The organism is Arthrobacter sp. GQ119 (assembly GCF_059759125.1).
The window spans coordinates 1-57,671 of record NZ_JCAXEA010000022.1 but is presented as its reverse complement, the minus strand read 5'-3'; the positions used below and the strand labels follow the sequence as shown (position 1 = coordinate 57,671).

Sequence of the window (57,671 nt, the reverse complement as noted above, 5' to 3'; positions counted from 1 at the left end):
CGACTTCATCTCGGGCGACGTCGCCACGTCCTTTATCGACGAGCGCCCGCAGCTGTTGAAGGCCCGGGTCTCGGCCGACCGCGGCACCAAGCTGCTGACGTGGCTGGCTGAGGTCACCGTCAACAAGCCCAATGGCGAGCTCACAGTCCACACCGACCCGGCCGATAAGCTGCCGGCCGTGCGGGAAAGCGAACACCAGCCGGGCTCGCGCCAGCGGCTGCAGGAGCTGGGGCCGGAAGGCTTTGCCCGGGCCCTGCGCGAGCAGACAGCTGTGGCCGTCACCGACACGACGTTCCGCGATGCCCACCAGTCCCTGCTGGCCACCCGCGTCCGCACCCGGGACCTGGTGGCTGCCGGTCCTGCTGTGTCCTCACTGCTGCCCGGCCTGCTCTCCGTCGAGGCCTGGGGCGGCGCCACCTACGACGTCGCCCTGCGATTCCTGGGCGAGGATCCCTGGGACCGTCTGGCGGCGCTGCGGAAGGCGCTGCCGAACATCTGCCTGCAGATGCTGCTCCGTGGCCGGAACACCGTGGGCTACACCCCGTACCCCGAAGAGGTGACCGAGGCGTTCGTCAACGAGGCAGCGGCTACCGGCATCGACATCTTCCGGATCTTCGATGCCCTGAACGATGTCAACCAGATGGCGCCAGCCATCCGCGCCGTCCGTGCCACCGGCACCGCCGTGGCCGAGGTTGCACTCTGCTACACGGGTGACCTGCTCGACCCGGAGGAAAACCTCTACACGCTGGACTACTACCTGGAGCTGGCACAGAAGATCGTCGACGCCGGCGCCCACATCCTCGCCATCAAGGACATGGCGGGGCTGCTGCGGCCGGCCGCGGCCGCCAAACTGGTCCGTGCCCTCCGGGAAAGGTTCGACCTCCCCGTCCACCTCCACACCCACGACACTGTTGGCGGGCAGCTCGCAACGCTCCTCGCCGCGGTGGACGCCGGCGTGGATGCCGTGGACGTCGCATCGGCCTCCCTCGCCGGAACAACCAGCCAGCCCTCAGCGTCCGCACTGGTCGCGGCGCTGGCACACACCGAGCGGGACACCGGGCTCAGCCTCGCCAACGTCAGCTCGCTGGAACCGTACTGGGAAGCAGTGCGGAGGGTCTACGCCCCATTCGAGTCCGGACTGCCGGGACCCACAGGCCGCGTCTACCAGCACGAAATCCCGGGCGGCCAGCTCTCGAACCTCCGGCAGCAGGCCATGGCACTCGGCCTGGGCGAACGGTTCGAAGCCATCGAGGACATGTACACCGCCGCGGACCGCATTCTGGGCCGCCTCGTGAAGGTTACGCCTTCCTCGAAGGTGGTGGGGGACCTCGCCCTGCACCTGGTTGGTCTGAACGCCGACCCCGCCGATTTCAATGAGAACCCGCAGAACTACGACGTCCCGGACTCGGTGATCGGCTTCCTGTCCGGCGAGCTCGGTGACCCGCCAGGCGGCTGGCCTGAGCCGTTCCGCACCAAGGCGCTGCAGGGCCGCAAGATCAAGGTCCGCGACGCCGAGCTCAGCGCCGAAGACAGCGCTGCGCTTCGCGGGGATTCGAAGACCCGGCAGCAGACGCTGAACCGCCTGCTCTTCGCCGGCCCCACCAAGGACTACCTGAAGAGCGTGGAGACGTACGGCAACGTTTCCGTCCTGGACACCCGCGACTACCTCTACGGACTGCAGCGTGGCCAGGAGCACGTGATCCAGCTGGAGAAGGGTGTCCGCCTCATCGCCTCGCTCGAGGCCGTCTCGGAGCCGGACGAGAAGGGCATGCGCTCCGTCATGTGCACGCTCAACGGCCAGTCCCGTCCTGTCTCCGTCCGTGACAAGTCTGTGGTCAGCAACGTCAAGACAGCCGAGAAGGCCGACCCGGCGCAGCCTGGACAGGTCGCTGCACCCTTCGCCGGCGCTGTTACGGTGACGGCCAAGGTGGGCGACACGGTCAAGGCCGGCGACACCGTTGCCACCATCGAGGCCATGAAGATGGAGGCATCCATCACGACGCCGGTGGGCGGCAAAGTCACGCGGCTCGCCATTTCCTCGGTGGAACAGGTCCAGGGCGGAGACCTCCTGCTCGTTGTTGAGTAGATGACTGTCGAATAGCTGACTGGACGCCCACGCCCGCCCTGCGGGTATGGTAGAAGCCAGAAAAAGGTTGTGGGGACGGCGAAAGCCGCCCCCACAGCCATTTCAGCCAGAAACCATACAGAGCGGAAGCCATGACGCAGACTCATACGCCTAAACCCGGGCCGCGACCGAACCGCGCCCCTACGGTTGCCGCTCCGGCGGAAGCCGGTGAACAAGCAGGCGGAGTTTCCCCGGCCGAAGCTGCCGGCTTTGCCTCGTCCGGAGACATCAGCGTTGTGACCGTTTCCAGCGCACAGGACCGCACGTCTGCCGACTCGCTCTCGGCACTCAGCGCGGTGCCGCAGCCGGGGACCGTGCCTGCAGGTCTGCAGGTAGCTACGGTGGGCATGGTTGGCGTCGATGCAGCGGGCCCAGCCGCGCCAGAGACCGCCGCGCCAGAGACTGCCGCGCCAGAGACTGCCGCGCCAGACAAAGCTGCATTGGACACCGCGGAGGCAGCCACAGCCGAAGCCGAACAAGAATCAGACACCACCGAAACGGCGGCCGAAGCTGCGGCGGTTAACGCGGAGAACCACGGGGGGCGGCGTGAACGCCCCGAGGGTCCCGAGCCGGCCGCTGCGCTGACCGCCGACCGCCTGCTGAACAAAGCAGCCGCCGCACCCGTTGCCGGTTGGCGCCGCTGGTTGTACACGGTCACTTTTGGCTATGTGAACCTGGGCGATTCGGACCGGATCCGTATCCAGCGGGCCATGGAGCACCGAATCGCCATGCGCCTGGGGGAGCGCACCCGCTATGTCCCCGTACTTTCACGCAAGGGTGGCGTGGGTAAGACCACCGTCACCACCCTTCTGGGGATGGTCCTGGCAGACCTGCGCGAAGACCGCGTGATCGCCATGGACGCCAACCCTGACCGCGGAACACTGTCAGACCGTTCCCCCGGGCGGGCGGATTTCACGGCGCGCCAGCTGGTCAAGGACCGGTTCACGGTCGACTCGTTCGCGCAGTTGTCCAACTACACTGCCCGGGACGGCTCACGGCTGGATGTTTTGGCCTCCGACACCGATCCCATGGTGGCCCACGCCTTCGACGACGCCGACTACCGGGCAGTCACCGATATTCTTGGGCGCTACTACTCGATCGTGCTGACGGACTCGGGGACCGGCATGGTCCATTCCGTCATGAAAGGCACCCTCGAAAAGGCCGACGCTGTGGTCCTCGTGTCCGGTGGCAGCGTCGATGAGGCCAGACTCGCTTCGGAAACGCTGTCCTGGCTGGAAGCCCACGGGCGCCAGGACCTGGTGGCCAAGGCAACCGTAGTCATCAACATGGCTGCCGGGGACCGTACGCTGGTGAATATTGATGAAATCGAGCAACACTTCCTGTCCCGGGTCAAGAATGTAGTGCGGATTCCCCACGACCGGCACCTGGCCGAGGGATCGCGCATCCAGCTGAGCCAGCTCAAGCCCGCCACTCGCAGTGCTGCCGTGGAGCTGGCGGCCCTGGTGATAGAGGAACTCCAGCAGGCCTGACCCAGCCGGGTCTGCAGGGAAGGCACAAACGCAAGAAGCCCCGCCGTTTCTGACAGTTCAGATTCCGGCGGGGCTTTTGCCTTTGATGCGGTCGGGACGGTTAGGCTGCCGGCGCGGGTTTGGGCGCAGCGTACATCTCCTCGATCACCGTCTCGAAATCCTTGATGACCTGAGCCCGCTTGACCTTCATGGAGGGGGTCAGGTGGCCGGAGGCTTCGGTGAAGTCGCTGGGAACGATCCTGAACGACTTGATGGCCTCGGCCTGCGAGACGGACTGGTTCGCGTGGTTGATCAGCTCCTGCACGGCCGCCCTGACGGTCTCGTTGTCGGCAGCCTCGGCCACGGTGGTTTCCGCCGGCAGGTTGTGGCGCTGCAGCCACCCGGGAAGGGCTTCCTCGTCGAGGGTCACCAGTGCACCGATGAAGGGGCGGTTGTCGCCCACCACGAGCACCTGCGATACCAGGGCGTCTGCCCTGATCTGGTCCTCCAGCAAAGCGGGAACGACATTCTTGCCCCCGGCGGTCACAATAATTTCCTTCTTGCGGCCGGTGATCGTGAGGAACCCGTCGGCGTCGAGCTGGCCGATGTCTCCGGTGCGGAACCATCCGTCGGCGAACGCCTCGGCGGCCAGGTCCTCGCGCTTGTAGTAGCCGCGCATGACACAGACGCCCTTGGTGAGGATCTCGCCGTCGTCGGCAATTTTCACGGTGTTTCCGGGCAGCGGCGCGCCGACCGTGCCGATCTTGATCCGCTCGGGAGTGTTGACGCTGACCGGGGCCGTTGTTTCGGTCAGGCCGTAGCCCTCCAGGATCTGCAATCCGATGCCCTGGAAAAAGTGGCCAAGCCGCTCACCCAGCGGCCCGCCGCCGGAGACAGCGTGCGCCACCTGGCCGCCCATGGCGGCGCGCAGCTTCCCGTAAACGAGCTTGTCGAAGAGAGCGTGGCGGACTTTCAGGCCCAGCCCTATCTTGCCTTCCTGGCGGGCCCGGGAATAGGCAATAGCTGTGTCCGCTGCCTTGTGGAAGATCGCGCCCTTGCCACCGTCCTCCGCCTTGGTGAGCGCCGAGTTGTAGACCTTCTCGAACACGCGCGGCACGGCGAGCAGGAACGTGGGCTTGTAGCTCTGCAGATCCGGGAGCAGGTGCTTGATGTCCGGCGTGTGGGCCACGGTGGAGCCTGCGGCCACCGCAAGAACGGAGATGAACCGTGCGAAGACGTGCGCCAGCGGGAGGAACATGATGGTCCGGGCCTGCTCGTTGACGATCTGGCGCAGCGAGGTAGCGAGGGCGTTCTCCGAAAGCTCCACGAAGTTACCGTGTGTCAGTTCGCAGCCCTTGGGGCGCCCCGTGGTTCCCGAGGTGTAGATGATGGTGGCGGTGTCGTTGAGCTTGGCGGCGTGGCGTCGAGACTCCAGGTCGGCGTCGCTGATGTCCTTTCCGGCCTCCCGGAGGGCTTCGAGGCCGCCGCCTTCGAGCTGCCAGACGTGCGTGAGGGCGGTGAGCCCCTCGGAGGTGGCGGCCTGCCTGATGACGTTCTCGTGGTGGCCGGACTCGCCGAAGGCAGCCACCGCGCCCGAGTCGCCGAGGTTCCAGGCGACCTGGGACGGGGATGACGTCTCGTAAATGGGAACGGACACGCCGCCGGCGAACCAGACGGCGAAGTCGACCAGCGCCCACTCATAGCGCGTCCGGGACATAATCCCCACCCTGTCGCCGGCTTCCACGCCGCTGGCCATAAGTCCTTTAGCCAGGGCGGAGACGTCCGCCAGGAAATCAGTGGCAACAATGTCCTGCCACTGACCGGCGGCATCCAGCCGGGAAAACAGCGCCGGATTCGACGCCTTGGCCGCCTGGCGCACCAGGAGGTCCGTGATGTTGGTGTCCGGGGGGACGCTGACCAGGGGCGGAACACTGAATTCGCGCACAATAGCTCCTCTGATATCCGTAGACCGCTGCGGTTAGTCCTAACCTTAGTACCCGCCGATCAAGGAACGGGCTCCAAGTTGTTACTCGCCAGTAACTTTACGTGACTGATGGGGTCCGGCCAAGAAGCCATGTCCAGCCATAGGCCCGACCCGGGCACTTAGAATGGGGGATTATGCAGCCTTTCCCGCCGAGCGAACAGTCCGGACCCGCCAGCACCACCCGACGGTCCCGGCCGCGGGCATGGCGGAGCGGTTCGGTCGGCCACCAGGGCGGCAGTGCACCTTACCGGACGCTCCGGCAGTATCTTCGCCCCGCGGGCACCGGGCTCGCCATAGGCATCGACATCGGCGGCACCAAGGTCGCAGCCGGCGTGGTTGATGCAGAGGGGCGGATTCTCAACGAAGCCAGACGATCCACTCCCGGCAGCGATCCCCGTGCCGTCGAGCGGGTGATCGTTGAGCTCGTCGAGGAGCTCAGCCGTGGAGCCCGCATCCGGTCGGTAGGCATAGGCGCCGCCGGCTGGATGGATCTCGACGGCGGAACCGTCCTGTTCAGCCCCCACCTGGCATGGCGCAATGAACCCCTCAGGGACAACCTGGAGCGATTGCTTCGCCGCCCCGTGATGCTGGTCAACGATGCCGACGCAGCCGCCTGGGCTGAGTGGCGGTTTGGTGCCGGCCAGGGACAGAACCGCCTGGTGTGCATCACGCTCGGGACGGGAATCGGCGGGGCCATGGTGATGGACGGCCGCGTCGAGCGGGGCCGCTTTGGTGTCGCCGGCGAATTCGGCCACCAGATCATCATGCCCGGCGGCCACCGCTGCGAATGCGGCAACCGCGGCTGCTGGGAACAGTACGCATCCGGCAATGCCCTGGGCCGCGAAGCCCGCGAGCTTGCCCTGGCGAACTCTCCGGTGGCTCAGGAACTCCTCAAAGCCGTCGATGGGCACGCTGACCGGATCACGGGAGCCACCGTCACGGAACTGGCCATCTCCGGGGACGCAGCCTCCAGGGAACTTCTGGAAGACGTGGGCGACTGGCTGGGGCTCGGGCTGGCGAACCTGGCCGCGGCCCTGGATCCCGGGAAATTCGTGATCGGCGGCGGGCTCTGCGCCGCAGGAGAGCTCCTCGTGGCGCCTGCCCGGAAGGCCTTTGCCCGGAACCTCACGGGCCGTGGATTCCGGCCCGCCGCGGAAATCGCCCTGGCTGACCTTGGACCGCATGCCGGACTCATCGGCGCGGCGGACCTGTCACGGGTCGGCAGCCGCACGGCCAACTGACGCTCACGCTGGCCGCTTAGGTGCTCGCGCCCCTAGACGCGGGCGCCGTCGTCGTTTTCGTCCTTTTCCTGGGGCAGCTTCATGATGAGGTACACCACCGCGCCCACGAAGATGACCACCATGCCAAGGATCGCCAGCAGCGGAGCCGAGCGCCAGAACATCGCCGACAGCACCAGTGCCACGGGGGCACCCACTGCCCCCAGCCAGGCCAGCATGGTCAGCGGATCGGTGCCGGCCAGGCTGGGCGGATCCTCGGGCACAAACGCGTCGTCTTCGTCATCCACCCCATAGTCGCGCGGACCTTCCGGAGCGGCGGTCTCGTCGGACCCGGTGGTCTCTGCGGCGCGCTGCCGGGCGGCCTCCTGTTCCCGTTCCGCCGCTGACAACTCGATGGGCGCACCCGCGCGGGGAGCCAGCCCCAGTGGATCGAAGTCACTGAAGCGCTTGGCGGTCCCCCCGGCGGCAGTGCCGGGGGCAGCGCCGGACACGGCGTCGTCTGCTGCGGGAGGATTCGTGGCGCCGTCACGAGGGTCCTTCCCGCCGTGGGGGTCAGTCGCCTCATGAGGGGCGCGAAGGCCGGGATCGGTGCGGTTGCCGGCATCCGGCTCGGCGTTGCCGCCGATAGTGTCTCCTTCGAGCCTGGCCACCAGGTCAAGCCAGACGGCGTCGTCCTGGTTTGCGCTGGGGTCGGACGAATTTGAATCGGGCCTATTCATTGGGATCGCCCTTCTGGCTGGCTGTCGCGGACTTGTCGGGACCGGGGCGGGTTTCCGCAAGGATGTCACGGATGAAGTCCAGCGAGCCACTGAAGATTTGCCCGGCGTCGTTATCGAGGGTGGCTACATGGTAGCTGTTCTCCAGCATGGTCAGCTCCAGAGGCGCCTGCGTCAGGCCGCGGCGGAGCGCAACGATGCTCGAGTCGGAAACGACGTGGTCCACGGTGGAGCGGAAAACGCGGACGGGCGCGGTCACCCGCGGCAGCAGCAGCCGGGTGGCCCTGAACAATTTGTTCAACTCGTGCGCTGCGGCCACCGGGGTCCGGTCATAGGCGCCTTCGTTGACATCCGGCTTGAGGATGTCGTTGCCGATGGCCGGTGTGCTCTTAAGTATGAGTTTGAGGATGCCGGCCAATGGCGCGCGGGGATCGTCGATGACCAGCGCTGGGTTGACCAGGACGGTACCGGCCACGGGACGCGTGGCGGCGATGCGCAGGGCAAGGGCGCCACCCATGGAGATGCCTGTCGAAAAAACCACATCACACTCGGCTTCGAGTTCCAGATATGCGGTATCCATGGCTTCGTGCCAGTCTGTCCACCGGGTGCGTGCCAGTTCCTGCCACGAGGTTCCGTGGCCCGGAAGAAGAGGCATGCGCACGGCGAAGCCCTCGGCGGCAAACGCCATTGCCCAGGCCCGCACGGCGTGCGGACTCCCCGTGAACCCGTGCGCGAGGGCGACGCCCACCCTCGGACCCTCTCCGGAGAAGGCACTGCTGAACGGACTGTGGTCCGGAAGGATGCTCATTGCTTCTCCGTCGATACGTTGCTGCGGGCATGCACCTGGAAGAACCTCTCGGAGGCTTCGAAAATTTCCTGTGCGTCGACGTCCAGGGTGGCAACATGGCCGCTGTGTTCCAGCGGCACCACCTCAAGGCTCCGCGAGGCGAGGCGCTTCCGGATCATCGCCAGGGACGTGGGCGGCACAACAGCATCGTTCCGCGACTTGAAGACCAGGACCGGTGCCGTGACCCGGGGGAGGCCGCGGGCGGCGGCGCCGAACAGCCTTTTCAGCTGATGGACGGCGGCCAGCGGCGTGCGGGAATAATCGCCGTCTTCGGTCGGGGCCGCCGTCGGATTCTCTTCCTCGATGGGAACGGTAGTCCGCTGGAAGTACTTCAGCAGCCCGATGACCCGGACGCGCCGATCATAGAAGCTCAGCCCGGGATTGACCACTGCCACCCCCGCCACCTCCCGGCGGGAGGCCGTCAGGAGGGCAATGGCCCCGCCCATGGACAGTCCCGCCACATAGCAGGCGTCGGTTCTGGCGGCGAGCTCCACAAATGCATCGTCGAAAGCACGGTGCCAGTCCACCCAGCCCCTGCGTGCCAGGTCCTGCCAGTCGGTTCCGTGGCCGGGCAGGAGCGGCACCGATACTGCGAAGCCGCGATCGGCCAGATATTGGGCCCACGGCAGGATGCTCAGCGGGCTGCCTGTGAAGCCGTGACAGATGGCGATTCCGATGCGCGCATTGGGGCCATGGCCCGGGTAGCTGAAAGCGGCGGGCCTAGTCCGGTCGCTGCTTCCTGTCATGTGTCCATCGTGTCACTGTTCCGTACAAATCTCACTAGAGTAGGGTTGCATTGCAGTGCCGGCAGGCCCTTGGGAGTGCCTGCCAGCTGCCTTCCGGAGGGGTTGGACACGTGTTTTATTGGGTCATGAAAAGGATCTTCCTGGGTCCGGTACTCCGCACTCTATTCCGGCCCTGGGTCAAAGGACTGGACAACCTGCCTGCCGAGGGTCCCGCGATCATCGCGTCAAACCACCTGTCCTTTTCGGACTCGATCTTCATGCCGCTCATGGTGCCCCGGCCTGTCATCTTCCTGGCCAAATCGGAGTACTTCACGGGCACCGGGCTCAAGGGCAGGCTGACGGCCTTGTTCTTCCGGCTGACCAACCAGCTCCCCATGGACCGCTCCGGCGGGGCCGCCTCCGCCGCCTCGCTCGAGGCCGGCATGGATGTCCTGACGCACGGGGGACTGCTGGGGATCTATCCTGAGGGGACCCGGAGCCCGGACGGCCGCCTCTACCGGGGCAAGGTGGGGGTGGCGCGGCTGGCGCTGCAAGCCAAAGTCCCGGTCATTCCGGTGGCCATGATCGGCACGGACAAGGTCCAGCCGATAGGGAAAAGACTGCCCAACATCCGCCGCATCGGCATGATCTTCGGGGCACCCCTGGACTTCAGCCGGTATCACGACATGGCTGACGACCGGCTGATCCAGCGATCGGTGACCGACGAAATCATGTACGAGCTCATGCGCCTCTCCGGGCAGGAATACGTCGATGAGTACGCCGCGGTGGTCAAGCTGCGGCTGGCGGGCAAGGGCCCTGCTGCTGCAGCTGTTTCCGGAGAAAGCCAGCCGGCAGAAAGCCAGCCGGAAGGAAGCCTGCCAGCCGAAAGCCAGGCGGGCGACAGCCCGGCAGACGACGGCGCTGCAGGGCCGGGCGAGCCGGGAACCGCAACAGGCGACGACCCTGCACATGCCGGAGAGCCTGGGGCGTTGCCCGGAAGGGAACCCGGCAACGGCTCGGGCCAGGGACCCGGGGAGGACACTGACGGTTCCTCCCGCCTGGCCTAATCGGCCTTCAGCACTCCCGGCTGCCGTAGATATGACGCCGGGCCCGGGTCAATGACAGCCCGGGTGTCCCGATGCCTGTCCGGGCAACTACTCTTAGTAGTGTGACTGAGCTATCCGCAAAACCTGCCTCTTCCCTGACCAGCACCGCACAGAGCGGCGCCGCCAACTATCCGGGACTGGACAACTGGCGGGACCTTCCCATCTCGCAGCAGCCCACGTGGCAGGACAGGGATGTCTTCGACGCATCAGTTCGGGAACTCTCGGCACTTCCGCCCCTCGTGTTCGCCGGCGAGGTCGATGAACTCCGCGAGCGGCTCGCAGCCGCTGCACAGGGCAAGGCGTTCCTGCTGCAGGGCGGTGACTGCGCCGAGACGTTCGGCGACGCCACGGCGGACAAGATCAGCGCACGGGTCAAGACCATCCTGCAGATGGCCGTGGTCCTCACCTACGGTGCGGCCATGCCCGTGATCAAGATGGGCCGGATGGCAGGCCAGTTCGCCAAGCCCCGCTCCTCGAACGAGGAGACGCGCGACGGCGTGACCCTTCCGGCATACCGCGGGGACATCGTCAACGGGTACGACTTCACGCCCGAGTCCCGGGGCCACGATGCCAGCCGCATGCTCCGGGCATACCACACCTCCGCCTCCACGCTGAACCTGATCCGTGCCTTCACCCAGGGCGGCTTCGCGGACCTGCGCCTGGTGCACCAGTGGAACAAGGGCTTCACCGAAAACCCTGCCCATGCCCGCTACGAATCCCTTGCGCGGGACATCGACCGCGCCATCAAGTTCATGGCGTCGTGTGGTGCGGACTTCGAAGCGCTGAAGCGCGTTGAGTTCTACGCCAGCCACGAAGCGCTGCTCCTCGATTACGAGCGCGCCCTCACCCGCATCGATTCGCGTACCGGCTTCCCCTACGACACCTCCGCCCACTTCCTCTGGATCGGTGAGCGCACCCGAGAACTGGACCACGCGCATGTCGATTTCCTCTCGCGTGTCCGTAACCCGATCGGTGTGAAGCTTGGCCCCACCACTACCGGTGATGACGCCCTGCGGCTGATCGACAAGCTGGATCCCAACCGGGAGCCCGGCCGCCTGACTTTCATCACCCGGATGGGTGCGGGCAATATCCGCGAAAAGCTTCCCGCGGTCGTGGAAAAGGTCACCGCCTCCGGTGCCCAGGTTCTGTGGGTCACCGATCCCATGCACGGCAATACCGTCACGTCGCCGAACGGCTATAAGACCCGCAATTTCGATGACGTTATCGACGAAGTCCGCGGCTTCTTCGAGGTGCACCATGCGCTGGGAACTGTTCCGGGTGGCCTGCACGTCGAAATGACGGGGGACGACGTCGCAGAGTGCCTGGGCGGTGCCGACCCCATCGACCAGGAAGCATTCCTCGACCGCTACGAGTCTGTGTGCGACCCGCGCCTGAACCACATGCAGTCCCTGGAGATGGCATTCCTCGTGGCCGGTGCCCTTACCCGGCGCTAGTCCTTAAGCGGCACTGGTCCTTAACCGGCGCTAGTCCTTAACCGGCACCAGTCCGGGCAGTGCGCTTCCCGGCGCCATCGAAGGTGCCGGTGCTGACGTTAAGGGGCCCGGTGCTGCTCCAGTGGAGGCCCGCCCTAAACGACGGTTAGCGTCACTACGGATCCTTCGGGAACCTCAACGTCGACCGGGTCCTGGTCACGAACCGTCCCAAAGAATCCGCCAAGGACGTTGTTGACGCGAACTTCGAATCCGCGCTTCTCCAATGCCTCGCGGGCGTCTCGGACCTGCTCCCCGATGTAGTTCGGCACCTTGACGAGTTTCGGGCCCTCGGAAATAGTCAGGGTAACGGTCCCTCCCCGTGTCAGTGTTCCGGAAGCCGGCTCCTGTTTGACCACGGAGCCCTTCGGAATGTTGCGGTCATTGACGGTTTTATCCGCCACGACGGCTACCAGTCCGGCTGCCTCGATGGCCCTGAAGGCCGCGGACTGTTCCTGGCCGCGGACGTTCGGCACCGGTATGGGCTGCGGGCCCTTTGATACGGTGAGGCTCACCGGTGTTCCGTGTCTGACCTGGGTTCCCGCGGCCGGGGACTGGGTGAGGACGGTGCCTGCCGGCGCCTCTTCATCAAACTTTTCCGTGACTTTACCGAGAGCCATCTCAGCTCCGCTGAGGGCTTCCTTGGCGGCGTCAAGGGACTTGCCCGGCAGTTGCGGAAGCGGGAACAGCTGGGGACCCTTCGAAACGAACAGCGAGACCTGCTCGTATTTGCGGATCTCCGTTCCGGCCTCCGGGTCCGAGCCCACCACGAGCCCCGCACGGACGTCGTCGTCGAACACGTCCTGGGTGCTGGACTGGAAGCCGGCAGCTTGGAGGAGCCGCTGGGCCTCGGCGACGGTCCTGTTGGCCACGGTCGGCACCGTGCCGGGGGAGCCGGGCCCCATCCCAAAGAACCAGCCGGCACCAGTGGCCAGCAGCGCCGCAATGACCAGGATGACGATCCAGAGTACACCGCGACGCCGCGCGTTGCCTTCGCGCAGCGTGCGAAGGGGCGTTGCGGCAGCCCTGACGCGTGCTCTTTCGTCGAGGCGGTCCTGTTTCCGCTGTTCGCGCTTGCTCAAGGGCCGTTGAGTCTGCCCGCTTTGACCGTAGTCAACCGGAACGGCAGCCTCCGCGTCGTCTTCGTCGAATCCGTACTTCGCGGGCAGTCGCCGGGCCGGGAAGATGGTGGTGGGGTTGCTGGTGTGGGAGATGACTTCCGTCGGGCGCTGCACCCCGGGCCCTTGCACTGTGGCCTCATTCACCGGGGACAGCACCTCTGTGTGGTTCCCCGGGATGGGCGCTACGGATGGCAGGCGTGCCGGCGCCGGGGGCGCCGCCATGCCGCGCCCGGCAGGGGACGCGACCGGGCTGCCTGCAGGGCCGGCTGCATCCGCCGGGTGCAGTGCTGCGGGGGGTTGCAGGTCGAGCTCCGGGTCAGAGAGGTTGGTGCGGATGTGCCTGAGTTCGGAGAGGAGGGCGTTGCCGTCTACAGGTCGCTTTTCCGGGTCGTTGGCCGTGCACCACTGCACCAGCTCGTCGATTTCTTTGCCCAGCCCCGGGACGAGGCCCGACGGTGGCTCAACTGCCGAATTGACGTGCTGGTAGGCAACCTGGATCGGAACCTCGCCGTCGAAGGGCTGTTGGCCGGTCAGCATCTCATAGAGCATGATTCCGGTGGAGTAAATGTCGCTTCGGGCATCTGCCGGCTTGCCGAGTACCAGTTCCGGGGAGAGGTACGCCACCGTTCCGATGAGCGTGCCGGTACTCGTGGTGGTGGTCACGGCGCGGGCCAGTCCGAAGTCGCCGATTTTGATGCGGCCGTTTTCGGCGATCAGCACGTTTTCCGGCTTGACGTCCCGGTGTATGAGGCCGGCATCGTGGGCGGCGCCGAGGCCCTCCACGACCGGATCTATGAGGGCGAGGGCAAGCCGCGGAGACAGGGCGCCTTTCTCATGGAGTACATCACGGAGAGTGTGCCCCTTGATGTATTCCATGACGAGGTACGCCGTCTGGCCGTCATGTCCCTGGTCCAGGACGCCCACGACATGGGGGTGCGAGAGTTTTGCGGCGGAGCGGGCTTCGCGCGAGAGACGGTCAAGGAAACTATCGTCGCTGGCGAGGTGCGGATGAAGGACCTTTAACGCGACGTCGCGGTCCAGCCGCTGGTCCGTGGCCAGGTAGACCGTGGACATTCCGCCTCTTGCCAGCCTCGAATTTACCCGGTAACGGTTATCTACCAGGGAACCAACGAGACTGTCCGACACCATTTCCTGCACTCTACGATCCTAATCGCTGCAACGATACGGGTCCGGATCGAAATGCGATGCGGACCCGTATCGTTATGCTCAGTGGCCCTCTATCTCGAGGATGACGGGCCCGGCAGGCTAGGAAAAGTTCTTCCGGTGCGCCTTGATCGCCGCGACGTAAGTCTTCGTGTCGGAGTACATGCCGTACTTGCTGACTGAGTATTGGCCTTGGTAGTAGCCGGCGATGGCGTGGTCGAGGTTCTTGCTGGTGCGGATCAGCTGCCGGATGATGGCAACACCGGCAGTGGCATTGTCATAGGGGTCAAGCAGATTGAGCTTGCGTCCCACGAGGTCGGATGCCCATTCGCCCGAGGAAGGTATGACCTGCATGGTGCCGATGGCGTTGGCAGGGGACACGGCGCGCTGGTTGAAACCCGACTCCTGGTAGGCGAAGGCCAGGGCCAGTGCCGGATCCACTCCCATGCGACGCGCCGTATCCGCCACGATGGACTTCATCTGCGCCAGCGAGGGCACCGGCGACGCGTTGAGCAATGCCTTGTTCTTATTGGCGGAGGCCACCACCGCAGCCGGGTATGTATAGCCGAGGAAGGAGCTGGGCACCAGCGGTGTGACGCTGGAGGCCGGCTGGACGGCTGTGGACTTGCCCGGGATGACCAGTTTGTTACCGGGGTAGATGATGCTGGTCACCTTGAGCCGATTCGCGGACAGCACGTCTGCGAGGCGGACACCATGCCGTGCGGCGATGCCAGACAGGGTATCGCCGGACTTGATCGTGTAGGAGCGGGAGGTTGCCGTGGCCGCAGGGGTCGGAGCAGCAGGCGTTGCGGCGCCGGCGCCGATCCGGATTTTCTGGCCAGGGTAAATGATCGAGGACAGGGAGAGCCGGTTCCAGCTCAAAACCTGGGACAGCTTGACGCCATGCCTGGCAGCGATGCCGCCCAGGGTGTCACCCGACTTCACGGTGTAGGTTTTCGCGCCTGAACTGGCCGGTGCAACAGATGCAGCCGTGTTCTTCGGCGCCGGGGCTGCGGCGCCCTTCAGCTTCAGCTTCTGACCCGGATAGATCACCGAGTTGACCTTCAGGTTGTTGAGCCTAAGAACTGCGGAGGTGCTGAGGCCGTACCGGTGGGCGATGCCGCTGACGGTATCTCCGCGCACAACCCTGTGGCTGCTCGGCGTGACGCGGGCAGGCTGCAGGCCGGACGGAATGGCTGCCGGTACCGACGCGGCAGGAATGACGCCCGCCTTGGCAGCTGCGGCCTGGGCTTCCATGGCTGCGGCCAGCGTTGCCGGAATCGCAGTGGGTCGGGCGTCGGCGCCGGCGGGCTGCGCGACCGCCAGGGAGGACAGCATCACGGCGGGAAGGGTCGCCGTCGTCGCCGCGATCATAGGCAGGCTGGGCCTGGGGGGCTGCTTGGGCGAGCTGGTCGTCGTCATGGGAAAGATCCTCTTCTCAGCGGCGAATGCTGTCGGTCAGGCCAGTGTGACTAATGATTCTAATGTTATTTGAGTTATTGCTGTTACAAATGTGATCTATGAGAATCTCTCACGATTTTCCAAATAGCACAAGAATGTGGCCGCGTTGAGGAAGTCGGTTTGTTTGGGTGTGTCGCCGGTCGAGGACATCGAAAATGCGGGGAGCCAGGAAACCGACTAGGCGTGCGGGTGTCCGCCGTGGCAACCTTGACGCGTGAGTACTGTAGAAAGCCTTGTTGGCGACTGGTTGCCCCTGCCCGACGTAGCCCAGTTGCTGGACGTTTCCATCACCAAAGTCCATGGGTTGCTGGATGAGCGCGCGCTGGCCGCCCTCCGCGTGGGCGAACGCCGCATCCGTTCGGTGCCTGCCGACTTCCTGAAGGACGGACACGTTGTGGAAAGCCTCAAGGGCACCATCGTCGTGCTGTCAGACGCAGGCTATTCAGACGAAGAACTTATCACCTGGCTCTTCACGCCCGACGAATCCCTCCGCGGCCGCCCCATCGACGCCCTGCGCGACGGCCGCAAGACTGAGATCCGCCGCCGCGCCCAATCCCTGGCCTGGTAAGCGAGGCCTGGCAAGCCTGCCTGGAAAGCCTGCCCGGTAAGCCTCCCCGGCTAAACAGCCGGCTGGGAATCATCGGCACGTTAGCGTTAAGAGGAAATGCGGGGCGGAACAATCCGCCCCGCATTTCAGCGGCCTATCCAGTCAAGCTAGTCAAAAGTGCATCTAAGATGCGCGGCTTACCGTTGCTTCGGCCAGCTTCCTCAGTGCCGTCTTGGACAGGTCGTCCAGCGGGAGCAGCTCCAATGCGCCGTACGCGGCTGCTCCGAACTCCTCGATCAGGACCTCGGTGGCGTGCAGCGCCCCGCAGTCCGCAATAATCCTGCGGATCTCCGCCACGTCTTCCTCGCCCAGGTCAGGACTCCCCAGCTTCGCATCGATGAACGCTGATTCCTCGGGCAGGGACATGTCCAGGGCAAAAGCCACGAGCACTGTGCGCTTGCCTTCGCGGAGATCATCTCCTGCAGGCTTCCCGGTTGTGACAGGGTCTCCGAACACGCCCAGGACGTCGTCGCGAAGCTGGAACGCCTCACCCAGCGGAAGCGCGAAGGCGGAGTAGCCGCGCAGAAGGTCATCCGAGGCACCCCCGAGCGCGCCGCCCAAGGCCAGCGGGTGTTCGGTGGAGTACTTTGCCGATTTGAACCGGATGATCGATTGGGCGCGGCTCACGGCGCCCGCACGGTCCCGCACCGGCCCGGCCACCTCTTCCAGGATGTCCAGGTACTGCCCCGCCATGACCTCGGCACGCATGAGGTTGAAGATCAGCCGTGCCCGGCTCCCTGAGGCCGCCTGCTGGCCGATGTCCGTGAATGCTTCCTCGCTGAAGGACAGGCAGAGGTCGCCGGCCAGGATGGCGGCTGCATGGCCGAAGCGTTCGCTGTCCAGGGCCCAGCCCTGGCTTTCGTGCAGCTGGCTAAACCGGCGGTGCACGCTGGGCCCTCCACGCCGCGTGTCGGACCGGTCGATGATGTCGTCGTGGATGAGCGCGGCGGCCTGGAAGAGTTCGAGCGCCGCGCCGGCTGTGATCACATCATCGGCGTCGGCCGGTCCTCCCGCACCTCTCCAGCCCCAGTAGCACATGAGGGCCCGCAGCCGCTTGCCTCCGGTGACAAGGTTTGAGATCGACCCCATGATGGGATCGATGTCGGGCGAGATCGCCGTCATCACCGAGTGCCTCGTGGTCAGGAAGTCTGTGAGCTTGCCCGCGACGGCGGCTACGAAGGCTGCCTGCTCCACACGGAGCTGTTCGGCCACCGTCACTTGACGGACTCAGGCGCCACGTTGGCGCCGATGGTGAACGTGGACACTCCGGCCGTTTCGGGAACCGCAAGGTTCACGGTCTCGTTGCCCGCCCGGACGAAGTCCTTCGAGACCACCGCACCAACCTTGCTGCCCGGAACGGCCTTGAATCCCTGCGCTTCGAGAGCTTTCGTATAAAACGCGACGACGGCGGCCGGCTTGGCGGCCACGGAACCCACCAATGCGACGGTGGCGGGGGAGGAGGACTTGTCGAAGCTGCTCGCTGCGACTTTGGCCCCCGGCATGAGCGGGAGCAGCTTCTGCGGGAACCCTGCGACGACGGCGCCTACCGTGGCCGAGGTGCCCGGAGATGCCGACGGGCTGGGCGGCGCCGTGGTGCTTGTCTGGGCCAAGGCCGTAGTGGGTGCCGCAGCTTCAGTGGCTGCGGCTGGCCCGGGCGCAGGTGCAGTACAGGCGGACATCACCACCATCACAGTGCCAGCAGCGAGCAGGCCGAGGCATGCAGGCATGTGGGTTCCAATGACCTTCACAGGTGTGTTCCTCCTGGGGGTTTGATGCCGGATCCAGCCTCCAGTTTAGTCAGCCCCAGGGCATAGGATTGCAGATGTGGTGCCGGACCAGGACAGAGAGCAATTCGAAGCGCGCCTTCGGGAGCTCCGGCGCTGCAGTATTCTGCACGTGGATATGGACGCGTTTTTTGTTTCCGTGGAACTGCGGGGACGCCCGAAACTGCGTGGCAGGCCGGTGATCGTCGGATTTCCGGCGGACCGCTCGGTGGTTCTGTCCGCCTCGTACGAAGCACGAGCATTCGGCGTGAAGTCTGCGATGCCAATGGTCGTGGCCCACCGCCTGTGTCCGCAGGCAATCATCATCGAGCCACGTCACAAGCTCTACTACGAAGTGTCCGGGCAGCTGATGTCCATCTTCGAGTCGATCACTGAACTTGTGGAACCGCTCAGCGTGGACGAGGCATTTCTTGATGTCGGGGGAGCCATCCGCAGGCTGGGCCCGCCACAGGCCATTGGGGAACTTATCAGGCGAAGGGTGGCCAGCGAACTGGGCATCACCGCTTCAGTGGGCATTGCCGCCAGCAAGTTCGTTGCCAAGATCGCCTCCACGCGCTGCAAACCCGATGGCCTGCTGCTCATACGGCCCGAGGAGACAGTGCCATATCTGCACAGCCTGCCGGTCAATGCACTGTGGGGCGTCGGTTCCAAGACGGCGGATGTACTGGCGAGAATGGGTATCCGGACGGTCGCCGACGTCGCCGCTACTCCTGTCGCGTCACTCAAGAAGGTCTTGGGTGCCACGGGCGAGCACGTCCACCGCCTCTCGTGGGGCATCGATCCACGGGCAGTGACCCCCGTCAGGCTGGAGAAGAGCATCGGGGCGGAGGAAACGTTCGCCGTGGACACCGCCGATGATGCACTTCTCCACAAAGAGCTGCTGCGTCTGTCCCACCGGACAGCGGAGCGCCTGCGGGCGTCCGGAATGGTAGCGCGGACCGTGGCCTTGAAGCTGCGTTACTCCGATTTCTCCACGGTAACCCGGAGCAGGACAGTCCATACTCCCGTTGACAGCGCGCAGCTGATCTACGCCACAACCGTCCAACTGCTGGAGTCCTTGGGGGGCCGGTCCATGTCAGTCAGGCTTGTAGGGGTCCGCGCCGAGCACCTCGAGCCTGCCGCGCAGACATCGCTGCAATTGAGCCTGGACCGGCGGGATGACAACTGGCGGGCGGCTGAGCAGGCGCTGGACCGGGTGGCGGAGAAATTCGGCCATAAATCGGTCCTTCCGGCACGGCTGCTGGACGGTGGAGCGGCCGCTCCCAGGACGCCTCGGGAGCAGACCTGAGCTGGTGGCCGGGCGCCGGATTCTTTGCTTGAGTTCTCAGCGTATTTCGGCGTCGCAGCACACGACAGCGTCTTTCACAACACCGCCCAACAAACTATCCTTAGAGATACAAAGATTTCGAACGTCTGGACATGTGTGGATCACCTGACCCGCCCGCGTCCGTATGCTTGGATCCATGGACCTGCCAATGATGGAGGGCCGGGAACCTGTACGGCATGCCGGTCGTTGACGAGGCAGGAAAAGCTGGTCCTGACCAGTCCGGACGTTGGCCTACTTAAGGAGGTCGTGATGCCGCTCTCGGAGCACGAACAGAAGCTGCTCGAGCAACTCGAGAGGCAACTGCATGAGGACGATCCCAAGTTCGCCAGTTCCATGGGCTCGGATCCTGGCCGCACATGGTCCACCCGGCACATTGTGATTGGCGTACTCGCGACGCTCGCGGGAGTCCTGCTCCTGTTGGTGGGGGTTTCCATGCAGAACATCTTCGTGGGTGTCCTTGGATTCATCGTCATGGGAGCGGGTGTGTACTTCGCCACCATGCGCAGTGCTTCCAGCGGCAAGGCTAAGGCCGGTGGTCCGGGAAAGAAGTCCAAGGGCAAGAGCTCGTTCATGAGCAGTCTTGAAGAGCGCTGGGATGAAAGGCGCCGCGGAGAGTCCTGACTTCCGCCGCCTCCACTTCCCACCACCTCCACCTGGCACCACCTCCACTTGCCACCACCTGGCGCCTAAACGATGGCCCGCTCCGGCGGGCCATCGGCGTTTAACCGTCCTTTTCGGAGTATCAGCTCGAGGGGGCCACCCAGGTCGCATTTTTCCCTCCACTTTCCACCCCCTTTGCTGAGCCCCGGAATTACAAGGAAATTGATTCTCCAATTGCCGGATTATTCCCCGCGTCGCGTTGACTGTGGGGGGAAGTGGAGTAAAGTGGAGCATGTAAGAGGGTAGTGGCAGCGCGGGGGGTTGTTCGGCTTCTGACGGCAGAGGGGCGGTGGGGACGTGTTCCTGGGGACACACTCGCCGCGGCTGGACGAAAAGGGACGGATTATTCTCCCCGCCAAGTTCCGTGAGGAGCTTGCCGGCGGACTTGTTCTCACGCGAGGCCAGGAGCGCTGCATCTACGTCTTCAGTGAGCAGGAATTCGCGAGGGTTCACGAGCAGATCCGGGAGGCTCCCATCTCCAACAAACAGGCTCGTGACTACATTCGTGTCTTTCTCTCCGGAGCCTCGGACGAGGTACCTGACAAGCAAGGGCGGGTGACTATCCCTCCTGCCCTTCGGGAGTACGCAGGCCTCGGCAGGGAGCTGGCCGTCATCGGCGCCGGTACCCGCGCTGAGATCTGGGATGCCCAGGCTTGGAATGTGTACCTGGCGGAGAAGGAAACCTCCTTCTCCGAAACTGACAACCCCATCGCCGGCATTCTCTGAGTACCGGCGCGCAGCATCCGAATCTGTTTCTTGAATGAGATCTCCAGCCGCCCATCCAACCGTCTTCCTGGCTCACTTCCCCGGAGCCAGGCGGATACGGGGATAGGCGCGGATGGGGATCTGACTTAAGAAGCGAACACCCCGCGGCAAGCAGGAAGGACGAAGGCATGAACGAACACGACCCCGCCAAACCTACGTCCGAACGCCATGTGCCGGTCCTGAAAGACCGGTGCATCAATCTGTTGGCTCCGGGATTCGAAGCAGGACGCCTGCGCGGAGAAACTCCGGTGGTCATCGACGCCACACTGGGGATGGGCGGGCACTCGGAAGCGATGCTGCAGCGCTTCCCTGATCTGCATCTTGTGGGCATCGACCGCGACGAAGAGGCACTCGCCCTTGCCGGCGAGAGGCTGAAGCCGTTCGCCGGCCGCACGGACCTCGTCCATGCCGTCTACGACGAGATCGCCGAAGTCCTCGAGGACCTCGGCATTTCTGAGGTCCACGGCGTGCTGATGGATCTCGGCGTCTCCTCGTTGCAGCTCGATGAGCGTGAGCGTGGCTTTGCCTACTCGTTTGACGCGCCCCTGGACATGCGGATGGACACCAGCCGCGGGCAGACCGCGGCCGATGTTGTCAACAACTACAGCGAAGAGGAGCTCGTCAGGATCATCCGGAAGTGGGGCGAGGAGAAATTCGCGGGCCGCATCGCCAACAGGATTGTCACGGCCCGGGCGGACAAGCCGTTTGCCACCACCGGGGAACTGGTGGAGCAGATCCGGGCAGTTGTCCCCGCCGGCGCCGCCAAGTCGGGAGGACACCCTGCCAAACGGACGTTCCAGGCGCTGCGGATCGAGGTCAACGAGGAACTCGACGTCCTCGAACGGGCAGTCCCCGCAGCGGTGGAAGCCCTTGCGCTGGGCGGCCGGTTAGTCGTCATGTCCTACCACTCGCTGGAAGACAAGATCGTAAAAAGCGTCTTCCAGGCGCGTTCCAAGTCATCGGCGCCGCTGGGATTCCCAGTGGAGCTCGAAGAACACAAGCCCGAACTCAAGACCCTTACCAAAGGCACCGAGGTGCCTACCGCCGTCGAGATCGCGGAGAATTCGCGCGCAGCATCCGCCCGGCTGCGCGCCGTGGAACGCATCAGAGCCAGGAGAGCCGCATGAGCACCGCAGCTGTCAAGACCTACACCCTTGCGTCAGGCCACAGTGCCGGAGACGTCGACTCCGGGCTGTCTGGAGTCCGCAAGGCGCGAACGCCGCTCTCAGTGGTGCGGTCCGTTCCCAAGAAACGCCGTGCTCCGTTCGTGGTCCTATGCTTTGGCTTGCTTGCCGTGGCACTGATCGCCGTCCTTGTGCTGAACATCTCTGTCTCCACCGCGCAGTACCAATTGGTGAGCCTGCGCAGCGAACAGACGAGGCTGACCAAGCAGAACCAGGATCTGACACAGCAGGTCCAAAACTTCGAAGCTCCGCAGAATCTGGCCGCCAAGGCGTCAGAATTGGGAATGGTAGCTTCCACAGGGAAGGGGCAGATAGATCTGTCCACGCTCACTGTCAGCGGCCAGGCCAAGCCTGCTGTCAAGGGTGACTCTGCCGGAGCGGTAATCGCCGCACCGGCAGTTCCCGGCCAGCTCAACGTCGTTCCGCCGGCCGCTACTGCTGATCCGCTCGAAAGCCGGAAACCGGTTGCGGAAGAGGTTGCGGCAGGGCCGGTGGCTGCAGCGCCGCCGGCTGCGGCGCCCGCCGCCCGCAAGCCGGCAGCGGTCCTCCACGGAGGCACCATCCCGGCTCCGGCACAAAAGGCGCCGGGGCGGTAACTGGCAGAACGGATGCGGCTGGCAGCCAGCAGGGCAAGCAGTAAGGGATGATCGTGGCGCAAGGCAAGGCAAGCAGGCAGAAAGTCCCGAACGCTACCAAGCGGCTGCGCCTGGGACTCAGTATCATGCTGGCGTTGCTGCTGGTGGTGGGCGGAAAGCTCTTCCTGGTCCAGGGTCTGGACGTTGGCGGAATGGCCGAAGCTGCTTTGAGCAACCGGCTGCGGCCCACCGTGCTGCCCGCGGAACGGGGCAGCATCGTGGACGCCAACGGGACGGTGCTGGCCAACAGCGTGATCCGCTACAACATCACCGTGGACCAGGCGGTCAACACCAAGACGGAGTCCTTCAAGCGGCTTGAGACCGTGAACGGCGAGGACGAACTGGTTACGGTTTCCCGTGACCAGGGGATCTCGGAACTGGCCGCCGTCCTGGGCATGGACGTCGATGACGTCCGGAACGCCGTCACAGGCAAGAAGACGTACTACATCGTGGCCAAGGACCTGAAACCGGACGTAGAAGACCGGGTGTCCAAACTGCAGATCCCGGGCATCTTCTCCGAAGGAACCAGCAAACGCGTCTACCCGAACGGATCTGTGGCCGGTGGCATCGTCGGGTTCCTGGAGAACGGTGACACCGGACAGGCGGGCCTGGAGCAGACTCAGGACGCCATTCTCAGGGGAACACCCGGGAAACGGCTCTTCGAGATCGGCGCCGACGGCCTCCGCATTCCGGTGGGCGTGGACCAGCTGACACCGGCGCAGGACGGCAAGGACGTCAAGCTCACCCTCGACTCCGACCTGCAGTATTTCGCGCAGCAGGCCATTCAAAGCCAGGCGGACAAGCTAAGCGCGGAATGGGGCACCATCATCGTCTCCGACGTGAAGACCGGCAACATCATTGCCATGGCGGATACCGATGCACCGGATCCCAACGACCCCGGAAAGGTGGCGGCTGAGGACCGCGGCGTCCGGGCAGTCACGGCGGCCTATGAGCCAGGCTCCGTGGAGAAAATGATCACCGCCGCCGCAGTCATCGAAGAGGGCAAGGCCAAGCCACTTGACACCTTCGTCATCCCGCCTTCCTACGTGGTGGACGGCCAGCAGTTCGATGACTCCTTCTCCCACGGAACCGAAAAACGCACCCTTGCCGGCATCCTTGGATGGTCCATGAACACCGGAACGGTCATGGCGGGCCAGCGGCTGACCAAGGAACAGCGTTATGACTGGCTGAAGAAATTCGGCATAGGCGAGGCTCCTGACATCGGCTTGCCTGCAGAGGCCAAAGGCATCCTGACGCCGCCCGACCAGTGGGATGGCCGCCAGCAGTACACGGTGCTCTTCGGCCAGGGCGTATCCCAGTCAACGCTCCAGACCGTGCGGGCGTACCAGTCCATCGCCAATGACGGAATGATGCTCCAGCCGCGCCTCATCGACAGTTACATCAATCCCGACGGAACCGAGGAGAAAGTCCCGGCGAAGCCTGCCAGGAAGGTGGTGTCCCAGGAGACGGCCAAGCAGGTCCGGGACATCCTCGAAAGTGCCGTCACCGAGGGCCAGATCAAGGAAGCGGCCATCGACGGCTACCGTGTCGGTGCCAAGACCGGAACGTCGCAATCGCCGTGTGATGATGGCACGGCGGGTTTCTGCGGCTACACGGCCTCGATGGTGGGAATGGCGCCGATGGACGATCCGCGGTTTATTGTTGAGGTGGTCCTGCAGCGGCCCAAAGGTTCCATTTACGGCATCACCAACGGTCCCGTGTTCCGTTCGGTCATGAGCCAGGCACTGCGAACGTACAACGTTCCGCCGTCCAAGGGGCAACCGGTCAAGCTGCCGCAGTTCGCCAAGTAGTAAACCCGCTTTCCAAGACCGCGGTGCACGTGAACGCTTCGTTCTGCCGTGCCCGTTGGTCCACTAGTACCCACGGAGATCCACTTTGTCTGAGCACAACGCCCCCGGCACTGCCGATGCCCCGAACGGGCAGGGTTCCCCCGGCGGGTTCCGGCCCTCGGCCGTCGCCGCAATAGAGCTGGGGGCCATCGGCCGGTGGATCGGCTTGACCGTGCCAGGAGATGCGGCGGATGTCCAGGTTACCGGGATCTCCCTGAATTCCCGGACGGTGGAGCGGGGCGATCTCTATGTGGCGCTGCCGGGTTCCGCACGCCACGGCGCGGACTTTGCCGCCACGGCGATTGAGTCCGGCGCCGTTGCCGTGCTGACCGACGACGCCGGCGCACGGCTCCTGGCGCTGGCGCCTGCTATTTCCGTTCCGGTGCTTGTGGTGGATGAGCCCCGGGCGGTTGTTGGTCGCCTGTCAGGGCTGATCTACCGCAGCCAGGCCGCGGACGGCGGCCCGTCGCCGGCGCTTTTCGGTGTCACCGGCACCAACGGCAAGACCACCACCACATACTTCGTCAATTCCCTGCTTCAGGCCCTCGGCAAAAGAACGGGGCTGATCGGCACCATCGAGATCGTGGCCGGCGGGGACCCGATCCCCAGCCTCCTGACGACGCCGGAATCCACCGACGTGCACGCCCTGCTCGCCCTCATGCGTGAACGGGGGCTTGATGCAGCCTCCATGGAAGTGTCCTCGCATGCGGTCTCGTTCCGCCGCGTTGACGGCGTGGTCTTCGACGTCGTCGGGTTCACCAACCTGACCCAGGACCACCTTGACCTGCACGGCACCATGGAGGACTACTTCCGCACCAAGGCGGAACTGTTCACCCTGGAGCGCGCCCGCGCCGCCGTCGTAACTGTCGACGACGAATGGGGACGCCGTCTCGCCGCCGAAGCGGATCTGCCGGTCACCACACTGTCAACCCTGCCGATTGACGCCGTGGACGGCGCGTCCGGTCCCGCAGCCAGCGGCGCGGACTGGACCGTCACCGAGCCACGGCCCCGTGGCCTCGGCACTGAGTTCACATTGCGGGGCAGCACAGGTGTGGAGCTCCGGGTGCATACCGGTCTCCCCGGCAGCTTCAACGTGTCCAACGCCGCCCTTGCACTGGCGATGGTGCTGGCCGGCGGCGCCGATCCGGCCGAAGTGCAGGCGGCGCTCGATGCCAGCGATCCCTTCACCGTGGCCGTGCCCGGCAGGATGCAGCTCGTATCGGCCGCACCCGCTGCGGTGGTCGACTTCGCGCACAACCCGGACGCCCTGGCCCGGGCGCTGGAGGCCGTCCGCTCCACTGACCCGGCGTCGCGCGTCATCGTGGTCTTCGGCGCCACCGGCCAGCGGGACCAGGGCAAGCGTCCATCCATGGGCGCCATCGCGGCCCGGCTCGCCGACGTCGTAATAGTCAGCGACGACGATCCGCATGACGAGGACGCGGCGGCTATCCGGTCGGATGTGCTGGTCGGTGCCACGGACGCCAAGGAGTCCGAGCGGCTCGACTGCCAAATCCTGGAAGTTTTCCCCCGCGACGAGGCGATCCGGAGAGCAGTTGAACTGGCATCGGCCAGGGACACCATCCTCGTCGCCGGACGCGGCCATGAAGTGTGGCAGGAGGTCAAGGGTGTGAACCTTGCCCTCGACGACAGGGTGGAACTCCGGAAGGCCTTGACGGCACGGGGATTCACCGTTCTTGAAGACGAGCGGATAGAGTCCTAGACCGACATGATTGCATTTACTGCGGCGGAAATCGCCGAAATCACCAGCGGCCTGCTCGTTGCCGATCCCGAGCTCACCCCCACGTCGGTGGTCACCGACTCCCGCGAGGCCAGCAGCGGCTCCCTCTACGTGGCAAAGCCCGGCGAAAACGCGGACGGGCATGACTTCATGGCGGCGGCCTTTGACCGAGGTGCCGTGCTGGCACTGGCCGAACGCGAAGTCACCGACTCCGCCGGAAAGAGCTACCCGGCTGTTGTCGTAAAGGACGCCGTGCTGGCCATGGGCGCACTGGCAGCTGAAGCGGTCCGGCGGATCAGGGCACGCCGCGAGGCGGCAGGCGAACAGCTGACGGTCATCGGCATCACCGGCTCTGCGGGCAAGACCACCACCAAGGACCTCCTGGCCGGCATCCTGTCAACGGAGGCCAACACCGTGGCCCCGCAGGGATCCTACAACGGTGAAGTAGGTGTGCCGCTCACGGTCTTCCAGGCAGGCTTCGACACCCGGTTCCTCGTCATCGAAATGGGCGCCACCGGCATCGGGCACATCAGCTATCTCAGCGAAATGGTCCGCCCGGAAATCGGCGTCGTACTGGGCGTGGGCACGGCCCATGCCGGCGAATTCGGCGGGGTGGAGAACATCGCGACCGCCAAAGGGGAGCTCGTCGAAGCGCTGCCGGCTGCGGGCACGGCTGTCCTGAACCTGGACGACCCTCGGGTGGCAGCCATGGCCGGCCGCACCCAGGCCGCCGTGTTCGGTTTTTCATCCCGGGGCGCCGCTTCAGACGGCCCGGCTGCCAGGGCTTTGAACCTGGACATCAACGCCGACGGCCATCCGGAATTCGACCTCGGACTGCCGGGGGAGGAGCCTGTCCACGTCAGCAGCAGGCTCATCGGTGAGCACCACGTCGCCAACCTGCTCGCCGCGGCGGCCGCAGCGCACGCCGCCGGCGTCCCTGCGGCACGGATCGGCGCATCCCTCAGCTCCCAGTCGGCCGCCAGCCGCTGGCGCATGGAACGCACCGAGCGGGCGGACGGCGTGACCATCATCAACGACGCCTACAACGCGAATCCGGAATCGATGCGTGCCGCGCTCCGGACACTGGCCGACCTCGGCCGCGGGCGCCGCACCTGGGCCGTCCTCGGGGCCATGCTGGAACTGGGCGACGACTCCATCCGGGAGCACACCGCCGTGGGCACCCAGGTGGTGCGCCTGAACATCTCACGCCTGCTGGTGGTGGGGCGGGAGGCGCGTCCGCTGTATGTCTCGGCCATCCAGGAAGGCTCCTGGGGCGAGGAATGCATCTTTGCCGAAACCGCGGACGAGGCCTACGACGTGCTCGAAGCCCAGCTGGAACCCGGCGACCTGGTGCTGTTCAAGTCCTCGAATTCGGTCGGACTGCGCCACCTGGGCGATCGGATAGCATTACCCCGACAATCCCGAGCAAGTGCCAATGAAGGGAGCGAGCTGCTGTGATTGCACTATTGATCGGCGCTGGCCTGGCCCTGTTGATGGCATTGGTCGGCACTCCGCTGTTCATCCGTCTACTGGTCCGAAAGAGCTATGGCCAGTTCATCCGGGACGACGGACCGACGTCGCACCACACCAAGCGCGGCACCCCCACCATGGGCGGAACCGTGGTGGTCACGGCTGTGCTCATCAGCTACGGACTGACGCACCTCATCATGTGGATGATGAACCCGCGGTCGGCAGGACCATCGGCCTCGGCGCTGCTCCTGCTGTTCCTGATGGTGGGCATGGGCCTCGTGGGTTTCCTGGATGACTTCATCAAGATTTCACGGCAGCGCAGCCTCGGCCTGAACGCCAAAGCCAAGCTGATCCTGCAGGGCGCGGTGGGCATTATCTTCGCCGTCCTGGCACTCTACTTCCCCGATCCGGACGGGCTTACGCCCGCGTCCACCAAGATTTCCCTGGTCCGCGACATTCCCTGGCTGGACCTGGCCTTTGGCGGCACAGTCCTCGGTGCGATTCTCTTCGTCGTCTGGTCAAACCTGATCGTCACGGCAGCAACCAACGGCGTCAATCTCACCGACGGCCTGGACGGACTCGCCGCCGGGGCCTCGGTCATGGTGTTCGGCGCCTATACGCTGATGGGCATCTGGCAGAGCAACCAGGCCTGCGGCTCTCCCCGCCAGGCCGGAAGCGGCTGCTACTCCGTGCGGGACCCCCTTGACCTTGCGCTCCTGGCCGCCATCATGAGCGCGGCGCTGGTGGGCTTCCTGTGGTGGAACACGTCACCGGCCAAGATCTTCATGGGCGACACCGGGTCCCTGGCAATCGGCGGCGCCATCGCCGGCTTCGCCATCCTGTCACGCACCGAACTGCTGCTGGCTTTCATTGGCGGACTGTTCGTGCTCATCACCCTGTCGGTCATAATCCAGGTGGGCTATTTCAAGGTCACCAAGGGAAAGCGCTTCTTCAAGATGGCGCCGCTCCAGCACCATTTCGAACTCAAGGGCTGGGCCGAAGTCACCGTCGTCGTCCGCTTCTGGATCCTGGGAGGCCTGTTCGTCGCTGCGGGTCTGGGCATCTTCTACGCAGAATGGGTGGTCCTGCTGTGAGCATCGAAACCGGAACGGCCAGGCTGAAAGACCTCGTCAGCTGGGACTCCGACTGGGCAGGGCTGCGCGTGGTGGTCACCGGCATCGGCGTTTCAGGCTTCGCCGCGGCGGATACCCTCATCGAACTGGGTGCCCGTGTGGTGGTGGTGGACGGCTCGACGTCGGAAACGGCCAAGTCCAAGGCGGACACGCTGAGGATCGTGGGCGCGGCAGACGTCCTGCTCGGCGATGACGCCGTAAGAACGGTGCCGAAAATCGACGGCATGAAGCCGGACCTGATCGTCACATCGCCGGGCTGGCGGCCGGACCAGGCACTGCTCGCCGCCGCCTCACGCGCCCATATCCCCGTGTGGGGCGACGTGGAGCTCGCCTGGCGGCTGCGCGTCCGGGAAGGCCGCAAGACGGCGGACTGGCTGACCATCACCGGCACCAACGGAAAGACGACGACGGTCGGCCTGACCGAGTCCATGCTGAAGGCGGCCGGGCTGAAAGCCATTGCCGTGGGCAACGTGGGCACGCCCATTCTGGACGCCCTCCGGGACCCCGTCGAGTACGACGTTTTCGCGGTGGAGCTGTCCAGCTTCCAGCTCCACTGGTGCGAGTCCGTTTCCGCTGTGGCGAGCGTCTGCCTCAACGTCGCCGAGGACCACGTGGACTGGCACGGATCGTACACGGACTACTTGGCTGACAAGGCTAAGATCTACGAACACACGCAGAAGGCCTGCATCTACAACGCCGAGCAGATCGAAACCGAGCGCATGGTGGAGGATGCCGACGTCGTCGAGGGCTGCCGGGCCATCGGGTTCACCACTGTGACCCCCGCCATCAGCATGCTGGGTGTCGTCGAGGGCCTGCTGGTGGACCGCGCCTTCATCGCGGAACGCAAGGACAGTGCCGCGGAACTCGCATCGATGGCTGATCTTGGCCCCGTGGCCCCGCGCCACATGGTGGCGAATGCGCTGGCCGCAGCCGCGCTGGTGAGGGCATACGGGCTCAGCCCGGAAGACGTACGCCTCGGGCTGAAGGCCTACATCCCGGGAAGCCACCGTATCCAGCCCGTGGCCAAGCAGAACGGCGTGCTCTGGATCAACGACTCCAAGGCCACCAATCCGCACGCCGCTGCCGCGTCGCTGTCCGCCTTCAAGTCTGTCGTCTGGATCGCCGGAGGCCTCTCCAAGGGCGTCAGCTATGACGAAATCGTCAGCGCGCACGCTGACCGGCTCAAGGCTGTGGTGCTCATCGGCAAGGACACTGCGTCCCTGGAAGAGTCGTTGCGGCGACACGCTTCGGATGTGCCGGTCATCCGGCCGGCCACGGGCGACACTGAAAATGTGCAGTCTGCCGGAACCGGTCACGACGCCGCGCCGTCCCCATCCGAGTCCGGCGAGGCTGTAATGGCACAGGCCGTCGCTTCAGCAGCACAGATCGCCACCTCTGGTGACACTGTGCTCATGGCCCCGGCGGCTGCGTCCATGGATCAGTTCTCTTCCTACGCTCACCGTGGCGACGCCTTCATCGAAGCAGTCCGCGAGCTCGTGGAAGGGCAGGCTCAGACCGGCAAGGAGTAAGAATGGTCAGCACGCCCACACGTCCCGCGGCGGCACGGCCGCGGACGGCGGAGACCATCCGCGGGGCTGCCTCCAGGCGCCCCGGTAACTCGTCCTCCGGCAACAGGCCGGCCGGTAACGCGCCCTCCGGCAACGCGCCCTCCGGCAGCTCTGCGCCGCGAACGCCGTTGCCGGCCAAATTGCTGCGGGGATACCGGGGCTTCTGGTCTGCCCTGGAAGGAAGCGGCAAATCCCGCAACGGCTCCACGTACTACCTCATTCTCGGAACCACCCTTGCCCTGACAGCCATCGGCATCATGATGGTGCTCTCCGCGTCCAGCGTGGAGGCCATTGCAGCGGGAGAATCGCCGTACTCGGCCGCCCTCAAGCAGGGGCTGTTCGCTGGCATCGGCGTCTTCCTGATGTTCATGCTGTCGCGGATCAACGTGGTCTGGCTGAAACGGCTTGCGTGGGCGGGCATCATCGTCGCCTATGCCCTGCTGGGGCTGGTGCTGCTGATCGGCACGAGCGTGAACGGCAACAAGAACTGGATCGAAGTCGGCGGGTTCTTCACGCTTCAGCCCTCGGAGGCTGCCAAGCTCGCCCTGGCCCTCTGGATGGCCACAGTCCTCGCGAAGAAGTCGAAGCTGATTCACCGCTGGCAGCACGCAGTGGTTCCTGTCGTGCCGGTGGCTCTCGGCATTATCGGGCTCGTCCTCGCAGGAAACGACCTGGGCACCGGCATGATCATCATGATGGTCATGGCCGCCGCGCTGTTTTTCGCCGGTGTACGCCTCTACCTCTTTGGCTTCGCTGCCGTAGCTGCCGTCATCGCCACGGCCGTCATGGCCATGACAAGCTCCAACCGCATGTGCCGCATCACCTCGTGGTGGACGGGGCAGAGCTGCGGGGACGGCACCGACGCCAATTACCAGTCAACCAACGGCCTCTACGGGCTGGCCTCCGGCGGCTGGTTCGGGGTCGGGCTTGGTCAGAGCCGGCAAAAATACAGCTGGATACCGGAAGCCCACAACGACTTCATTTTCGCCATCATCGGCGAGGAACTCGGGCTGGTGGGGACCGTCGTCGTACTGCTCCTGTTCGCCATCCTTGGTGCGGCAATCTACAGAGTGGTCGTGGCCCAGGAGGACCTGTTCCACCGGGTCCTTGCCGGCACCATCATGGTGTGGCTTCTGGGCCAGGCCACGGTCAACATGGCAGTGGTCACAGGGTTGGTCCCGGTCATCGGCGTCCCGTTGCCCTTCATTTCCTATGGCGGGTCCGCCTTGCTCATGTCACTCTGTGCAATCGGCGTAGTGTTGTCCTTGGCCCGGGTGCAGATGGCACCCAACCTCCGGCCCCGGAAACTGCTGCCTTCGCTCTGGAAGCCCGGCCGCAAGAAATCCCGTACGAAAGCGTAAACAGCACCTGATGAAAACCGACTCATTGTCCGTGGTCCTCGCCGGCGGTGGAACGGCGGGCCATATCAATCCGCTGCTGGCCATTGCCTCCGCCATCCGCGAGGCCCGCCCCGACGCGAGGCTCCTCGCGGTGGGAACGTCCACCGGCATGGAGACGAGGCTGGTTCCGGCCGCCGGGCTCGACCTGGCCACCATTGACCGCGTCCCGTTCCCGCGGCGGCCCTCCGCGGATCTGCTTCGGCTGCCCCGCCGGCTGGCGGGCGCTGTAAAGCAGGCCGGGCGCATTCTGGACGACGCCGGGGCTGACGTCCTGGTGGGAGTCGGCGGCTACGTCTGCACGCCTATGTACCTGGCGGCCTGGCGGCGGAAAATTCCGATCGTCATCCACGAAGCCAACGCCCGTCCCGGCCTCGCGAACAGGGTCGGTGCCCTCTTCAGCAGGCACGTTGCAGTGGCATTCGCCGGCACGCCACTGCGGCACGCCCGCCATGTAGGCATGCCCATGCGCCGGGAAATCTCCGCCATGGTCAGATCGACGGCCCGCGAAAGTGCCCTCACGGCGCTGGGGCTGCGGCCCGAAAAGCCGGTACTTATCGTGACGGGCGGATCGTCCGGCGCCCAGAGCATCAACCGAACGGTGGCGGCGTCCCTCGAGGCCCTGGCAGAAGCCGGAATCCAGACCCTCCACATCACGGGGCGCGGCAAAACGGTGGAGGACAGTGACGGGAACGTGCTGCAGGGCGAGGGCTACCGGCAGCTCGAATATGTCGACGGCATGGAGTCGGTGTATGCCGCCGCGGACCTTCTGCTTGCCCGTGCCGGTGCGGCGACGGTCAGCGAGGCCGCCGCCGTCGGCGTTCCTGCAGTCTTCGTGCCGTTGCCCATCGGCAACGGCGAGCAGGCCCTCAATGCCGACGGGCTGGTGCGGGCCGGCGGCGCACTGCTGGTGGCGGACCGCGAGTTTACTCCGGAGTGGGTCAAGTCGCGGCTTATTCCGCTCCTGACCGACCGGTCCCGGCTCGAAGCCATGGGAGCGAACTCAGAAAACCTTGGCATCAGGGATGCCGACCGGCTCATGGCCGGTCTCGTACTGGAAGCGGTATCCACATGACCAGCAACGGCACACTTCGCCAGGACGCGCTTGGCCGCGTGCATTTCATCGGCATCGGCGGTGTCGGCATGTCCGCCGTTGCCCGGATCATGGTCGCCCGGGGCGTGCCTGTCAGCGGTTCGGATGCCAAGGACCTGCCCGTCATGGCAGACCTCGCCGCAGCCGGAGCCACAGTGGCCGTTGGCTACGATGAGGCGAACCTCGGGGACGCCCAGACAGTGGTGGCGGGCTCCGCCATCCGGGCTGATAATCCCGAACTCGCCGCGGCCAAGGCAGCGGGGCTGCCGGTTCTGCACCGATCAGAGGCGCTGGCGGCCACCATGGGTGACGACCTCGTGGTCACCGTGGCTGGCACACACGGCAAGTCGACCACTACGTCTATGATTGCCGTGCTGCTCCAGGGCGCGGGCCTGGACCCGTCATTCGCCATCGGGGCCAACGTTCCGGCGCTCGGTGTCAATGCGGCGAACGGCTCGTCCAAGGTGTTCGTGGCCGAAGCCGACGAGTCCGACGGGTCCTTCCTGAACTACCGCCCGCAGATCGCCGTTGTCACGAACGTCGAGCCGGACCACCTGGACCACTATGGCACTGCCGAGGCGGTGTACGAGTCCTTCGATCTGTTCACTGCGCTGCTGCCGGCAGACGGCGTGCTGGTCGCCTGCGCGGACGACGCCGGGGCGCTGGCACTGGCCCGGCGCACCACGGAGCGCGGCAACACCCGTGTTGTGCTGTACGGCACCTCTGATGAGGCTGACATCCGGCTGTCCGACGGCGGCCCCGGCAACGTGGCGGTCACGACGGCGGCGGGGAAGTTTCCGTTGTCGCTGCAGGTTCCCGGCCGGCACAATGCGCTCAACGCCGCTGCCGCAATGGCTGTTGCTCTGGAGCTTGGCGTGGAGCCGAAGTCTGCGGCGTCGGCGCTGGCAGGTTTCTCGGGCGCGTCGCGGCGGTTTGAGTTCAAGGGTGAGGCCAGGGGAGTGCGGGTGTACGACGACTACGCCCACCACCCCACCGAGGTGCGGGCCGCCCTCGCCGCCGCACGCTCGGTGGCAGGGGACCACAAGGTCCATGTCCTGTTCCAGCCCCACCTTTTTTCCAGGACCCGTGAATTTGCCGAGGACTTCGCCGAGGCACTCAACACGGCTGACACGGCCCTGGTGCTGGACATCTATCCGGCGAGGGAGGACCCCATCCCCGGAGTGACGAGCGCGCTCATCACCCGGCACCTGGGGGAGGGCGGCCGCTTGGTTGCAGGAGGGCAGGCAGCGGTGGAGGCCATGTCTGCTGTTGCGCAGCCCGGCGACATCATCCTGACGGCCGGCGCCGGCGACGTGACCGCATACGGCCCCCTCATCGTGGTGTCGCTCGGTGGCTAGTACCCGCCGCCCCACCTACCGGCCCGTAGGGTCCGGAAAGCCAGCCGGGTCCGGAAAGCCGGCCGGGTCCGCAGACCGGGCCAAGACGCCGGACACCCATAAGGACGCGCAGCCGCGAGTGATCACCGCCTCCAAGAGCGCACCAGCCCCCGCCCCGGAGCCTAGGAAACCCGGCCCGGAGCCCAGGAAACCCGGCCCGGAGCCCCGGAAACGCGCCCCGGAGCCCAGGAAAGCAACCCGGCAGGACCGGAGGCCGAATAACCCGGCGGAGCGGCAGAGCCGGATCCAGGCCGTTCTGGCCACCGCTCAGCGACCGTGGCGCAAAGGCGCGGAACAAAAGGCATCGCCCGACACCGCCGGTGCAGGACGAAACAGTGCAAATCAGAAGAGGGCAGGCCAGGACAGCGCAGACCAGGACAACGTCCTCGCCTTTCCGGAGCCCAAGGGCAGGCGGCTCAGGCGCAATGCCATTATGGCGGCATGCGTTGTGGCCGCTCTTGTCGCCGGCTTGATCGTGGCCGCCGTCTACTCGCCTGTGCTGGCCGTCAAAACGGTGACGGTGAGCGGTACTAAGCTGCTTAAGCCTGCTCAGGTCCAGGCCGCCCTCAAGCCGCTTGAAGGCACGCCGCTGCCACAGGTGAATGACGGGGACGTCGAAAGGCTGCTCAAGCCTCTCGTCCAGATCAAGTCGGTGACCACCCAGGCCCGTCCGCCCTCCGAGCTGGTGGTCCAGGTCCACGAGCGTGTTCCGGTGGCACTCGTCAAGCGCGGCGCCGAGTACATGCTGGTTGACGTGGAGGGGGTGCGCCTGACCGCCACGGCAGATCCCGCAAACGTGAAGCTGCCGGTCATCGACGGCGGCGCCGGTGCGATCGGCAAAGACCTCTTCCAAGCCACCACAGCCGTGCTGGGCGCCCTGCCGGCCAGCGTTCTTGCCAAGCTCTCCAACGCTTCAGCTAAATCGGTGGATGCGGTTGAACTGAAGCTGGTGGACGGCCAGATGATCATTTGGGGCAACGAGGGGGAGCGGGAGTTGAAGGCACGGGTGCTGGAGGCTCTGCTGAAGGTTCCCGCGGACCCGGCCAACCCCGTGAAGGTCTACGACGTCAGTGTGCCCCGGCACCCCGTGACGCGCTGACTCCATGACAGGCTGACACGCCGTATTTCGCCGTGATTAGTCCGACACGCGGGGTCGGTTATTGAATGTACGAAGCATAGGAAATAGCGTCACAGACATGAGTTACTTGACATAACTATAACCTTCAACTCGAAGGTTAAGGTTCAGCGCTTCAAGCTCGACTCCATCAGATTTCGCAACAGGACACGAACAAGGGACACGTAACGTGGCAGCTCCGCAGAATTACTTGGCCGTCATCAAGGTCGTCGGCATCGGCGGCGGTGGCGTGAACGCAGTCAACCGCATGATCGAGGTGGGTCTCCGCGGTGTCGAATTCATCGCGATCAACACCGATGCCCAGGCGCTGCTGATGAGCGATGCCGACGTCAAGCTTGACGTCGGACGCGAACTGACACGCGGGCTTGGTGCCGGAGCCAATCCGGAGGTCGGCAAGCAGGCTGCCGAGGACCATGCTGACGAGATCGAGGAAGTGCTCCGCGGGGCAGACATGGTCTTCGTTACTGCCGGCGAGGGCGGTGGCACGGGCACTGGCGGAGCGCCGGTGGTGGCACGCATTGCGCGTTCCCTCGGAGCCCTGACCATTGGTGTGGTGACACGTCCGTTTACGTTCGAGGGACGCCGCCGTGCAGGCTCCGCGGAGGCCGGCATCGACGCCCTCCGTGATGAAGTGGACACGCTGATCGTGATCCCCAACGACCGCCTGCTGTCCATCAGCGACCGCAACGTCTCAGTCCTGGACGCGTTCCGGTCCGCCGACCAGGTCCTGCTGTCCGGTGTCCAGGGCATCACCGACCTGATCACCACCCCCGGCCTGATCAACCTCGACTTCGCCGACGTCAAGTCCGTCATGCAGGGCGCCGGATCGGCCCTCATGGGCATCGGGTCCGCCCGCGGTGAGGACAGGGCGGTCAAAGCGGCCGAACTCGCCATCGCATCGCCGCTGCTTGAGGCTTCCATCGACGGTGCGCACGGCGTGCTGCTCTCGATCCAGGGCGGATCCGACCTTGGCCTGTTCGAGATCAACGAGGCCGCCCGCCTGGTCCAGGAAGTGGCACACCCCGAAGCCAACATCATCTTCGGTGCCGTGATCGACGACGCCCTCGGGGATGAAGCCCGCGTAACTGTGATCGCTGCCGGCTTCGACGACGTCAAGGCCACATCGCCGTCCATGGACCAGTCGCAGCCGCAGGCCGCCACGCAGCGTCCGGCGGTTCCGGCGTCCGCGCCGTCGAGCCCGGCGCCGTCGAACAGCCAGCCGCAGGTCCACGTCCAGCCGGTACACGCCGGAGTCGGGGCCGCCGGCCTGGGCAGCTGGGGCCAGCAGCGTCAGTCTGCAGTCCCCGCAGACTCGGGGTTCGACGTCGACCTTCCGTCGGTGGTGGAACCGGACCTCTCCGGGGGCCGCTCCGATGACCTGGATGTTCCGGACTTCCTGAAGTAGGGTCCTTCCTGCAGCAGGCGGACGCCGGACGGCACTGCCGTCCGGCGCCCCTTGCTGAAGTTCTCTTGATTGTTGGTGTTTTGATTGTTGTTGGTGTTCTGATTGTTTCTGTGGCGTGCTGAAGTCCTGCCCGGGGTGTCTGTGGCGTTCACCGACACACAGGCGGGCAATCTTGCCCTGCACGTGGGCGACGACGCCCCGTCTGTTATGCGGCGACGCGATCATCTGGACGCTGCTGCCGGCATTGCGCCCCGCCGGTTCCAGTACATGAACCAGGTTCATGGCAATGAAGTGGCCACGGTGGACTCGGCGGCTGTTGCCCCCACGGCGGATGCGATGGTGTCCCGCACGCTGCCGTTGGCGGTGATGGTTGCCGACTGCATTCCGATGGTGCTGGTGGGTAACTCCGGCGCTGGCGGCCCCGTGCTTGGCGTGGTTCACGCCGGGCGTCCGGGCCTGGCCTCAGGGGTGATCCCCGCTGCGGTGGAGCAGATGCAGGCATCGGGCGCGCGGGATGTTCGCGCCTGGCTGGGGCCGTCAATCTGCGGCCAGTGCTACGAAGTTCCGGACGGGCTGCGGGACGACGTTGCCGCCGTCGTGCCGTCCGCCTGGTCCACCACCAGCTGGGGAACCGCCGCGCTTGATCTGCCGCGCGGTGCGGCGAACCAACTCGAATCCCTGGGCGTGCCGGTCGAATACCGTGGACCCTGCACACTGGAGACGGAAGCGCTCTACTCGTATCGGCGGGACCGTCAAGCAGGACGGTTCGCGGGCCTGGTGTGGTCCCATGAGTGAGGCTATGCCGGAAACCGATGCCCGGATGCGTGAGCTGAAGCAGCGGCTGGATGCCGTACGGCTCCGGATTGCCGACGCCGCCGCTGCCGCCGGCCGGACCGACGACCCGCCGCGGCTTATCGTTGTGTCCAAGTACCATCCCGCCGACGATGTCCGCAGGCTGGCCTCATTGGGGGTCTCGGATTTCGGGGAGAACAGGGACCAGGAGGCCTCCCAGAAGGCGGCGTTGCTGAGCGGGCTGGATGTTCGGTGGCACTTCGTGGGTCAACTGCAAAGCAAGAAGGCGAAGACCGTGGTCCGGTACGCTCACGCCGTCCACTCCGTGGACCGTCCGCAACTCGTGGAGTCACTCGCCAAGGCGATGGCCGCAGAGCAGGAAAGATCAGGACGGGACATCCTGGACTGTTTCATCCAGGTGAGCCTGGACGACGACGAAGCGGCGCACCGGGGCGGGGCCGCGCCTGCTGACGTTCCGCTCCTGGCTGACCGGCTGGAAGAAGCCCCAGGCCTTCGGCTGGCCGGTGTCATGGCGGTGGCCCCGCTGGGGGCCGACCCCGACCACGCCTTCGCCAAACTTGCGGACATTTCGGCCCGGCTCAAGGGTGGCCACCCCGGCGCCGTGGCGGTTTCCGCAGGCATGAGCCAGGACCTGGAAGCAGCTATCCGTTTCGGCGCGACACACCTCAGAATCGGTTCGGATATTCTCGGATCGCGCCCGGCGGTGCGATAGCGTCTGAGTATTGGAAGTGAATGGCGGGGATTCCAATGCTGTCAGTCTTTATTTGGGCGGCCCGCTTACGGACACGATTAGGAGTCGACCATGGCCGGCGCTCTGCGCAAGACAATGATCTATCTTGGGCTCGCCGATGGCGAAGAGCACTACGAGTCTGAGCTTTCCACCCAGCAAAAGGATGAGGACCAAATGGAGCCTGACCGCGAGGAGCGCCGTGCCCCGGCGCCCGTCCGCGAGGTCGTCCGTGAAGCGCCACCCGTCGCCGAAGAGGAATACCGCGCACCCGTGACACCTATTAAGCGTGCGGCTTCGAGCCGCGAAGAGACCACCGGACTGCGGCAGATCACCACGATCCACCCGCGCTCCTACAACGACGCCAAACTCATCGGTGAAAGCTTCAGGGACGGCATCCCCGTCATCATGAACGTCACGGACATGGGCGAGGCGGACGCCAAGCGGCTCGTGGACTTCTCCGCGGGACTGGTCTTTGGCCTCCGCGGCAGCATTGAGCGTGTCACCAATAAGGTTTTCCTGCTGTCGCCGTCGTACATTGAAGTCATCGGTGATGACAAGAAGGCCAGCGAGACCACCGCCAGCTTCTTCAACCAGAGCTAACCAAGCCCGTCGGATGCCAGGCAGGGACACCTGCCTGGCATCCGTGTTGAAATAGTAATTGTGCTGAAATACTGGTGCAGCATTGAGGTCAGACTGACAGGACGCCACGGCATCCGGAATGAACATGGAGATATGGGTTAGCTCATGGGACTAATATTCGGGCTCGTCTATATCGTCCTGCTGTTCGTGTTCGTCGCACTGATCGTGCGTCTCGTGTTTGACTGGGTCCAGATGTTTGCCCGTGAATGGCGCCCCCGGGGCATGGCGCTTGTGACCGCCCATGCGGTGTACTCGGTCACGGACCCGCCGCTGAAAGTTCTCCGCCGCGTCATTCCGCCGCTGCGGCTTGGTGGCGTCTCGCTCGACCTTGGCTTCCTGGTGTTGTTCATCGCCCTCAGCATCGCGATGGCTATCGCCAGGTCCTTCGCATAGTTCCACAGCAGCTTGCAGCACGATGGCCGTTCCTGAACGGGTGGCCGATCGCGCGGAAATCTCCGGTTTGACACAACGTGTTGAATTAGAGGAACCAGACCATATTTAGGTACCGTAGTTTTGAACGGCCGGAAGGCCTACTGACTAACTAGACCAACGAGGTGACCAGATGGCTTTGACGCCAGAAGACGTTGTCAACAAGCGCTTTCAGCCGACCAAGTTCCGCGAAGGCTACGACCAGGACGAAGTTGATGACTTCCTGGACGAGATCGTCGTTGAACTGCGCCGCCTGAACCAGGAAAACGACGAACTTCGCAAGAAGCTCGCCGAAGGTGGCAGCGGAACCGCCGCGGCGGCCACAACAGTGGCACCGGTCGTTGAGAAGGTTCCCGCCCCCGCCAAGGCCGACAAGGACGAATCGCGCGCGAAGGCAGAAGCCGAAGCAAAGGCCGCCGAGCTTGCCAAGAAGAAGGAAGCGGAGCAGGCTGCTGCTGTTGCCACCCAGGCTCCCGCTGCCGCCGGAGGCAACGTATCCGACTCCGCCGCTGGGCTGCTTGCCATGGCGCAGCAGATGCACGACCGCCACGTCGCCGATGGCCAGGAACAGCGCGACAAGATCATTGCCGAAGCACAGATCGAAGCCAGCAGCCTCGTCAACGACGCCCAGGAGAAGTCCCGGAAGATCCTTGGCGCCCTCGAGCAGCAGCGCTCCGTCCTCGAACGCAAGGTGGAGCAGCTCCGCGGCTTCGAGCGGGACTACCGCTCACGCCTGAAGGCCTACATCGAAGGCCAGCTGCGCGACCTGGACGCCCGCGGCTCCGTCGCAGCACCCGAGGTCGGCGAAAGCAACGCCGCCGTTTAGCACGTATTCTGAAAGCCGGTGGCTGAGGGTTCCTCGGCCGCCGGCTTTTGTGATTAAGAAGAACGCTTCCCGAATGAAAGCACCATGACTGACGAACTCGCCGCCGACGCAGCCCATCCAGCCTCCCCTCGCCCGCGGCCCCGTCGGGCGGTGCTCCTCTCCCTGTTCGCAGGGCTGGCTGTCTTCGCGTACGTGTTCGATCAGCTCACCAAGCTGTGGGTGACGAGCACGATGGTGGAAGGGGAACGGATCCCCGTGCTGCCCCCGCTGCTGCACTGGTACTACATCCGCAATTCCGGCGCCGCTTTTTCCATCGGGGAGAACGTGACGTGGGTTTTCACCATCATCATGGTGGCTGTCTCCGTCGCCATCGTGTTCCAGCTGCGCAGGCTTGGTTCCGCGTGGTGGGCAGTGGCACTGGGCCTCCTGCTCGGCGGCGCCCTTGGCAACCTGACCGACCGGCTGTTCCGCGAGCCCTCCTTCGCCATGGGCCACGTCATCGACTTCATCCAGCTGCCCAATTTCGCGATCTTCAATATCGCGGACTCGGCCGTTGTGTCCTCGGTGGTCATTATCTGCCTGCTCACGCTGCGCGGCATCGGCCTGGACGGATCGCGTCACGCGGCAGCCAAGCGGGATGGAGGCAAGGATGTCTGAACGCGTGGTAGTGCCGGAGGAACTGGACGGCAGCCGGGTTGATGCCGGGCTGGCCAAGCTGATGGGCGTGTCCCGGTCGCAGGCGGCCACCCTCATCGCCGAAGGCAATGTCCTCAGCGGCGGCAAAAAGGTGGGTAAGTCCGCCAAGCTCGCGTCGGGCACAGTGCTCCACGTGACGGTCCCGGAGCGGCGGGACCCCCTGGAAATTGTGGAGGAAGTTGTGGAAGGCCTGAAGATACTGCTGGACGACGACGACTTTGTGGTCGTCGATAAGCCGGTAGGGGTGGCAGCCCATCCGTCTCCGGGCTGGGTGGGTCCCACCGTGGTCGGAGGGCTGGCAGGCGCCGGGTACCGCGTGTCCACGTCAGGATTCGCTGAGCGGGCAGGCATTGTCCACCGGCTCGACGTCGGCACGTCCGGAGTCATGGTCGTGGCCAAAACGGAGCCGGCCTACACCACGCTGAAGCGTGCTTTCAAGGAACGCACCGTGGACAAGGTCTATCACGCCGTGGTCCAGGGCCTCCCGGACCCCCTGCAGGGGACCATCGACGCGCCGATCGGCCGACATCCGGACCACGACTGGCGCTTCGCCGTCATCGAAGACGGGCGGCCGTCAGTCACCCACTACGAGGTCCTCGAGGCCTACGGAAAGGCCACCCTGGTGGAAGTGCACCTGGAAACGGGCAGAACGCACCAGATCCGGGTCCACTTCGCGGCGCTGCGCCATCCGTGTGCCGGTGACCTCACGTACGGCGCCGACCCGCGTCTCGCCGCAACCCTTGGCCTGACCCGGCAGTGGCTGCACGCCCGGCAGCTCGGCTTCGACCACCCGAGGACGGGGGAACGCGTGACCGTCACCAGCGAATACCCGGAAGATCTGGCCTACGCGCTGCAGGTCCTGGAATCCGGCCGGGCCTGAACCCGCTTCGGGGGCTGCCCGTCCGCCGGCAGGTCAGCGCTGATTGTCACAGGGAGACCACTAGAATGGTTCGGTGACTCCCAGCAATGACTCGTTCGTCCATCTCCACACCCACACCGAGTACTCCATGCTGGACGGCGCCGCCCGGCTCGGTGAGCTGTTCGACGAAACCGAGCGGCTCGGGATGCCCGCCCTCGCCACCACAGACCACGGCTACCTTTTCGGCGCCTTCGACTTCTGGAAAAAGGCCACGGACAAGGGCATCAAGCCCATCATCGGTGTGGAAGCCTATGTGACCCCCGGTACCGCGCGCGGCGACAAAAGCCGCGTGCGCTGGGGCGATGAAAGCCAGCGCAAGGACGACATCTCCGGCGGTGGTTCCTACACCCACATGACGCTCCTGAGCTACAACAACGTGGGCATGCGCAACCTGTTCCGCGCCTCGTCGATCGCCTCACTGGACTCGGTCTTCGGCAAATGGCCCCGGCTGGACCGCGAGCTGCTGAACACTTACTCCGAAGGGCTCATCGCCACGACGGGCTGCCCGTCCGGTGAAATCCAGACCAGGCTGCGGCTCGGCCAGTACCGCGAGGCACTGGAAGCGGCCGCGGAGTTCCGCGACATCTTTGGCGCCGAGAATTACTTCTGCGAACTCATGGACCACGGCCTCGACATCGAGCGGCGCGTCACGGGCGACCTGCTGCGCCTTGCCAAGGAGCTCAACCTTCCGCTGGTGGCCACCAACGATCTGCACTACACACACGAGCACGACGCCAAGGCACACGAGGCACTGCTGGCCATCCAGTCCGGATCCACCCTGCTCGAGCCCACGTACGACAACGGCGGCTCCCGCTTCGCCTTCTCAGGCAGCGGCTATTACCTGAAGTCACCGCAGGAAATGCGTGACCTGTTCCGCGACCACCCCGAGGCGTGCGACAACACGCTCCTGATCGCCGAGCGCTGCGAGGTTTCGTTCAACACCGGGGCCAACTACATGCCCCGGTTCCCCTGCCCGGAGGGCGAGGACGAAACATCCTGGCTGGTCAAGGAAGTCGACAAGGGACTCCACTACCGCTACCCCCAGGGCATCCCGGACAAGGTCCGCAAGCAGGCGGACTATGAGCTGGAAGTCATCACCTCCATGGGCTTCCCGGGCTACTTCCTCGTGGTGGCCGACTTCATCAACTGGGCCAAGAACAACGGCATCCGCGTCGGTCCGGGCCGCGGCTCGGGTGCCGGTTCCATGGTGGCCTACGCCATGCGCATCACCGACCTCGATCCGCTGCACCACGGCCTGATCTTCGAGCGCTTCCTCAACCCGGACCGCGTCTCCATGCCTGACTTCGACGTTGACTTCGATGACCGGCGCCGCTCCGAGGTGATCGACTATGTCACGCGCAAATACGGCGACGAGCGTGTGGCGATGATTGTCACCTATGGCACCATCAAGACCAAGCAGGCGCTCAAGGACTCCTCCCGCGTGCTGGGCTACCCGTTCAGCATGGGTGAGCAGCTGACCAAGGCGCTGCCGCCGGCTGTCATGGCCAAGGACATTCCGCTGGCCGACATCCAGAACCCGGAGGCCAAGCGCTACAGCGAAGCAGCTGACTTCCGGCAGCTGATCAGCACTGACCCCGAGGCCGCCAAGGTTTTCGAGACGGCTCTGGGCATCGAAGGCCTGAAGCGGCAATGGGGCGTGCACGCGGCAGGCGTGATCATGTCCTCGGACCCGATCATCGACGTCATTCCGATCATGCGCCGTTTCCAGGACGGGCAGGTCATCACGCAGTTCGACTACCCGACGTCCGAAGGCCTCGGCCTGATCAAGATGGACTTCCTCGGTCTGCGGAACCTGACGATCATTTCCGACGCCCTGGAAAACATCAAGATGAACCGCGGTATCGAACTCGACCTCGAAACCCTGGCCCTTGACGACGCCGCGTCCTACGAGCTGCTGGCCCGGGGCGACACCCTCGGCGTCTTCCAGCTCGACGGCGGCCCCATGCGTTCCCTGCTCAAGCTCATGAAGCCTGACAACTTCGAAGACATCTCCGCCGTGCTCGCCCTTTACCGGCCAGGTCCCATGGGCGCCAACGCCCACACCGACTACGCCCTGCGCAAGAACAAGATCCAGGAAGTCGTCCCGATCCACCCGGAGCTGGCCGAACCGCTGTCGGAGATCCTTGGCACCACCTACGGCCTGATCGTGTACCAGGAGCAGGTCATGGCCGTGGCGCAGAAGCTCGCCGGCTACTCCCTGGGCCAGGCCGACATCCTGCGCCGCGCCATGGGCAAGAAGAAGAAATCCGAGCTGGACAAGCAGTTCGCTGGCTTCTCCCAAGGCATGCAGGACAACGGCTACTCGATGGAGGCCGTCAAGACGCTCTGGGACATCCTGCTGCCGTTCTCCGACTACGCCTTCAACAAGGCCCACTCGGCCGCCTACGGCGTGATTTCCTACTGGACCGCCTACCTTAAAGCGCACTACGCACCGGAGTACATGGCGGCATTGCTGACCTCGGTCGGCGACGACAAGGACAAATCGGCGATCTACCTGAACGAATGCCGGCGCATGGGCATCACCGTGCTCCCGCCCGACGTCAACGAGTCAGCGCTCAACTTCACCCCGGTGGGCAACGATATCCGCTTTGGGATGGGCGCCATCCGCAACGTCGGCGTCAACGCTGTAGAGGCCATGGTGGCCGCACGCGAGAAAGAGGGCGCCTACACGTCCTTCAAGGATTACCTCATGAAGGTCCCGGCTGTTGTGTGCAACAAGCGCACCGTGGAATCCCTGATCAAGGCAGGTGCGTTCGACTCGCTGGGCCACCACCGCCGCGCGCTGGCGATGATCCACGAAGAGGCGATCGACTCGGTCATCACCCTCAAACGCAATGAGGCGATCGGCCAGTTCGATCTTTTCGCCGGCTTCGACGAGGCTGAGTCCGAGGCGTCCCTGAGCATCGAGATTCCCGACCTTCCCGAATGGGAGAAGAAGGACAAACTCTCGTTCGAACGCGACATGCTCGGACTGTACGTCTCGGACCACCCGCTGCAGGGCCTTGAGGGGCTCCTGAGCCAGCACGCCGACCAGTCCATCACCTCGATCATCGCCGAGGACGGGCCGCACGACGGCGCAATCGTCACCATTTCCGGCATGATCACCTCGCTCAGCCGCAGGATCGCCAAGGCCAGCGGCAACGCCTATGCCCGGGCGGAGATCGAGGACCTTGGCGGTTCCATGGAAGTGATGTTCTTCGGACAGGTGTACGGCCCCATCGCCTCGGTTCTGGCCGAGGACCTCATCGTGGTGGTCAAGGGCCGCCTGCAGCGGCGCGACGACGGCGCCGTCACCCTGAACTGCATGGAGCTCTCCGTCCCGGACCTTAGCGAGGGCACGAATGGCCCCATCGTGATTACGATGCCCACCCACAAGGCCACGGAGGCCGTGGTCACCGAGCTTGGGGATGTGCTGCGCAACCACCGCGGAAACTCGGAAGTGCGGATCAACCTGCAGGGCGACACGCGCGTGGAGGTCATGGGGTTGCCCGTGCATCTCAGGGTCAATCCGAACCCGTCCCTCTTCGGCGACCTCAAAGTGCTGCTGGGGCCTGCCTGCCTGGACGTCTAGATTTCATAGTCGAGCGGTACTGGCTGGCCGTACGCGCCGGAGTGGTACAGCAGGGGTGTGCCGTCGTCGCCCACCTGGCCTTCCACCACTTCGACCACCACCACTGCGTTGTTTTCGAAGGACAGCCGCATCTGGATCTGCCCGATCAGCCAGCCGGCAACGTCCTTGAGAATGGGGACCTCGTGGGGGCCGAGAGCCCAGTGGTCACCGGCAAAGCGCTCCTTGGTGCGGGCAAACCGGTCAGCCAGTTCCTGGTTCTCCAGCCCCAGCATGTGCACGCCGATGTATTTCGTGTTGGCCACCGCCGGCCAGGAACTTGAGCTGCGCGCCATGTTGAACGTAAAGCGGGGCGGCTTGGCTGACAGCGACGCCACCGACGTTGCCGTAAAGCCGTAGGGGACCCCGTTGTAGTTCACCGTGATGATGGCAACTCCGGCCGCATGGCGGCGGAACATCTCCTTGAACGTACCTTCGAAGGCCGCGTCATCTGAGGCCACTGTGATCGAACTCCCTGCTGGGCTGGTGCTTGATGGGTCCTACTACAAGAGTATTGGGCTTCTACAGTGCTGTGTGAGTCCGGAGGGCAACGGGGCCATGTGCCGTAAAGCCGGGGAACGTTTGTTAGCGTTTCTTCATGACCCAACCAGCAGCCGCAGCCCCTTTCCGCCGCGATGACGGAGTGGACGCCTCCCGGGACCGCAGCTCCCGGCCCCGGCAGCGGAGCCCCCGCAGCTGGCCTTGGCTGGCCGGGATTGTGGGGTCGGGCGTGCTGGCCGGCGTCCTGTGGTGGCTGCTTGCACCCGGCGGCCTGAATCTCGTGACGGGCGATGCCGCCCTGGCGTCGGGGACGAACACTGAGGTCTGGCTTCCGCGGGATCTTGTCCTGGCGGGGCTTTTCCTGGTCGCGGGCTGTCTCGTGGCGGTGCTGCTGGCGGGCCGGAAGGACGGGGGATCCGACCGCATGCTGGCACTTACCGTGGCGGCGAGCGGCGCGGCAGCCGTCCTCGCGTGGCAGACCGGGCTCTTGGCCGGCCTCTGGCTTGGCGGACCCCAGGACACGTCCGCCAGTATGAGCGTCGCTTTTTCGCTGCGGTCCTACCCGGTGCTGCTCCTGTGGCCGGCAGCTGCTGCGGGCGGCTACTTCGCCATCAGCCTGCTCGAATTACTGCACCGGCCCAGGGACAGGCGCCCGGACACGGGAGATGGTGTGTGAGCGCGTCCGATGGTGAGGTCCGCGGGCGCGTAAAATGGACCGGTGACCACATCTCCGGACAGCTCCGTACGCCCGAATTCCGCCGCCGCCGTCGACTTCCGCACTGTAGACCTGCGGGGCCGCCGCCTGACCCTGGCCGAGCTCCGCAGCGCCGTACCGCGGGCCCGGCATGAGACGGTGGCCGACGCGGAGCAGAAAGTCACGGACATCATTTCCGCTGTCCGGCAGCGGGGTTACGCGGCGCTTGCTGAATTTGCGAGCCGCTTTGACGGCGTGGAGCAGGCTCATCCGCGGGTTCCCGCCGAGGCACTGCAGTCCGCCCTGAGCGGTCTGGACCCGGCAGTGCGCTCGGCCTTGGAGGAATCGATCAGCCGCGCCCGGCGTTTTGCGGACGGCCAGCGTCCGGGCGATGTCGACATCGCCCTCGGTGACGGCGCCGTAGTGAGCCAGAAGTGGGTGCCGGTGGCGCGGGTGGGGCTTTACGTTCCCGGCGGTCTCGCCGTCTACCCGTCGTCGGTCATCATGAACGTGGTTCCTGCACTGGCAGCCGGCGTGCAGTCCATCGCCTTGGCATCACCGCCGCAGAAGGACTTCGCCGGGCTCCCGCACCCCACCATCCTGGCGGCTGCGGCGCTTCTTGGCATTGACGAGGTGTACGCGATCGGCGGAGCACAGGCCATCGCCGCATTTGCCTATGGAGTGCCCGGTGCAGGGGGAGAAGAGGCGCTGGAGCCGGTGGACGTTGTCACCGGGCCGGGGAACATCTTCGTGGCCACGGCCAAGCGCCTCGTCAAGGGGGTCGTGGGGATTGATTCCGAGGCGGGTACCACCGAGATCGCCATATTGGCGGACGCCACAGCCCGCCCGGCCTTCGTCGCGGCGGACCTGATCAGCCAGGCGGAGCACGATCCGAAGGCAGCCTCGGTGCTGATCACCGATTCGGAGGAGCTCGCTGCCGACGTTCGCGAGGAGCTCGAGCTCCAGGCCTCGGGGACCAAGCACAGCGGGCGGGTACGTGAGGCACTCTCCGGACCGCAGTCCGGCGTCGTGCTGGTGGACGACCTTGAGCAGGGCATTGCCGCCTGCGACGCCTACGCGGCTGAACACCTCGAAATCATGACGGCGGACGCTGCCGCCGTGGCGGCACGGATCAGGAATGCCGGGGCCATCTTTGTGGGGGACTACAGCCCCGTGAGCCTGGGCGACTACTGCGCGGGATCAAACCACGTGCTGCCCACCAGCGGAACGGCCGCATTCTCATCGGGTTTGAATGTGACCACTTTCCTGCGCGCAATCCAGGTCATCAACTACACGGAATCGGCCCTGGAACAGGTCAGCGGGCACATCGTCAGCCTCGCCGGGGCCGAGGACCTGCCCGCCCACGGCGATGCTGTGACGGCCCGCTTTAAGGCAGAACGCTAGCCACTACATGTAGTAATTACAGGCTTGTTATTCCTCTACATCTAGTCGTAAACTGGTTTTGGAACGAGGCCAGGGGAAGGAACGAACGTGTACTGTCCGTTTTGCCGCAACCCTGACTCCCGTGTGGTGGACAGCCGCATAGCTGACGACGGTTCAGCGATCCGGCGCCGCCGGCAGTGCCCGGAATGCGGCCGCCGGTTCACAACGGTCGAAACCACCAGCCTTTCGGTGATCAAGCGTTCCGGCGTGGGCGAGCCCTTCAGCCGCAGCAAGGTCATCAACGGTGTCCGCAAGGCATGCCAGGGCCGGCCCGTCAGCGAGGATGACCTGGCCATGCTGGCCCAGGAAGTCGAGGAGAACATCAGGGCCTCCGGTGCGGCCGAAATCGACGCCCACGAGGTTGGCCTCATAATCCTGGGGCCGCTGCAGAAACTGGACAAGGTTGCGTACCTTCGCTTCGCCAGTGTGTACCAGGCCTTTGAATCGCTGGAAGACTTCGAATCCGCCATCGCGCTGCTGCGCCACGAGGGCGAGGTCGAAGCCAAGCGGCCTGAAGGCAAGAGCTCTGAGAAGAGCCAGCTCTAAGCTCCGGTGGCGGCAGCGGAGGGGAAGCCGCAGCCGCCACCGGCTCCAGTGAATACAGAAGGCGGCAGACATCGTGTCTGCCGCCTTCTGCGTTCACTGCCCGCGGTATGCCACCGCAGGCGTACCGACTACTTCGCGAGCTCGTGCTTCACCGCAATCTCCAGTGCCGCTCCCACGATGCCCGCTTCATTTTTCAGCTCGGCGGGGACGATGGGCGTCCGCAGCCGCAGGTGCGGCAGGTACTCGCTGGCGCGCTTGGAGATGCCGCCGCCGACGATGAAGAGCTCGGGGGAGAACAGGAACTCGACGTGGGAGAAATAGCGCTGCAGCAGCACGCTGTACTCCTCCCAGCTGAGCCCGTCCCGCTCGCGGGCAACGGCAGAGGCCTTGCTCTCGGCGTCGTAGCCGTCAATCTCCAGGTGGCCGAGTTCGGCGTTGGGAACGAGGTTGCCGTTGAAGATGAAAGCCGAGCCGATGCCGGTGCCGAGCGTGATCACGAGGACGGTGCCGTTGATTCCCTCGCCGGCGCCGTAGCGGGCCTCGGCGAGGCCGGCCGCATCGGCGTCGTTGATGACCTCCACCGGGCGTCCCAGCCGCGCAGTCAGCAGCGCATCGATGTCCGTGTTGATCCAGCTCTTGTCCACGTTGGCTGCGGAGTGGACCACGCCGTGCTGGATGATGCCGGGAAACGTCACACCGATCGGGCTGTCCGCCTCAGGGGCGTCCGGACGCGCCGCCAGCTCCTCCACGACCTTGGCCACCACCTCCACGACAGCCGCGGGCGTGGCCGGCTGGGGCGTCGCCAGGCGGAAACGATCGCCAATCAGTTTGCCCTTCTTCAGGTCGACGATGCCGCCCTTGATGCCGGTGCCGCCGATGTCGATGCCGATCAGCGGTGCGTTCTTGCGGGTCTTTTCGTCCTTCTTGGCCAATGCAATTCCGTTCGTGGCAGGGTTATGGGCTCGGGCAGGGCAAGGGTCTCTTGCCGGGAGAGTCAAGGGCAGGTAAAGGCCCGTGTCAGGGAAGGGTGAGGATCTCGGCACCTGATTCGGTGACGAGAAGCGTATGTTCGAACTGTGCTGTGCGCTTGCGGTCCCGCGTCACCACGGTCCAGTCGTCGGCCCACATGTCCCATTCGATGGTGCCCAGGGTCAGCATGGGCTCGATGGTGAAGACCATGCCCGCCTCGATGACCGTGTTGTAGGCAGGCGCGGCGTCGTAATGCGGAATGATAAGGCCAGTGTGGAAGGCCTCGCCAACTCCGTGGCCGGTGAAATCGCGGACAACGCCGTAGCCGAAGCGCTTTGCATAGGATTCGATGGCACGGCCGATCACGTTGATCTGGCGTCCCGGTGCGACCGCCTTGATGGCGCGGTTCAGGGCCTCCTGGGTCCGCTCCACCAGCAGGCGCGACTCCTCGTCCACGTCTCCGACGAGGAAGGTGTAGTTCGTATCGCCGTGCACTCCGCCGATGTAGGCCGTGATGTCGATGTTGAGGATGTCGCCGTCCTGGACCACGGTGCTGTCAGGGATGCCGTGGCAGATCACTTCATTCAGCGAGGAGCACAGCGACTTGGGGAAGCCGCGGTAGCCCAGGGTGGAGGGGTACGCCTTGTGGTCCAGCAGGAATTCGTGCCCGATGCGGTCCAGTTCGTCGGTGGTGACCCCCGGAACGATGTGCTTTCCCACCTCAACGATGGCCTGCGCCGCGATCTTTCCGGCGGTCCGGATCTTCTCTATGGTTTCGGCCGACTTCACCTCGGAGCCGGTGAACTTGGCCGGACCGGCCTTGCCGACGTACTCGGGCCGCGGGATGGACGCGGGGACCTGCCGCTGCGCGCTCACTGATCCCGGGGTCAGCGTGCCGGTGGGTGCGGTCGAGGCTAAGGAAGGCATAGATTGATCATATAAGGCAGGGCAGATTGGCATGTAAATTAATGCGGCCGGCAGGCCACGATGCGGTTTACGTTACGTGCATCACGCCCAGGCCGGCCTTGCCGTCAACCGGAAACGAGGAACGTCGATGCCCGAGTACTGGTACAACGTGAAGACCCATGAGGTGGAAGAGGACGCCTTGTCGGACTGGACCCAGCTCATTGGCCCCTACAAGACAAGGGAAGAGGCCGAGCACGCGATGGAGAAGGTCCACGCCCGCAACGAAGCCTGGGAAAAGGGCGACGAGGACTGATCCGTTCCGGGATTTCCGGCTAGAACGAGTGTTCCGGTCCGGGGAACTTGCCTGACCGGACCTCCTCGCCGTATGCCTTGGCGGCATCGCTGAGGCTGGAGCGCAGGTCGGCATACTGCTTGACGAACTTGGCCATTTTGCCTCCGCGCAGCCCGGCCATGTCCTGCCAGACGAGGACCTGGCCGGTGGTCATGTTTCCTGCGCCGATGCCGATCGTCGGCACCGCAACCGCCGAATCGACCGCCGCGGCCGTTTCGGCGGGCACCATTTCCATGAGCACGCTGAACGCACCGGCGTCGGCCAACGCGACGGCATCATCGATGAGCCGCTGGGCATCGTCCCCGCGGCCCTGCACACGGTAGCCGCCCAGCGAGTGCTCGCTCTGGGGCGTGAAGCCGATGTGCGCCATCACCGGGATGCCCGCCTGGACCATGGCCCGGACGGTTTCCGCGTAGAACGCGCCGCCTTCGATTTTGACGGCGTGGGCGAGCCCTTCCTTCAGGAAGCGGACGCCGGTGGCGACTGCCTGCTGCGGGGACACCTCGTAACTGCCGAACGGCAGGTCTGCCACGACCAGGGCCCGCTTTGCGGTTCGGGTCACGGCCCGGCACAGGGGCAGCAGTTCATCGACCGTGACCGGGAGGCTGGATTCATTGCCGAAGACGTTGTTCGAAGCGGAGTCGCCCACGAGCAGCACCTCAATGCCGGCCTGGTCGAAGATCTCCGCTGTGTACTGGTCGTACGCCGTCAGCATGGCAAAGCGCTCACCATTGGCTTTTGCCTGCTGCAGGTGGTGCGTGCGGACCCTGGCTGCCGGTTTGCGGGGGGTTTCCGACGACGGCGGTCCCCCCGCCGCAGGACCGGTGCCGTAAGGGGCGGGTACTTCTGCGGACGCGCTTGAGTCAGGGCTGCTGCTGGTGGAGGCCATAGGCTAGAGCGTAAACCGAGACCCGCAGTCCTAGCTACCGCGGGCTCAGCAGGGCCGGGTGATTCCGCTCACAGGACGCCGCTGCCTGCTGCCCCTGGGATCAAATCCGGTGCCCTTGGGATCAGATTCGCCACCGCTTCCGGCTGCGGCACATGTTAACGCTGTGTTTCGCGCCGCACCTGCGCCAGCATCAGGTCGCAATGCTTAGTAAAGTGAGTCGTGAGCTGCCGCCGGCCCTGCGAATACCAGGGGCCGGAGGCATGAACGTTTACCCGGAGAAGAGGCTTCATGGACCGCCAGCAAGAGTTTGTCCTGCGCACGATCGAAGAGCGTGACGTACGGTTCGTGCGTCTCTGGTTCACCGACGTCGTGGGCTCACTCAAATCGGTGGCACTGGCACCGGCCGAAGTGGAAGGCGCCTTCGAAGAGGGCCTGGGCTTCGACGGCTCCTCGATCGAAGGCCTGGCCCGCGTATTCGAATCCGACATGCTCGCCCAGCCTGACCCCGCCACCTTCCAGATTCTGCCGTGGCGCGGCGAAACCGAGCAGACCTCCAGGATGTTCTGCGACATCCTGACGCCGGACGGCGAGCCCTCGGCCGCGGATCCCCGGAACGTCCTCAAGCGCACCCTGGCCAAGGCTGCCGACATGGGCTTCACGTGCTACACCCACCCCGAAATCGAGTTCTACCTCCTGAAGTCCCAGGAGCCCGGTCCGGACGGCTCGCCAATCCCCGTGGATGAAGGCGGCTACTTCGACCACGTGCCGGGCGGCGTGGCCCAGGACTTCCGCCGGACGGCGGTCACCATGCTCGAGTCCGTCGGCATCTCCGTGGAGTTCAGCCACCACGAGGCCGGCCCCGGGCAGAACGAAATCGACCTCCGGTATGCGGACGCACTCCAGACCGCGGACAACATCATGACGTTCCGCACCGTCATCAAGGAGGTGGCGCTGCAGCAGGGAACCTATGCCACGTTCATGCCCAAGCCGTTCACGGCGCATCCCGGCTCCGGCATGCACACGCACTTTTCCCTGTTTGAGGGCGACACCAATGCCTTCTACGAAGCCGGATCCGAGTACCAGCTCTCCGAGACGGCCCGCCAGTTCATTGCCGGCATCCTGAAGCACGCCCCGGAATTAACGGCCGTGACCAACCAGTTTGTGAACTCCTACAAGCGCCTGTGGGGCGGGGGAGAAGCACCCAGTTACCTGAGCTGGGGCCACAACAACCGCTCGGCGCTCGTCCGGGTCCCCCTCTACAAGCCCGGCAAGGGGCAGTCGGCCCGGATCGAATACCGCGGCATCGACTCGGCTGCCAACCCGTACCTCGCATACGCGGTGCTCCTGGGCGCCGGTCTCAAGGGCATCGAGGAGGGCTACCAGCTTCCCGCGGCTGCCGAGGACGACATCTGGTCGCTGAGTTCAGCGGAGCGCCGGGCCATGGGCCACGACCCGCTGCCGGCGAGCCTGCACGACGCCATCCGCACCATGGAGGACTCAGAACTCATGCCGCAGATCCTGGGCGAGCAGGTGTTTGAACACTTCCTGCGCAATAAGCGGGCCGAATGGCAGGACTACCGCCTGCAGGTGACGGCCTATGAGCTGCAGCGCAACCTTGCCATTCTCTAGGCCACGGCCGTGAGTCTGGCCCGCCGTCTCATTTCCGCCGGCTTCAGCGACTTGGAGAAGGGCGAAAGGTTCCTTGCCGCCCCCGAGCTCGACGGCATCGAACAGGACGTGCTGTTCGCAGGCCTCCAGCTCGCCGCCAGCCCGGACGCAGCGCTGCAGTCCCTGGTTCGGCTTATCGAGAAACACCCGGACCTGAGGAAACTGGCGGCGGCGGACACGGACAGGAGCGAGCCGCTGTACCGGGTCCTGGGCGCCAGTGAAGCGCTCGGCGAGTTCCTCATCCGCCACCCGGAGCACCTCGACGCCTTCGACGTGACCGCCAGCCCGGAACCCCTGCCGACGGACGCGGCCGAGCTGCGCCGGAACCTCCTGAAGTCGGTGCACGCCGATCCCAACGCCGCGCGCCCGGTGGCGGGGATTACTGGGCCGGAAGCCTATGGGGCGCTGCGCACCGCCTACCGGCGGGGCGTGGTGGACCTGGCCGTGAAGGATCTCTGCGCGGCGGACCCGCTGGACTTCATGCCGGCCGTCGGCGCCGAACTGGCCGACCTTGCCGGCGCCGCCATCGAAGCCGCGTTGGCCGTCTCCCGGGCGGAGGCAGGGGAGCAGTTCAGCCCCGAGGAGATTGCCGACGTCGGACTCGCCGTGATCGGCATGGGCAAGTGCGGTGCCCGCGAACTGAACTACATCTCCGACGTCGATGTGATCTACGTGGTGGAGAACGGGCAGCTGGAGGACGCCCGGGCAAGCAGCATCGGCACGGTGCTGGCATCGGGCATTTCGCGCGCCATTTCCTCTCCCGCCCGCGAGCCCGGTCTGTGGGAGGTGGACGCCAACCTTCGCCCGGAGGGCAAGTCCGGGCCGCTGGTCCGCACCCTCGATTCACACCGCAGCTACTACGCCCGGTGGGCCGAGAGCTGGGAATTCCAGGCCCTCCTGAAGGCCCGGACCATAGCCGGCGACGCCGACCTGGGCGGCCGGTACGAGGACGCCGTCTGGCCCCTGGTGTGGTCTTCCGCGGGCCGGGACGGGTTTGTCGAATCAGTGCAGGCCATGCGCCGCCGCGTCACGGAGCATATTCCGGCCGCCGAGGAGCAGCGCCAGATCAAGCTTGGCAGGGGCGGACTGAGGGACGTGGAGTTCACGGTCCAGCTCCTGCAGCTGGTGCACGGAAAGTCCGACGAGTCGCTCCGGCACCGTGACACGACGTCGGCGATTGCAGCGTTGTCGGCCGGCGGCTACATCGGCCGCGCTGATGCCGCCGCGTTCGACCATGCCTACCGGTACCTTCGGCTGCTCGAACACCGCATCCAGCTGTTCCAGCTCCGGCGGACCCACCTGATGCCCGTCAAGGAATCGCTGCAGCGTGCCCTGGCCAAGGCCGTGCTGGGCCCGTTCTCCACGGACCGGCCGCATCCCGACGCCCTCATGGCGACCTGGCAGAAGACCAAACGCTCGGTTCGGGAGCTGCACGACCGCATCTTCTACCGCCCGCTGCTGAACACCGCCGCGAAGTTGAGCAGCGAGGACGCCCGACTGACCCCGGAGGCTGCGCAAGGCCGGCTCGCCGCGCTCGGTTACCGTGACCCGCAGGGGGCGCTGCGCCACATTGAGGCCCTGACGGCCGGCGTCAGCCGGCGCGCCGCCCTGCAGCGGCAGCTGCTGCCGATTCTCTTGGGCTGGCTCGCCGAGGGCGTGGATCCCGACGCCGGGCTGCTGGCCTTCCGCCGCATCAGCGAGGCCCTGGGAACCACCCACTGGTATCTCGGCATGCTGCGGGACTCCGCAGCGGCGGCAGAGCGGCTCTGCCACATGTTGTCCAACTCGCGGCTGATCGCCGACCTGCTGGAAGTATCACCGGAGTCGGTGGCCTGGCTGGGATCCGACAAGGAGCTCACGCCCCTCAGTTTTGAGGCCCAGTGGCATGAGATCGCATCCAAGATGTCCCGCCACGCTGAGCCGGAAAACGCCATGCGGCTGATCCGGCTGATCCGGCGGCGGGAAATCCTGCGCGTTGCCATCGCCGACAGTGCCGGCCTGCTCGCACAGGACCAGGTGGGTGTGGCCCTGGCCGAAACGGACAGGGCGGCCATCCTCGGAGCCCTGCGCGTTGCGGAGAACATCGTGTCCGCGGCGGGCCCGCTGAAAACGTCGGTACTCGTCGTGGCCATGGGCCGGCAGGGCGGACGGGAGATCGGCTATGGTTCCGATGCCGACGTCCTCTACGTCCACCGCGCTCTGCCAGGCTATGCCGACGATGAAGCCCAGCAGCAGGCGGCGAAGATCGTGGGCCACATCTCCAGCCTCCTCACCCAGCCCCTGAGGCCCGCCATCATGGCCGAGCGGGTCCTTGCAGTGGATGCTGACCTGCGTCCCGAAGGCAAGAACGGCGCCATGGTGAGATCCCTTGAATCGTACGCCGAGTACTACCGGCGCTGGTCGCTGGTCTGGGAAGCGCAGGCCCTGCTGCGCGCCAGGCCCATCGCGGGCGATGACCGCCTCGCGGATGACTTTCTCAGGCTCATCAATCCAATCCGGTACCCGGAGTCGCTGTCCGGGACGGACGTCCGGGAGATCAGGCGCATCAAGGCCAGGGTGGAAGCGGAGCGGCTGCCTCGCGGCGCCGATCCGGCCCGGCACCTCAAGCTCGGCCGGGGCGGACTCAGCGACGTCGAATGGCTGGTGCAGTTGCTTCAGCTGCAGCATGCGGGGCGCCACCCGGAACTGCGGACAACATCGACGCTTGAGCCGTTGGAAGCCGCCGCGGGCCTGGGCCTCCTGGAGGCGGCAGACGCCGAGTTGCTGGCCGAGGCGTGGCGCCTCGCCAGCCGCATCCGCTCCGCCAACGTGATCTGGACAGGCCGTGCGTCTGACCTGCTGCCCTCCTCCAGGCGGGACCTGGAGGCGGTTGCGCGCTGGTGCGGTTATGAGGAAGGGATGGCCACGGCCTTCGAGGAAAACTACCTGCGGGTCAGTCGGCGCGCGCGGGCCGTCTTCGAGAAGATTTTCTACGGTCACTAGGCTGCGCTGATCCTGCCACGGAGGGCTGACACGTCTTGGGGCGGGTGTTAGGTTGGGCCCATGGCTACCCAACTCTTCGTCAATCTTCCTGTCAAAGACCTCGATAAAACCGTGGAATTCTTCACGGCGCTGGGCTTCAAGTTCAACCCGGACTACACCGATGAGAACGCGACGTGCATGATCGTCAATGACGATGCCTACGTCATGTTCCTGGTGGAAGGGTTCTTCAAGACCTTCACGTCCAAGGACATCGTGGACGCCACAGGCGGCAGCGAGGTGATCCTGGCCTTCTCTGCCGACAGCCGGGAGGGGGTGGACGACATGTACAACAAGGCCGTCGCGGCGGGCGGCAAGGAGTCCCAGCCGGCCCAGGACTACGGATTCATGTACAGCCAGAGCTTCCAGGACCCCGACGGGCACCTCTGGGAGGTCATGTGGATGGACCCGGCAGGCCCGCAGGCAGAATCGGCGGCCACGGCCGGACCCTGAGCCGCTCGGTTCCTGAAGAAGTCAGACTGAGCGGACATGGATCCCCACGTATGGCTGATCTCCCTTAAGGACCTCGATGAGGACGCGCGGTCCATCCATCTGGGCGAGGTGGCCCGGATGGAGCGGGGACCCGGCCAGGACGACTTCGTCGGCGAACCGCTGCGGATGATGCTGGCCGGCCTTGAAGAACCGTCGAGAATGCCCTACGTCATCGAAGAAGGGGGCCGGGCCGTGGGCGTGCTGACGCTGCAGTCCGGCGCGGCCAGGCTGGCGGGGTGGCCGGATGACGACTCCGTATGGCTGCTCCGGGGGTTCCTGATTGACCTGCGTTGGCAGGGAAAGGGACTGGGCCCGGCCGCCGCGGCGGCAGCTGTGGAGGCGGCCGCGAAACTCACGGCGAGACTCGGCGGCGGGCAGGCCGGCGTCGTACTTTCCGTCAACGAACGAAATGGATCCGGACTCGCCGCCTACCGCAAGGCCGGCTTTGAGGACCGCGGACAGTACCTGGGCAGTGATACCGGTCCGCAGCGCACCATGTACGCCGCGTTCCGGCCGTAAAACAGCAGATGCTGGACGATCCCGACAGGTCCGGCTTAAGAAAGCAACCTCCGCACATGGGGGACATGCGGAGGTTGCCGTTCCTAACGCTACCCATGGGTAGGTTAGTCACTCAACTTGACTAGCCGCCGACGGGTTTGCCTGCTGTTCACCTACCACACCTATCGTTCGTATACCGCCGCGGTAAACGGCCCATGGGGGAGCTACAGCGGCGGTAGGTGGCCCGCCCACGTCTTGGGGGAGCATGAGCGGGCCACCGCATTCTTACAGTTTGTCCTTCACGTACTCACGCAGGTCGGACTCGCTTTCGAGCTTGGCCATCTTGGGTCGGGGTCGGCGGGCAGCGGCGGCACGTTGCGCGGCATACGGCTGATAACTGCCGTCCGGGGTGCTGTTGCGG

General features: G+C 65.3%; 49 protein-coding genes and 1 pseudogene (1 of these 50 running past the window's edge). 37 read left to right on the top strand and 13 right to left on the bottom strand.

Going from position 1 to position 57,671, the window contains the following annotated elements; translation table 11 throughout:
• Positions 1 to 2,086 carry the 3' portion of a pyruvate carboxylase gene (locus AC6CH3_RS18685; protein WP_498133842.1) on the top strand. 1,310 nt of this gene lie to the left of the window's left edge, so only the last 2,086 of its 3,396 coding nucleotides appear in the window; its start codon lies beyond the left edge, outside the window; the stop codon is at positions 2,084 to 2,086.
• 131 nt (positions 2,087 to 2,217) lie between these two features.
• Positions 2,218 to 3,615 carry a MinD/ParA family ATP-binding protein gene (locus AC6CH3_RS18680; RefSeq protein WP_498133841.1) on the top strand — a complete coding sequence of 466 codons (1,398 nt, stop codon included), beginning with the start codon at positions 2,218 to 2,220 and terminating at the stop codon, positions 3,613 to 3,615.
• Positions 3,616 to 3,715: 100 nt separating this feature from the next.
• Here the strand turns inward: AC6CH3_RS18680 and AC6CH3_RS18675 are convergent, their stop codons facing one another.
• Positions 3,716 to 5,539 carry an AMP-dependent synthetase/ligase gene (locus AC6CH3_RS18675; RefSeq protein WP_498133840.1) on the bottom strand — a complete coding sequence of 608 codons (1,824 nt, stop codon included), beginning with the start codon at positions 5,537 to 5,539 and terminating at the stop codon, positions 3,716 to 3,718.
• A 173-nt stretch (positions 5,540 to 5,712) separates the two neighbouring features.
• Here AC6CH3_RS18675 and AC6CH3_RS18670 point away from each other — a divergent pair, with 173 nt between their 5' ends.
• A complete protein-coding gene (locus AC6CH3_RS18670) occupies positions 5,713 to 6,819 on the top strand; it encodes an ROK family glucokinase (protein WP_498133839.1) in 1,107 nt (368 codons plus the stop codon).
• 32 nt (positions 6,820 to 6,851) lie between these two features.
• Here AC6CH3_RS18670 and AC6CH3_RS18665 read toward each other — a convergent pair whose 3' ends face one another.
• The 3 genes from AC6CH3_RS18665 to AC6CH3_RS18655 are packed head-to-tail and all read right to left on the bottom strand — an operon-like array spanning position 6,852 to position 9,125.
• Positions 6,852 to 7,535 (bottom strand): hypothetical protein, encoded by a 684-nt coding sequence (locus AC6CH3_RS18665; RefSeq protein ID WP_498133838.1) that lies wholly within the window; start codon positions 7,533 to 7,535, stop codon positions 6,852 to 6,854.
• Positions 7,528 to 8,340, bottom strand: coding sequence for an alpha/beta hydrolase (locus AC6CH3_RS18660; RefSeq protein ID WP_498133837.1), 813 nt, complete (start codon positions 8,338 to 8,340; stop codon positions 7,528 to 7,530). The genes AC6CH3_RS18665 and AC6CH3_RS18660 overlap by 8 nt, the downstream gene beginning before the upstream one ends.
• Positions 8,337 to 9,125 carry an alpha/beta hydrolase gene (locus AC6CH3_RS18655; protein WP_498133836.1) on the bottom strand — a complete coding sequence of 263 codons (789 nt, stop codon included), beginning with the start codon at positions 9,123 to 9,125 and terminating at the stop codon, positions 8,337 to 8,339. Before AC6CH3_RS18655 ends, AC6CH3_RS18660 begins: the two co-directional genes overlap by 4 nt.
• A 110-nt stretch (positions 9,126 to 9,235) precedes the next feature.
• On the opposite strand from AC6CH3_RS18655, the gene AC6CH3_RS18650 reads away from it, so the two are divergent.
• Together AC6CH3_RS18650 and AC6CH3_RS18645 are read left to right on the top strand one after the other, a co-directional pair.
• Positions 9,236 to 10,171, top strand: a complete 936-nt coding sequence (locus tag AC6CH3_RS18650; RefSeq protein ID WP_498133835.1) for a lysophospholipid acyltransferase family protein — start codon at positions 9,236 to 9,238, stop codon at positions 10,169 to 10,171.
• A 101-nt stretch (positions 10,172 to 10,272) separates the two neighbouring features.
• On the top strand, positions 10,273 to 11,664 hold the full coding sequence (locus AC6CH3_RS18645) for a class II 3-deoxy-7-phosphoheptulonate synthase (protein ID WP_498133834.1): 1,392 nt from the start codon (positions 10,273 to 10,275) through the stop codon (positions 11,662 to 11,664).
• A gap of 134 nt (positions 11,665 to 11,798) precedes the next feature.
• Here AC6CH3_RS18645 and AC6CH3_RS18640 read toward each other — a convergent pair whose 3' ends face one another.
• Together AC6CH3_RS18640 and AC6CH3_RS18635 are read right to left on the bottom strand one after the other, a co-directional pair.
• Positions 11,799 to 13,970, bottom strand: coding sequence for a Stk1 family PASTA domain-containing Ser/Thr kinase (locus AC6CH3_RS18640; RefSeq protein ID WP_498133833.1), 2,172 nt, complete (start codon positions 13,968 to 13,970; stop codon positions 11,799 to 11,801).
• Positions 13,971 to 14,087: 117 nt separating this feature from the next.
• Entirely contained in the window at positions 14,088 to 15,407 is a 1,320-nt protein-coding gene (locus tag AC6CH3_RS18635) for a lytic transglycosylase (protein ID WP_498133832.1), read from the bottom strand.
• Between the two features lie 253 nt (positions 15,408 to 15,660).
• Between AC6CH3_RS18635 and AC6CH3_RS18630 the strand changes: the two genes are divergently transcribed.
• Complete coding sequence (locus tag AC6CH3_RS18630) at positions 15,661 to 16,014, top strand: Rv2175c family DNA-binding protein (RefSeq protein WP_498133831.1); 354 nt, start codon at positions 15,661 to 15,663, stop codon at positions 16,012 to 16,014.
• 162 nt (positions 16,015 to 16,176) lie between these two features.
• On the opposite strand, the gene AC6CH3_RS18625 is transcribed toward AC6CH3_RS18630, so the two are convergent.
• Both AC6CH3_RS18625 and AC6CH3_RS18620 read right to left on the bottom strand, forming a co-directional pair.
• A complete protein-coding gene (locus tag AC6CH3_RS18625) occupies positions 16,177 to 17,271 on the bottom strand; it encodes a polyprenyl synthetase family protein (protein ID WP_498133830.1) in 1,095 nt (364 codons plus the stop codon).
• Positions 17,268 to 17,801 (bottom strand): hypothetical protein, encoded by a 534-nt coding sequence (locus AC6CH3_RS18620; protein ID WP_498133829.1) that lies wholly within the window; start codon positions 17,799 to 17,801, stop codon positions 17,268 to 17,270. The genes AC6CH3_RS18625 and AC6CH3_RS18620 overlap by 4 nt, the downstream gene beginning before the upstream one ends.
• A gap of 76 nt (positions 17,802 to 17,877) precedes the next feature.
• On the opposite strand from AC6CH3_RS18620, the gene dinB reads away from it, so the two are divergent.
• The 23 genes from dinB (at position 17,878) to dnaE (ending at position 45,238) form a co-directional block, all read left to right on the top strand.
• Complete coding sequence (gene dinB / locus AC6CH3_RS18615; RefSeq protein ID WP_498133828.1) at positions 17,878 to 19,125, top strand: DNA polymerase IV; 1,248 nt, start codon at positions 17,878 to 17,880, stop codon at positions 19,123 to 19,125.
• Positions 19,126 to 19,413: 288 nt separating this feature from the next.
• Positions 19,414 to 19,785 (top strand): SCO2097 family morphological protein, encoded by a 372-nt coding sequence (locus tag AC6CH3_RS18610; RefSeq protein ID WP_498133827.1) that lies wholly within the window; start codon positions 19,414 to 19,416, stop codon positions 19,783 to 19,785.
• Between the two features lie 336 nt (positions 19,786 to 20,121).
• Positions 20,122 to 20,550 carry a division/cell wall cluster transcriptional repressor MraZ gene (gene mraZ / locus AC6CH3_RS18605; protein WP_078028973.1) on the top strand — a complete coding sequence of 143 codons (429 nt, stop codon included), beginning with the start codon at positions 20,122 to 20,124 and terminating at the stop codon, positions 20,548 to 20,550.
• A gap of 167 nt (positions 20,551 to 20,717) precedes the next feature.
• Positions 20,718 to 21,716 (top strand): 16S rRNA (cytosine(1402)-N(4))-methyltransferase RsmH, encoded by a 999-nt coding sequence (gene rsmH / locus AC6CH3_RS18600; RefSeq protein ID WP_498133826.1) that lies wholly within the window; start codon positions 20,718 to 20,720, stop codon positions 21,714 to 21,716.
• On the top strand, positions 21,713 to 22,369 hold the full coding sequence (gene ftsL / locus AC6CH3_RS18595) for a cell division protein FtsL (protein ID WP_498133825.1): 657 nt from the start codon (positions 21,713 to 21,715) through the stop codon (positions 22,367 to 22,369). Before rsmH ends, ftsL begins: the two co-directional genes overlap by 4 nt.
• 47 nt (positions 22,370 to 22,416) lie before the next feature.
• Positions 22,417 to 24,219: a peptidoglycan D,D-transpeptidase FtsI family protein gene (locus tag AC6CH3_RS18590; RefSeq protein WP_498133824.1), complete on the top strand. Its 1,803-nt coding sequence runs from the start codon at positions 22,417 to 22,419 to the stop codon at positions 24,217 to 24,219.
• A gap of 85 nt (positions 24,220 to 24,304) precedes the next feature.
• Positions 24,305 to 25,978, top strand: coding sequence for a UDP-N-acetylmuramoyl-L-alanyl-D-glutamate--2,6-diaminopimelate ligase (locus tag AC6CH3_RS18585; protein WP_498133823.1), 1,674 nt, complete (start codon positions 24,305 to 24,307; stop codon positions 25,976 to 25,978).
• A gap of 6 nt (positions 25,979 to 25,984) precedes the next feature.
• Positions 25,985 to 27,454 carry a UDP-N-acetylmuramoyl-tripeptide--D-alanyl-D-alanine ligase gene (locus tag AC6CH3_RS18580; protein ID WP_498133822.1) on the top strand — a complete coding sequence of 490 codons (1,470 nt, stop codon included), beginning with the start codon at positions 25,985 to 25,987 and terminating at the stop codon, positions 27,452 to 27,454.
• Positions 27,451 to 28,560, top strand: a complete 1,110-nt coding sequence (gene mraY, locus AC6CH3_RS18575; protein WP_494035286.1) for a phospho-N-acetylmuramoyl-pentapeptide-transferase — start codon at positions 27,451 to 27,453, stop codon at positions 28,558 to 28,560. Before AC6CH3_RS18580 ends, mraY begins: the two co-directional genes overlap by 4 nt.
• Positions 28,542 to 30,128 carry a UDP-N-acetylmuramoyl-L-alanine--D-glutamate ligase gene (gene murD / locus AC6CH3_RS18570; RefSeq protein WP_498133821.1) on the top strand — a complete coding sequence of 529 codons (1,587 nt, stop codon included), beginning with the start codon at positions 28,542 to 28,544 and terminating at the stop codon, positions 30,126 to 30,128. The genes mraY and murD overlap by 19 nt, the downstream gene beginning before the upstream one ends.
• A 2-nt stretch (positions 30,129 to 30,130) precedes the next feature.
• Positions 30,131 to 31,528 carry a putative lipid II flippase FtsW gene (gene ftsW, locus AC6CH3_RS18565; protein WP_498133820.1) on the top strand — a complete coding sequence of 466 codons (1,398 nt, stop codon included), beginning with the start codon at positions 30,131 to 30,133 and terminating at the stop codon, positions 31,526 to 31,528.
• A 10-nt stretch (positions 31,529 to 31,538) separates the two neighbouring features.
• Positions 31,539 to 32,639 carry an undecaprenyldiphospho-muramoylpentapeptide beta-N-acetylglucosaminyltransferase gene (gene murG / locus AC6CH3_RS18560; protein ID WP_498133819.1) on the top strand — a complete coding sequence of 367 codons (1,101 nt, stop codon included), beginning with the start codon at positions 31,539 to 31,541 and terminating at the stop codon, positions 32,637 to 32,639.
• Positions 32,636 to 34,015, top strand: a complete 1,380-nt coding sequence (gene murC, locus AC6CH3_RS18555) for a UDP-N-acetylmuramate--L-alanine ligase (protein ID WP_498133818.1) — start codon at positions 32,636 to 32,638, stop codon at positions 34,013 to 34,015. The genes murG and murC overlap by 4 nt, the downstream gene beginning before the upstream one ends.
• Positions 34,008 to 35,153 carry a cell division protein FtsQ/DivIB gene (locus AC6CH3_RS18550; RefSeq protein WP_498133817.1) on the top strand — a complete coding sequence of 382 codons (1,146 nt, stop codon included), beginning with the start codon at positions 34,008 to 34,010 and terminating at the stop codon, positions 35,151 to 35,153. Before murC ends, AC6CH3_RS18550 begins: the two co-directional genes overlap by 8 nt.
• A 205-nt stretch (positions 35,154 to 35,358) precedes the next feature.
• Positions 35,359 to 36,594, top strand: a complete 1,236-nt coding sequence (gene ftsZ, locus AC6CH3_RS18545) for a cell division protein FtsZ (protein ID WP_498133816.1) — start codon at positions 35,359 to 35,361, stop codon at positions 36,592 to 36,594.
• Positions 36,595 to 36,696: 102 nt separating this feature from the next.
• Positions 36,697 to 37,389 carry a purine nucleoside phosphorylase YfiH/LACC1 family protein gene (locus AC6CH3_RS18540; RefSeq protein WP_498133815.1) on the top strand — a complete coding sequence of 231 codons (693 nt, stop codon included), beginning with the start codon at positions 36,697 to 36,699 and terminating at the stop codon, positions 37,387 to 37,389.
• Positions 37,382 to 38,119, top strand: coding sequence for a YggS family pyridoxal phosphate-dependent enzyme (locus AC6CH3_RS18535; protein ID WP_498133814.1), 738 nt, complete (start codon positions 37,382 to 37,384; stop codon positions 38,117 to 38,119). The genes AC6CH3_RS18540 and AC6CH3_RS18535 overlap by 8 nt, the downstream gene beginning before the upstream one ends.
• 90 nt (positions 38,120 to 38,209) lie before the next feature.
• A complete protein-coding gene (locus AC6CH3_RS18530) occupies positions 38,210 to 38,737 on the top strand; it encodes a cell division protein SepF (RefSeq protein WP_498133813.1) in 528 nt (175 codons plus the stop codon).
• Positions 38,738 to 38,881: 144 nt separating this feature from the next.
• Positions 38,882 to 39,169, top strand: coding sequence for a YggT family protein (locus AC6CH3_RS18525; RefSeq protein ID WP_498133812.1), 288 nt, complete (start codon positions 38,882 to 38,884; stop codon positions 39,167 to 39,169).
• Between the two features lie 169 nt (positions 39,170 to 39,338).
• Positions 39,339 to 40,031, top strand: a complete 693-nt coding sequence (locus tag AC6CH3_RS18520; protein ID WP_498133811.1) for a DivIVA domain-containing protein — start codon at positions 39,339 to 39,341, stop codon at positions 40,029 to 40,031.
• An 84-nt stretch (positions 40,032 to 40,115) separates the two neighbouring features.
• Positions 40,116 to 40,688: a signal peptidase II gene (gene lspA, locus AC6CH3_RS18515; RefSeq protein ID WP_498133810.1), complete on the top strand. Its 573-nt coding sequence runs from the start codon at positions 40,116 to 40,118 to the stop codon at positions 40,686 to 40,688.
• Positions 40,681 to 41,607 (top strand): RluA family pseudouridine synthase, encoded by a 927-nt coding sequence (locus AC6CH3_RS18510; RefSeq protein WP_498133809.1) that lies wholly within the window; start codon positions 40,681 to 40,683, stop codon positions 41,605 to 41,607. The genes lspA and AC6CH3_RS18510 overlap by 8 nt, the downstream gene beginning before the upstream one ends.
• 73 nt (positions 41,608 to 41,680) lie before the next feature.
• Positions 41,681 to 45,238, top strand: coding sequence for a DNA polymerase III subunit alpha (dnaE, locus tag AC6CH3_RS18505; protein WP_498133808.1), 3,558 nt, complete (start codon positions 41,681 to 41,683; stop codon positions 45,236 to 45,238).
• Here dnaE and AC6CH3_RS18500 read toward each other — a convergent pair.
• Positions 45,235 to 45,693 carry a flavin reductase family protein gene (locus AC6CH3_RS18500; RefSeq protein WP_498133860.1) on the bottom strand — a complete coding sequence of 153 codons (459 nt, stop codon included), beginning with the start codon at positions 45,691 to 45,693 and terminating at the stop codon, positions 45,235 to 45,237. The two genes, dnaE and AC6CH3_RS18500, sit on opposite strands and share 4 nt — an antisense overlap.
• Positions 45,694 to 45,872: 179 nt before the next feature.
• On the opposite strand from AC6CH3_RS18500, the gene AC6CH3_RS18495 reads away from it, so the two are divergent.
• The 3 genes from AC6CH3_RS18495 (at position 45,873) to nrdR (ending at position 48,458) form a co-directional block, all read left to right on the top strand.
• Entirely contained in the window at positions 45,873 to 46,451 is a 579-nt protein-coding gene (locus tag AC6CH3_RS18495) for a hypothetical protein (RefSeq protein WP_498133807.1), read from the top strand.
• A gap of 42 nt (positions 46,452 to 46,493) precedes the next feature.
• Positions 46,494 to 47,873: a histidinol dehydrogenase gene (gene hisD / locus AC6CH3_RS18490; RefSeq protein ID WP_498133806.1), complete on the top strand. Its 1,380-nt coding sequence runs from the start codon at positions 46,494 to 46,496 to the stop codon at positions 47,871 to 47,873.
• Positions 47,874 to 47,960: 87 nt separating this feature from the next.
• Positions 47,961 to 48,458, top strand: coding sequence for a transcriptional regulator NrdR (gene nrdR, locus AC6CH3_RS18485; RefSeq protein WP_494035270.1), 498 nt, complete (start codon positions 47,961 to 47,963; stop codon positions 48,456 to 48,458).
• A 128-nt stretch (positions 48,459 to 48,586) separates the two neighbouring features.
• Here the strand turns inward: nrdR and ppgK are convergent, their stop codons facing one another.
• Positions 48,587 to 49,390, bottom strand: a complete 804-nt coding sequence (ppgK, locus tag AC6CH3_RS18480; RefSeq protein ID WP_498133805.1) for a polyphosphate--glucose phosphotransferase — start codon at positions 49,388 to 49,390, stop codon at positions 48,587 to 48,589.
• An 85-nt stretch (positions 49,391 to 49,475) separates the two neighbouring features.
• Positions 49,476 to 50,354 carry a type I methionyl aminopeptidase gene (gene map, locus AC6CH3_RS18475; protein ID WP_498133804.1) on the bottom strand — a complete coding sequence of 293 codons (879 nt, stop codon included), beginning with the start codon at positions 50,352 to 50,354 and terminating at the stop codon, positions 49,476 to 49,478.
• Positions 50,355 to 50,481: 127 nt separating this feature from the next.
• On the opposite strand from map, the gene AC6CH3_RS18470 reads away from it, so the two are divergent.
• On the top strand, positions 50,482 to 50,646 hold the full coding sequence (locus tag AC6CH3_RS18470; RefSeq protein WP_498133859.1) for an SPOR domain-containing protein: 165 nt from the start codon (positions 50,482 to 50,484) through the stop codon (positions 50,644 to 50,646).
• Between the two features lie 19 nt (positions 50,647 to 50,665).
• Here AC6CH3_RS18470 and panB read toward each other — a convergent pair whose 3' ends face one another.
• Positions 50,666 to 51,574, bottom strand: a complete 909-nt coding sequence (gene panB / locus AC6CH3_RS18465; RefSeq protein WP_498133803.1) for a 3-methyl-2-oxobutanoate hydroxymethyltransferase — start codon at positions 51,572 to 51,574, stop codon at positions 50,666 to 50,668.
• 288 nt (positions 51,575 to 51,862) lie between these two features.
• Between panB and AC6CH3_RS18460 the strand changes: the two genes are divergently transcribed.
• The 4 genes from AC6CH3_RS18460 to AC6CH3_RS18445 are packed head-to-tail and all read left to right on the top strand — an operon-like array spanning position 51,863 to position 57,271.
• Positions 51,863 to 53,203 (top strand): glutamine synthetase family protein, encoded by a 1,341-nt coding sequence (locus tag AC6CH3_RS18460; RefSeq protein ID WP_400579597.1) that lies wholly within the window; start codon positions 51,863 to 51,865, stop codon positions 53,201 to 53,203.
• 9 nt (positions 53,204 to 53,212) lie between these two features.
• Positions 53,213 to 56,224 carry a bifunctional [glutamine synthetase] adenylyltransferase/[glutamine synthetase]-adenylyl-L-tyrosine phosphorylase gene (locus AC6CH3_RS18455; RefSeq protein ID WP_498133802.1) on the top strand — a complete coding sequence of 1,004 codons (3,012 nt, stop codon included), beginning with the start codon at positions 53,213 to 53,215 and terminating at the stop codon, positions 56,222 to 56,224.
• A gap of 60 nt (positions 56,225 to 56,284) precedes the next feature.
• Positions 56,285 to 56,713, top strand: coding sequence for a VOC family protein (locus AC6CH3_RS18450; RefSeq protein WP_498133801.1), 429 nt, complete (start codon positions 56,285 to 56,287; stop codon positions 56,711 to 56,713).
• Positions 56,714 to 56,749: 36 nt separating this feature from the next.
• Positions 56,750 to 57,271, top strand: coding sequence for a GNAT family N-acetyltransferase (locus AC6CH3_RS18445; protein WP_498133800.1), 522 nt, complete (start codon positions 56,750 to 56,752; stop codon positions 57,269 to 57,271).
• A 267-nt stretch (positions 57,272 to 57,538) separates the two neighbouring features.
• Here the strand turns inward: AC6CH3_RS18445 and AC6CH3_RS18440 are convergent.
• Positions 57,539 to 57,671, bottom strand: a pseudogene (locus AC6CH3_RS18440) (IS30 family transposase); the annotation flags it as partial.

Bases quoted from the DNA above. Each gene is read 5' to 3' on its own strand.
- AC6CH3_RS18680 (WP_498133841.1), top strand. From the start codon at position 2,218: ATGACGCAGACTCATACGCCTAAACCCGGGCCGCGACCGAACCGCGCC.
- AC6CH3_RS18670 (WP_498133839.1), top strand. From the start codon at position 5,713: ATGCAGCCTTTCCCGCCGAGCGAACAGTCCGGACCCGCCAGCACCACC.
- AC6CH3_RS18665 (WP_498133838.1), bottom strand. From the start codon at position 7,535: ATGAATAGGCCCGATTCAAATTCGTCCGACCCCAGCGCAAACCAGGAC.
- AC6CH3_RS18660 (WP_498133837.1), bottom strand. From the start codon at position 8,340: ATGAGCATCCTTCCGGACCACAGTCCGTTCAGCAGTGCCTTCTCCGGA.
- AC6CH3_RS18655 (WP_498133836.1), bottom strand. From the start codon at position 9,125: ATGACAGGAAGCAGCGACCGGACTAGGCCCGCCGCTTTCAGCTACCCG.
- AC6CH3_RS18640 (WP_498133833.1), bottom strand. From the start codon at position 13,970: ATGGTGTCGGACAGTCTCGTTGGTTCCCTGGTAGATAACCGTTACCGG.
- AC6CH3_RS18635 (WP_498133832.1), bottom strand. From the start codon at position 15,407: ATGACGACGACCAGCTCGCCCAAGCAGCCCCCCAGGCCCAGCCTGCCT.
- AC6CH3_RS18610 (WP_498133827.1), top strand. From the start codon at position 19,414: ATGCCGCTCTCGGAGCACGAACAGAAGCTGCTCGAGCAACTCGAGAGG.
- rsmH (WP_498133826.1), top strand. From the start codon at position 20,718: ATGAACGAACACGACCCCGCCAAACCTACGTCCGAACGCCATGTGCCG.
- ftsL (WP_498133825.1), top strand. From the start codon at position 21,713: ATGAGCACCGCAGCTGTCAAGACCTACACCCTTGCGTCAGGCCACAGT.
- AC6CH3_RS18590 (WP_498133824.1), top strand. From the start codon at position 22,417: ATGATCGTGGCGCAAGGCAAGGCAAGCAGGCAGAAAGTCCCGAACGCT.
- AC6CH3_RS18580 (WP_498133822.1), top strand. From the start codon at position 25,985: ATGATTGCATTTACTGCGGCGGAAATCGCCGAAATCACCAGCGGCCTG.
- murD (WP_498133821.1), top strand. From the start codon at position 28,542: ATGGGTGGTCCTGCTGTGAGCATCGAAACCGGAACGGCCAGGCTGAAA.
- ftsW (WP_498133820.1), top strand. From the start codon at position 30,131: ATGGTCAGCACGCCCACACGTCCCGCGGCGGCACGGCCGCGGACGGCG.
- murG (WP_498133819.1), top strand. From the start codon at position 31,539: ATGAAAACCGACTCATTGTCCGTGGTCCTCGCCGGCGGTGGAACGGCG.
- murC (WP_498133818.1), top strand. From the start codon at position 32,636: ATGACCAGCAACGGCACACTTCGCCAGGACGCGCTTGGCCGCGTGCAT.
- AC6CH3_RS18535 (WP_498133814.1), top strand. From the start codon at position 37,382: ATGAGTGAGGCTATGCCGGAAACCGATGCCCGGATGCGTGAGCTGAAG.
- AC6CH3_RS18530 (WP_498133813.1), top strand. From the start codon at position 38,210: ATGGCCGGCGCTCTGCGCAAGACAATGATCTATCTTGGGCTCGCCGAT.
- AC6CH3_RS18525 (WP_498133812.1), top strand. From the start codon at position 38,882: ATGGGACTAATATTCGGGCTCGTCTATATCGTCCTGCTGTTCGTGTTC.
- AC6CH3_RS18520 (WP_498133811.1), top strand. From the start codon at position 39,339: ATGGCTTTGACGCCAGAAGACGTTGTCAACAAGCGCTTTCAGCCGACC.
- lspA (WP_498133810.1), top strand. From the start codon at position 40,116: ATGACTGACGAACTCGCCGCCGACGCAGCCCATCCAGCCTCCCCTCGC.
- AC6CH3_RS18510 (WP_498133809.1), top strand. From the start codon at position 40,681: ATGTCTGAACGCGTGGTAGTGCCGGAGGAACTGGACGGCAGCCGGGTT.
- AC6CH3_RS18500 (WP_498133860.1), bottom strand. From the start codon at position 45,693: ATGTTCCGCCGCCATGCGGCCGGAGTTGCCATCATCACGGTGAACTAC.
- AC6CH3_RS18495 (WP_498133807.1), top strand. From the start codon at position 45,873: ATGACCCAACCAGCAGCCGCAGCCCCTTTCCGCCGCGATGACGGAGTG.
- map (WP_498133804.1), bottom strand. From the start codon at position 50,354: ATGCCTTCCTTAGCCTCGACCGCACCCACCGGCACGCTGACCCCGGGA.
- AC6CH3_RS18470 (WP_498133859.1), top strand. From the start codon at position 50,482: ATGCCCGAGTACTGGTACAACGTGAAGACCCATGAGGTGGAAGAGGAC.
- panB (WP_498133803.1), bottom strand. From the start codon at position 51,574: ATGGCCTCCACCAGCAGCAGCCCTGACTCAAGCGCGTCCGCAGAAGTA.
- AC6CH3_RS18460 (WP_400579597.1), top strand. From the start codon at position 51,863: ATGGACCGCCAGCAAGAGTTTGTCCTGCGCACGATCGAAGAGCGTGAC.
- AC6CH3_RS18450 (WP_498133801.1), top strand. From the start codon at position 56,285: ATGGCTACCCAACTCTTCGTCAATCTTCCTGTCAAAGACCTCGATAAA.
- AC6CH3_RS18445 (WP_498133800.1), top strand. From the start codon at position 56,750: ATGGATCCCCACGTATGGCTGATCTCCCTTAAGGACCTCGATGAGGAC.